Origin of the sequence: Streptomyces sp. HUAS TT11 (genome assembly GCF_051553595.1) — a bacterium.
In the GTDB taxonomy this organism is placed as follows: Bacteria; Actinomycetota; Actinomycetes; order Streptomycetales; family Streptomycetaceae; genus Streptomyces.
The window spans coordinates 5643935-5699079 of record NZ_CP196184.1; the positions used below are offsets into that span (position 1 = coordinate 5643935).

Consider the following 55145-nt stretch of genomic DNA (forward strand, 5'->3'; position numbering starts at 1 on the left):
CGGCTGCTCCCGGCGTATGGAGGCCGACGTCTCGGCTGTCGCCGACCCGGCCACCGGCGTCGCGGTCTACGACACCTACGGCGGCTCCGGCTGGGCGGTCTACGGCGGCACCAGCGCCTCCGCCCCGATCATCGCCGGCGTCTACGCCCTCGCGGGCACTCCGGGCGCCACGGACTACCCGGCGAAGTACCCCTACTCCCACACCGGGAACCTGTACGACGTCACGACCGGCAACAACGGCAGCTGCTCCACGTCGTACTTCTGCACCGCGCGCGCCGGCTACGACGGCCCGACCGGCTGGGGCACCCCCAACGGCACGGCCGCCTTCTCCGCGGACAGCAGCTCCGGCAACACCGTGACCGTCACCAGCCCCGGCAACCAGTCCACCACGACCGGCGGCTCCGTCAGCCTGCAGATCTCGGCCTCCGACAGCGCGGGTGCGGCGCTCACCTACAGCGCGACCGGACTGCCCACCGGACTGTCGATCAACAGCTCGACCGGCCTGATCTCCGGAACCGCGTCCACCGCGGGCACCTACAGCGCGACCGTCACCGCCAAGGACTCCACCGGCGCCTCGGGCTCGGCGTCCTTCAGCTGGACCGTCGGCACCTCCGGCGGCACCTGCTCTTCGGCGCAGCTGCTGGGCAACCCGGGCTTCGAGTCGGGCAGCACCGGCTGGACCGCGACGAGCGGGGTCATCACCAACGACAGCGGTGAGGCGGCGCACGGCGGTTCGTACAAGGCCTGGCTCGACGGCTACGGGTCCTCGCACACCGACACGCTGTCCCAGTCGGTGACGATCCCGTCCGGGTGCAGGGCCACGCTCACCTTCTACCTGCACATCGACACGGCGGAGACCACCACCGGCAGCCAGTACGACAAGCTGACGGTGACCGCCGGTTCGACCACGCTGGCGACGTACTCGAACCTCAACGCCGCCACCGGGTACGCGCAGAAGTCCTTGGACCTGTCCTCCTTCGCGGGGTCCACGGTCACCCTGAAGTTCAGCGGCGCGGAGGACTCCTCGCTGCAGACCAGCTTCGTCGTCGACGACACCGCACTGACGACCGGCTGAGCACCTCCGGGCACCAAGGGCCCCGGCCGTACCTGCGGCCGGGGCCCGCTCGCGGTCGCGGGCGGATCCTGATGAGCTGGAGGAACGTCACACCAGCACGAGGGCAGGACCGAGGACGAGGCAGAGGAAGGCGGCCGCCCCATGCGCCGTACGACGCTCCACCGGACCACCACCGTCACCGCCGTCGCGGCAGCGGCACTACTCGTCGTGGGCTGCGGGGCCGGCAGCGGCGGCTCGTCCGGCAGCGGTGCGACCCCGCCGTCGGCACCGGCCTCACCATCGGCACCGGCAGCACCGTCGGCACCGGTTCCACCATCGGTCCCCGCCGCACCGTCGCTCCCGCCGTCCGTCCCGCCGACCCCCACCGGGACGAGGTGCGCGCCCGAGGTGCAGCTCACCGCGGCCGACACCGGCCGCACCGTGTGCCTGGCGCAGGGCGGGCGGATCCGCATCGCACTGGACGGCTCCAAGGACCGGCCCTGGGCCGTCGTCACCGCCAAGGGCGACGCGCTCCAGGCCACCAACGCCGGCATCGCCGTCCGACCGGGCGACGCCCTCGCCGCGTTCGAGGCGGTCGCGCCCGGAACGGCGCGGCTCGGCTCGAGCCGCCCGCTGTGCGCCCGGCAACCGGGCCGGAACGCGTGCCTGGGCATCGAGCAGTGGACGGTCACGGTGACCGTGACGGCACCGTGAGGACGAGGCCGGGGGAGAGGACGAAGACCGAAGGAAGGACAGGGCCGTGAGGACACGCCATGAGGACGGTCACCCGGCGAGATACCGCACCTGATCCCACAGCACGGGATCCACCACGCCCACCCGGCGCCGGAAGTCCCACAGCGGCACGTCGCGCAGTTCGTCGGTCTCCAGGAAACTGGGCCGGCCGTGGGCGTCGGCGACCGTGCCCGGCGGCAGCGGAATCACGCCCGCCCGCTCGTCGCGGTACCGGCTGGTGATGCTGGCGACCGTCGCACTGTCCCCGCGCACCGTCAGTACCAGGCAGGGCCGGTCCTTGGCACCGATCCGGTCCTCGTACGGAACGCTCGCCCACCAGATCTCGGCGGGCCGCGGATGCAGCCGGGCGCGTCCCGGCGGACGTGCCGCGGCACGGCGGGGGCGTTGCCCGCGCCCCCATCCGTCCACCAGCGTCGCGACCAGCGCGAGCAGCACCACCGCCGCCAGCGCCAGCCACCAGGACGTGTCCATATCGTTGACGGTACCGGCGTACACGCCCCACCGCCCGCCTTCGGCGCACACCAACGCGCCGCCGCACCGCGGGTCGTGCGCCCCGACGCACTCCCCACGCACCCATGGTCCAGCCGAACCGGTGACACCACAGGTGAGTTCGCCCACAACGGCCCCTGGCGGAGGAGCGACCGGCCCTTTTGCGCCTTACGCTCGACGGACCGCACGACCCCCGTCACCGCCCGTTCCTGCCTTGTGCACTTTCTGCCACGCGGAGGTTCCAGCTTTATGAAGCTCACCGTCGTCGGCTGCTCGGGGTCGTTTCCGTCCGCGGACTCGGCCTGCTCGAGCTACCTCGTCGAGGCCGACGGCTTCCGGCTGCTCCTCGACATGGGCAACGGCGCCCTTGGCGAGCTGCAGCGCCACTGCGGTCTCTACGACCTCGACGCGATCTTCCTCAGTCATCTGCACGCCGACCACTGCATCGACATGCTCGGGTACTTCGTCGCGCGCTACTACCGCCACGACGGCGGCCGCGCGGCACCCATCCCGGTCTACGGTCCGGAGGGCACCGAGCAGCGCCTGACCACCGCCTACGCCGACACCCCCTCGGCCTCCTCGATGAGCGAGGTCTTCGACTTCCACACGGTCAAGCCCGGCTCCTTCGAGGTCGGCCCCTTCACCGTCCACACGGAACGCGTGCGCCACCCCGTGGAGGCGTACGGCATCCGCGTCGAGCACGGCGGCAGGTCGCTCACCTACTCCGGCGACACCGGCGTGAGCGAGGCCCTGGACGAACTCGCCCGTGACACGGACCTCTTCCTGTGCGAGGCCGCGTTCACCTACGGCAAGGAGAACATCCCGGACCTGCACCTCAACGGCCGCGAGGCCGGCGAGGCGGCCGCCCGCGCCGGCGCCCGCCGCCTGGTGCTGACCCACATCCCGCCGTGGACCGACCCGCAGGTCAATCTGGCGGACGCCCGGGCCGTCTACTCCGGCCCCGTGGAACTGGCGACGCCCCGGGCGACGTACGAGGTCTAGGACCGGCGTACGCGCAACGCCCCTCACACGCCCGAAGGCCCCGGAACCTGAGAGGTTCCGGGGCCTTCGTGTCGTTCGGAGGAGTCGCTCACGCCTTCGTGAGGTCCTCGACCTCCTCCTCGGGCTCGCGGCCCGGGGTCGGGAGGTTGAACTTGACGATCGCGAAGCGGAAGACGAAGTAGTAGATCGCCGCGAACACCAGGCCGATCGGGATGATCAGCCATGGCTTGGTCGCCAGGTTCCAGTTCAGCAGGTAGTCGATGGCACCCGCGGAGAAGGTGAAGCCCGCGTGGACGCCGAGCGCCCAGGTGACCGCCATGGACAGGGCGGTGAGGACCGCGTGGATCGCGTACAGCACCGGGGCGATGAACATGAACGAGAACTCGATCGGCTCGGTCACACCGGTCACGAAGGAGGTCAGCGCCAGCGAGATCATCATGCCCAGCACGGCCTTGCGGCGCTCGGGGCGGGCGGCGTGCGCGATGGCGAGCGCGGCGGCCGGCAGGCCGAACATCATGATCGGGAAGAAGCCCGACATGAACTGTCCGGCGGTCGGGTCACCGGCGAAGAACCGGTTGAGGTCACCGTGGACGACCTCGCCGGCCGAGTTCTTGAAGTCACCGATCTGGAACCAGGAGACGGTGTTCACGAACTGGTGCATGCCGACCGGGATCAGCGCACGGTTGATCAGACCGAACAGACCCGCGCCCAGCGCGCCGAGACCGGTGATCCACTCACCGAAGTTCGAGATGCCCTCGCCGATCGGCTTCCAGATCAGACCGAAGAAGACACCGGCGACGGTGCCGACGAAGGCCATGATGATCGGGACCAGGCGACGGCCGTTGAAGAAGCCGAGCCAGTCGACCAGCTTGGTCCGGTGGTAGCGCTGCCACAGCACCGCCGACAGCAGACCCATCAGGATGCCGCCGAGAACGCCGGGGTTGTTGTAGGTGGCGGCTATGTCCGCGCCGGCCTGGACCTTGGCCTCGGTGACCGGGAAGGCCTTCAGCACATTGCTGTAGACAAGGAAGCCGACCAGGGCCGCCAGGGCCGTGGAGCCGTCGGACTTCTTGGCGAAGCCGATCGCCACACCGATGCAGAACAGCATCGGCAGGTTGTCGAAGATCGCCCCACCAGCTGTGGCGAACACTGCCGTGACCTTGTCCGGCAGGTTCAGCTTGTCGTGGACGTCCTGCTGGCCGAGTCGCAGGAGAATACCCGCCGCCGGCAGTACGGCGATCGGGAGCTGGAGACTGCGGCCGACCTTCTGCAGGCCCTGGAACAGACCTGATCCCCGCTTCTTTGCGGGGGCCGCCGAGGTTTCGGTGGCGGTGCTCATAGTTCCTCCATGTGCTGGGGGCTGCCGGGGGACGGGAAGGGCTGAACGAGGTGGGCAGCTCCCGCGTGGTCTACACCACTCACTGGTGTAGACCTGTTGTAGCACGGTGAAGGTGGGATAAGGAACCCGTGAATTCTGTAGTCCCGGACATACCGTAAGTAGTGCCGCACTTGCGGCGAATTCCCGGAAACGATAGCTCGATACGGCTATGAGTCAGAGGTCTGGATGGCGTGATAAGTGCCACTTGACCGTGATGTTCGGACAGGGTCGCTCCGTGCCGCACTGCGTTTGGCGCCCTATCCCGGCGTGGTGTAGACCAGTTCGCGGACGGTCGCACTGTCGGGAACGCCTTCCTCGGGTTCGCACGACCAGACCGCTCGCAAAGTTCGTCCACCTATGGGTTACTGCGACAAAGCGGTTCGGATCAGGGAGAAGAGACATGGCCAGCAAGGCTGAGAAGATCGTCGCCGGTCTCGGCGGCATCGACAACATCGACGAGATCGAGGGCTGCATCACCCGGCTGCGCACCGAGGTCCACGACGCCTCTCTCGTCAACGAGGCCGCCCTGAAGGCCGCCGGCGCCCACGGCGTCGTCAAGATGGGCACCGCCATCCAGGTCGTCATCGGCACCGACGCGGACCCGATCGCCGCGGAGATCGAAGACATGATGTGAGCCCACGCGCCCACACCTCAGGGGCCCCTCCCACCGGGAGGGGCCCCTGACGCATGTACGGATAGGCTCGGCCCATGTCTCGAATCGACGGCCGCACGCCCGAACAGCTCCGCCCCATCAGCATCGAGCGCGGCTGGAGCAAGCACGCCGAGGGCTCCGTCCTCGTCTCCTTCGGCGACACCAAAGTCCTCTGCACCGCATCCGTCACCGAAGGCGTCCCGCGCTGGCGCAAGGGCAGCGGCGAGGGCTGGGTCACCGCCGAGTACGCCATGCTGCCCCGCTCCACCAACACCCGCGGCGACCGCGAATCGGTCAAGGGCAGGATCGGCGGCCGAACCCACGAGATCAGCCGCCTCATCGGCCGCTCCCTGCGCGCCGTCGTCGACTACAAGGCGCTCGGCGAGAACACCGTCGTCCTCGACTGCGACGTCCTCCAGGCGGACGGCGGCACCCGCACCGCCGCGATCACCGGCGCCTACGTCGCACTCGCCGACGCCGTGGCCTGGGCACAGCACAAGAAGCTGGTGCGGACCGGCCGGCAACCGCTGACCGGCACGGTCGCGGCCGTCTCCGTCGGCATCGTGAACGGTGTACCGCTCCTGGACCTCTGCTACGAGGAGGACGTCAGGGCCGACACCGACATGAACGTCGTCTGCACCGGCGACGGCCGCTTCGTGGAAGTACAGGGCACGGCGGAGGCAGCACCCTTCGACCGCACGGAACTGAACACCCTGCTCGACCTGGCCCTCTCCGGCTGCGACCGGCTCGCGACCCTGCAACGCGCCGCCCTCGAGGCAACCGAGTAGCGCCGAACGGCGTTTTCAGGGATAGCCGCACCGCTGACACGAACGGCGCCCGGGGCACCCGGCGCGCCCGGACACAGCCCCGTACGACCACCCACGGGTCGGGCGAGCCGGACCGGCCGGCGCGCCCACGGGCAGGTGCCGCACCGCCGACGGGGAGGGAATCCGTTCCATGGCCGCGCGCCACCGCCGCCGCACCACCACCGCCGCGCTCGCAGCCGTCGCCGTGCTCGCCGCCATGGGCGCCGGCGCGGGCTGCGACGCCGTCGACAAGGCGATCGACTGCGTCCAGACCGCCGACGCGATCGCCGACAGCGTCACCGACCTCCAGCAGGCCGTCGAGAACGCGGCGAACGACCCGACGCAGACCGAGGCGTCCCTCGACTCCATCGAGAGGAACCTCGACAAGATCGGGGACACGACGGACGACGTCGATCTCGACAAGGCGGTCGACCACCTGCGCACGTCCGTCACGAACGTCCGCGAAGCCGTCCGGAACGGCGACAAGACCCCCGACGTCGGCCCCGTGACGGACGCGGCCGGAGAACTGACCAAGGTCTGCACGTCCTAGCACGCCGCGACCGGCACCGGGGGCGCGGGCGGAGGACGCCCGCGCCCCGCGGATACTGATGGACATGACCCGCCTGATCCTCGCCACGCGCAACGCCGGAAAGATCACCGAACTCAGGGCGATCCTCGCCGACGCGGGCCTCCCGCACGACCTGGTCGGCGCGGAGGCCTACCCCGACATCCCCGACGTCAAGGAAACAGGCGTCACCTTCGCCGAGAACGCCCTGCTCAAGGCCAACGCCCTGGCCCAGGCGACGGGCCTGCCCGCGGTGGCCGACGACTCGGGCCTCTGCGTGGACGTACTGCACGGCGCCCCCGGCATCTTCTCGGCCCGCTGGGCAGGCCGGCACGGAGACGACAAGGCGAATCTCGACCTGCTCCTTGCCCAGCTTGGCGACATCGACGAGCCCCACCGCGGCGCGCACTTCGCCTGCGCGGCGGCCCTGGCCCTGCCGGACGGGACGCAGCGCGTGGTGGAGGGCCAGCTGAAGGGCGCCCTCCGCCACACCCCGGCGGGCACGAACGGCTTCGGCTACGACCCGATCCTCCAGCCGGAGGGCGAGACGCGGACCTGCGCGGAACTGAGCCCCGAGGAGAAGAACGCGATCAGCCACCGGGGGAAGGCGTTCCGGGCGCTGGTACCGGTGGTGCGGGAGCTGCTCGGCTGACAACGCGGAGGGCCCACCCGTCTTTCGCCCGGGTGGGCCCTCCGCATGCCGGCGTGCGGTCGGTGGGACTCGAACCCACACGGGATTTCTCCCACGGGCACCTAAAACCCGCGCGTATCGCCTCTTTCGCCACGACCGCCCCAAAGCGGACATATATCCCTGCGCCGCTTCGTGCCGTTCAGTGTACGGGGGAGCCGGTACGCACTGCGGGCCGCCTGTCCTTCCGACGGCACCATGTTGCCGTCAGGGCATGGCAGTTCGGGCACAGATACCTCAGGTTCTCGATGCGGTTGTCCAGCCAGTCGCCGTTGATGTGGTCGATCTGGAGGGTGATCACCCGCCCCAGCCACTCGCCGATGTTGCCGCAGGACGCGCACCGATGGGGAATGCCGGACTCCTGCAGTGCCGCGTGCAGCCGGGCCCGGTTGGTCCGCGGGGAACCGGCGGGGAGGACCACGAGCACGCGTCCCGCCGCGGGTTCGCGACGGCTCGAGTGCACCGCCGCCCGGGGCCGCCGCTTGAAGTGGCTTGTGTCAAGGCCGAGCTGTGCCGCCTTGCGCCGCACGCGCCGGTGGTTCGTGTCGGTCACCTCGAGTTCCAGCGCCCGCATCACGGCGGCGTAGCTCGTGGCTTCCGGCACGGCCGCCCGCAGGGCCTGCTCCGGGATCGCCAGGCGGGCGTTGCGGAAGTGGGAGGTGTCCACCCTGCGCTCCCGGAACATCCGGCTCAGTGCGGCGCGTGACCGGTCGTCGTCAGGCACCCCCAGCGCTCTGGCCGCTTGGCGCACACTCGGGGCCGAGGCGGCCGCGATGCGCAGTTCGTCGTCGGTGAACCGCGGAACCGCGTACGGTCGATCGATGCCCGGGAAGTGGCCGATGTCGATGCCGGCTGCCGCGATGCGGCGCCGCAGGTGCGTGAGCGTGCCGGTGGCGGGCGTGGCACCGAGTTTCAGAGCGACTTCGCGCAGCGTCGAGGACGATGCGACCGCTGCGGCGATCGCATCGTCCGGATACCGGAGCCACGGGCTGCGCTGCCGGAAGTGGCCTGTGTCGATCCCGTGCGCGGCGACGCGTTCTTGCAGGACGCGTCGCCGACCGCCGCTGGGCTTGAGCCCGAGGCGGCGCATGAGGCCGTTCCAGGTGTGGGACTCCGCGACCGCGGTCGCCAGCGCGTCCCGGTCGTACATGTCCGCCGTGCTCATGCCCCTCCGATCTCGGCCGCCTGTTCGGCGCCTCGCACGGAGTAACGAATCGCAGGCCGGGCAGTCACGAGGATCCTCGCCCCGCGCAGCGGGGACTCAGTGCCCCGAAGTCGCCTTCAGCCCCACCACCGCGATCAGCAGCAGGGCCACGAAGAAGATGCGCGCGGCGGTCGCGGGCTCGCCGAGGACGGTCATGCCCAGCACCGCCGCGCCGGCCGCGCCGATGCCCACCCAGACGCCGTACGCCGTACCGATGGGGAGGGACTTCGCGGCGTAGGAGAGCAGAAGCATGCTCGCGACGATTCCCGCGCCGGTGGCGAGGCTCGGCCACAGGCGGGTGAAGCCGTCGGTGTACTTCATCCCGACCGACCAGGCGACTTCGAGCAGACCGGCGACGACGAGCAGGACCCAGGCCATGGCGGGCACCTCCGTGAGACGTGAACGGACAGGTGCGTCGTCTTTGCCTGCGGACCTGGCGGTTCCGTCCCGGTACGGCGCGTCTCGTCGGGGTCGTCCAAGGCTAGCAAAGGAACGGCAAAGGGGCCGGTGGCATCCGCCACCGGCCCCTTTGCCGTTCGTTCTACAGGTACAGGCCCGTGGAGTCCTCGGACCCCTCGAAGCGGTCCGCCGCCACGGCGTGCAGATCGCGTTCGCGCATCAGGACGTACGGGGTGCCCCGCACCTCTACCTCGGCACGGTCCTCCGGGTCGTACAGCACCCGGTCGCCCGGTTCCACGGTCCTGACGTTCTGCCCGACCGCGACGACCTCGGCCCAGGCGAGGCGCCGGCCGACGGCCGCGGTCGCGGGGATCAGGATGCCGCCGCCTGACCTGCGCTCGCCCTCGGCGGCGTCCTGCCGCACGAGCACACGGTCGTGCAGCATCCGGATCGGCAACTTGTCGTGGTGGGTCTTCTCGCTCACACCCCGAACCTACCTGCCTTCGATCTCTTCGTCTGCGTCCGGGTCAGCGCTTGCGCCGTCGGGAGCCGACGGTGAGCAGTCCGACGACGCCGACCACGACCAGGGCCACGGGGACGATGCGCTCCAGGCGGGGTGCGCCCTCCTGCGTGACGAACTGCCCCTTGACCTGGCTGACGGTCCGGTTGACGCCGACGTAGGCCCGTCCGAGCGTGTGGTCGATGTTGGAGACGACCTTGGCCTTGGCGTCTCCGACGATCGTCTTGGGGTGCACCCGGACGCCGATCTCGTCGAGCGTCTCGGCGAGGGTTTCGCGGCGGCGTTTGATGTCCGCCTCGATCTGCGCCGGAGTCCTGGTGTCCGGTGTGCTCGACGTGTCCGTCACCGCGCTTCCTCCGTGGTCGTTTGCGACGTGTTCCGCGCAATTCCTGCTTCTGTGGTCGACAGTCTGTCAGCTTCGGGCCCGACGCACTCCCCGGCACCCCTATGGCGGGTGCGGGGGAGATTAGGCTCGTCGGGTAACCCGCCCCTGCCATGTGAGGTACCGATGAGCGAGCGACTCGAACCGGGCGACACCGCCCCCGCCTTCACCCTGCCGGACGCCGACGGCAACGAGGTCTCCCTGGCCGACCGCAAGGGCCGCAAGGTCATCGTGTACTTCTACCCGGCCGCGCTCACTCCGGGCTGCACCAAGCAGGCGTGCGACTTCACCGACAACCTGGAGCTCCTGGCGGGCGCCGGCTACGACGTCATCGGCATCTCGCCCGACAAGCCGGAGAAGCTGGCCAGGTTCCGCGAGCAGGAGTCCCTGAAGGTGACCCTTCTCGCCGACCCGGACAAAGAGGTCCTTCAGGCGTACGGCGCCTTCGGCGAGAAGACGATGTACGGCAAGAAGGTGGTCGGCGTGATCCGCTCGACGGTGGTCGTCGACGAGGAGGGCAAGGTCGAGCGCGCGCTGTACAACGTGCGGGCGACGGGTCACGTGGCGAAGATCATCAAGGATCTGGGGATCTGAGCGCCCCGGGCCCTAGCCTTCCGCTCTGCCCGTCGTTCCGCCGTCTCCCGTAGGCCCGCCGTTCCCGGTGGGCCCCGCGGCGCCGTTCGTGGTTCCTGTGCCGGGCGGACCCCCGGGGCCGGTGCCGCCGCCGTCGCCGGTCGTGCCGCCGTCGTCGGTGGTGCCTCCGTCCCCGGTCGTGCCGCCGTCGTCGGTGGAGCCGCCCGTGTCGGTCGTGTCGCCGGTGCCGGGTGAGCCGGTGGTGTCGGCGCCGCCGGTGGGCGGGAAGCCGCCGTCGGTCTGCCCCTGGTCCTGGCCCGGGTCGGCCCGGTCGCCCGTGGTGTCGCCGTTGTCCGGGCCTTCGGGGTCCCACGGCTGCTGGGCCGTGGGGTCGAGGGACGGGTCGTGGTACCCCTCCGCGCCGGCCTGGAGGCGCAGATCGAAGCTCTTGACCGGCTTGCCCTCGAGCGCCGTCCTCGTGAACTGCGCCCAGATCTCGGCGGGCGCGCCGCCGCCGTTGACGCGGCCGAGGCCCATCGCGCCGTACAGCGGTTCGTGCCTGCCCGTGTCGGGGTCCTGGCCCATCACGGCGACCACCGTGGCCAGGTCGGGGGTGTAGCCGGCGAACCAGGCGGCCTGGTCCTCCTCGGCGGTGCCGGTCTTGCCGGCGGCGGGCCGGCCCGCGCCCTGGGCGGCCGTCGCGGTGCCGCTGTCCACCACGCTCCGCAGCATGGACGTGGTGGTGTCCGCCGCCTCGCGGCTGACCACCTGCTTCATGGCGCGGTGCGGAAGGTCGACGTCCTCCCGGCCGTCCTTGGAGATCTTCTCGACCAGGGTGTACGTGCCGTGCTTGCCGTGGTTGGCGAGTGTCGCGTACGCCTCTGCCATGTCGAGGACGCTCGCGGTGGCCGTGCCGAGCGCGATCGACGGGTACGGGTTCATGTCGGGGGTGTTCGCGGGCAGGCCGAGGTCGATCGCTGTCTGCCTGACCTTGGACGGGCCGACGTCGACGGCCATCTGTGCGTACACGGCGTTGACGGAGTCGTCGGTGGCCGTGCGGACGGTGATCGGGCCGTAGGAGACGTTGTCCTCGTTCTCGGGCGCGTAGGTGCCGCCGCTCCAGCCCTGCACCGGTCGCCGGTCCGTGCCGTCGTAGACGGTGTAGGGGGTGATCGGGACGCCGTTCTGCGTCCGGGCGCCGTTCTGCACGGCCGAGGTGAACACCAGCGGCTTGAACGTCGAGCCGACCTGGTAGTCGCGGCGGGTCGCGTTGTTGACGTACTGCTCGGTGTAGTCGATGCCGCCGTACATCGCGAGGACCTTGCCCGTGGCCGGGTCGATGGCGACGCCGCCGGCCCGCACCGCGCGGTCGATCTTGCGGTTCTTCTTGTCGAGGTTGCTCATGAGCCGGTCGTCGACGGCCTTGACGAAGGCGTCCTGCTTGGACTTCTGCAGGGTGGTGGTGATGCGGTAGCCGCCGCCCGTCAGGGTGTCCTCGTCGATGATCTTGTTGGTGACGAGGTAGTCCTTGATCGCCTGGACCAGGTAGCCGCGCTGGCCGGACATGGCGGTGGCGGTGACCTGCTGCCGGGGTGTCGGGAAGGTCGCCTTGCGCCGCTGCTCCTCGGTCAGCCAGCGCTTCTTGACCATGCCGTCGAGGACGTAGTTCCAGCGGGCCACGGCGGCCGCCTTGTTCTCGGGGTGGGCGGTCACGTCGTACTGGCTCGGCGCGTTCAGCAGGGCCGCGAGGTAGGCGCCCTGGGCGGCGGTGAGGTCCTTGGCGTCCACGCCGTAGTAGGACTGTGCGGCTGCCTGGATGCCGTAGGCGTTGCGGCCGAAGAAGCTGGTGTTGAGGTAGCCCTCGAGGATGTGGTCCTTGCTCTTCTCCCGGTCCAGTTTGATCGAGATGAAGAACTCCTTCACCTTCCGGGTGACGGTCTGCTCCTGGCCCAGGTAGTAGTTCTTCACGTACTGCTGGGTGATCGTCGAGCCGGACTGCTTGCCCTTGCCGGTGGCCGTGTTCCAGGCGGCGCGGATCATCGCCTTGGGGTCGACGGCGGACTCCGAGTAGAAGTCGCGGTCCTCGGCGGCGAGCGCCGCGTGCTGGGCGTCCTTGGAGATCTGGGCGAGCATCACGCTCTCGCGGTTGACCGAGCCGTCGCGGGCCAGCTCGGTGCCGTCCGCGTACAGGTAGACGTTGCTCTGCTTGGTCGCGGCCGCGTTCGCGGGCGGGATCTTGACCAGGTAGTAGCCGAGCGCGAAGAGGCCGACCAGCAGCAGCAGCCCGGTCACGAGGGTGCCGAGCGCCGTGCGCCAGGTCGGGATCAGCCGGCGCCACCCGGTGCGCCGGGGCCTGCCGGGGGCCGGCCCCGGCGGGCCCGACGGCGGTTCTTGGGGCGCGAGGGCATGGCTGCCCTGCTGCGGCTGCGGCTGCGGCTCGTCGCTCATCGTGGTGCCCGGACTCCCGTTTTGCGTCGTACGTTCACGTACGCCCTCGTACGCCATCTGCGTCCCCTGATGAAGACTGTCGCACCTTGCGTTCCGTTCCCGGTACGACGGACGTGTCGTGCCGGGAAAACGTGTGGTACGCCACTTCATCCGCGCGCTAGGCTCCTGCGCTTCCGTCCGGCACGTGTCGAAGGAGGTTCTCCCGTGGGGACAGGGCGGTTGTACGCCGCCGTCGCCGCCAGTGGTTTCCGGCGGTACGCGACCTATCGGACCGCGACCGCGGCCGGGGTGTTCACCAACTCGGTCTTCGGATTGATCCTGGCGTACACCTACCTCGCCGTGTGGAACGAGCGACCCCACCTAGGGGGGTACGACCAGTCGCAGGCTCTTACGTTCGTCTGGGTGAGCCAGGGCCTGCTGATGACGGTGGCCGTGTTCGGCGGTGGTTTCGAGGAAGAGCTGATCGAACGCATCCGTACGGGCGACGTGGCCGTCGATCTGTACCGGCCCGTCGACCTCCAGGGGTGGTGGCTGGCCTCGGATCTGGGGCGGGCGCTGTTCCATCTGCTCGGGCGGGGTGTGGTCCCGCTGGTCTTCGGCGCGCTCGTCTTCCCGCTCGCGCTGCCCGCGAGCCCGCTGACCTGGGCGGCGTTCCTGGTCGCGGTCGGGCTCGGGGTGGTGGTGAGTTTCGCGATCCGGTTCGTCGTGGCGCTGAGCGCGTTCTGGCTGCTGGACGGGGCGGGCGTCGCCCAGCTCGCCGGGCTGACGGCGGTCTTCTGCTCCGGCATGCTGCTGCCGCTGAACGTCTTCCCCGGCACGCTCGGCGAGGTCGTTCGCCTGCTGCCCTGGTCGGCGCTGCTCCAGGCCCCCGTGGATGTGCTGCTCGGCGCGGCGGACCCGCTGCCCACGTACGCCTTCCAGATCGCCTGGGCCGTGGTGCTGCTCGGCGTCGGGCGGCTGGTGCAGTCCGCGGCGACCCGGCGGGTGGTGGTCCAGGGTGGCTGACACGGCTGCCGCCGGGCAGCGGACGTACGGGCGGGTGTACGAGGGTCTGCGGGCCTACGGTCTGATCACCGCCATGTGGATCCGCTCCACCATGGCCTACCGCGCCTCGTTCGTGATGACCACGCTGGGCAGCTTCGCGGCGACCGGGCTCGACTTCGTCGCGATCATGCTGATGTTCTCGCGGATCGACTCGCTCGGCGGTTATGACCTGCCCGAGGTCGCCTTCCTGTACGGCCTGTCCGCCACCGCGTTCGGCTTCGCCGATCTGGTGCTCGGCTCGATGGACCGGCTGGGGCGGCGGGTGCGTGACGGCACGCTGGACACGCTCCTGGTCCGTCCGGCGCCGGTGCTGGCCCAGGTCGCGGCGGACCGCTTCGGGCTGCGCCGCCTCGGCCGGATCGTCCAGGGCGTGCTGGTCCTCGGATACGCGGTGGTCTCCCTGGACCTGACGTGGACACCGTTGAAGGTGCTGATGGTCCTGCTGGCGCTGCTGAGCGGCGCCGCGATCTTCTGTGCCGTGTTCGTGGCGGGCGCGGCCTTCCAGTTCGTCGCACAGGACGCCTCCGAGGTGCAGAACTCCTTCACGTACGGGGGTCAGACGCTGTTGCAGTACCCGCCCACCGTCTTCGCGAAGGAACTGGTGCGCGGGGTGACCTTCCTGCTGCCGCTCGCCTTCGTCAACTGGCTGCCCGCGCTGTATGTGCTGGGGCGGCCGTATCCGCTCGACCTGCCGGCCTGGCTCGCCTTCGCGCCGCCGCTGGTGGCGGCGGCCTGCTGTGCGCTCGCGATGCTGGCCTGGCGCGCGGGACTGCGTTCGTACCGGAGTACGGGGAGCTGAGGAACCCATGGAGGGTGGTTACGTGGACGGTGGTGTGGTGGGCGGTGACGACCCGGACGGCGACTTCATCCGGCTGGAGCGGGTGGAGAAGGTCTTCGAGGTGCGTACGAGGACCGGTTTCCTGCGCCGTGAGCGGCGCCGGGTGCGGGCCGTCGACTCGATCTCCTTCACCGTGGCGCGCGGCGAGATGGTCGGCTACATCGGACCGAACGGTGCCGGGAAGTCCACCACGATCAAGATGCTGACCGGGATCCTGACGCCGAGCGGCGGCACGCTGCGGGTCGCGGGGATCGACCCCTCCCGTGAGCGGACGAGGCTGGCGCAGCGTATCGGGGTGGTGTTCGGGCAGCGCACGACCCTGTGGTGGGATCTGCCGCTGATCGACTCCTACCGGCTGATGCACCGCATGTACCGCATCCCGGACCGGCGTTACCGCGAGAACCTCGACCGTTGTGTGGAACTCCTCGAGCTGGGGAGCCTGTTGGACGTTCCGGTGCGCCAGCTGTCGCTGGGCCAGCGGATGCGCGGCGACATCGTGGCGGCGCTGCTGCACGACCCGGAGGTGTTGTACCTCGACGAGCCGACCATCGGTCTGGACGTCGTCTCCAAGGCCCGGGTCCGTGACTTCCTGCGGGAACTGAACGCCGAGCGCGGCACGACGGTGCTGCTGACCACCCACGATCTTCAGGACATCGAGCAGCTGTGCTCGCGGGTGATGGTCATCGACCAGGGGCGCCTGATGTACGACGGCCCGCTCGCCGGGCTGCACGAGGTGGGCGACAGCGAGCGCACCCTCGTGGTCGACCTGGAGCGGGAGATGCCGCCGATCGAGGCGCCGCCCGCGCGCGTGGTGCGGGTCGAGGGGCCGCGGCAGTGGCTGGCGTTCCCGGCGTCGCAGTCGGCGGCCCCGCTGGTGGCGCGCATCGCGGCGGACTGTCCGCTGGTGGACCTCTCGGTGCGGGAACCGGACATCGAGGCGGTGATCGCCAGGATGCTGCACCGGCTGGAAGGGGCTGCCGATCCCGCGCCGGAACGGGCGGTGTCGTAGCCCGGTGCGCGGCTTCCTCGTAGGCTGACCGTATGACCGACGCTGTGTCTTCCGGTGGGACGTCTCCCGAACCCCACGCCCCGGACCTCCGTGCCTCCGACGCCGACCGCGAACGGGTCGTCGAGGTCCTGCGGGACGCTGTCGCCGAGGGCCGTCTCGACATGGAGGAGTTCGAGGAGCGGCTGGAGGCGACGTACAAGGCGCGGACCTACGGGGAGTTGGCCCCGATCACCCGTGACCTGCCGGCCGCCGGTGTCGTCGCCCCCGCGGTGTCGCTGGTCAAGGAGCCCGTGGAGAGCGGGGGTTGGGCCGAGCGGATCGTGGGCGGTGAGGGGTCGTCGGCGTCGGCCGTCGCCGTCATGTCCGGGTTCCAGCGCAAGGGGCGCTGGACGGTGCCGAAGCGGTTCAACTGCTTCGCCTTCTGGGGCGGTGGTGAGATCGACCTGCGCGAGGCGTACTTCGCGGACCGCGAGGTGGAGATCAACTGCATCGCGGTCATGGGCGGGATGAACGTCATCGTGCCGCCCGGCGTCGAGGTGGTCGTGCGCGGTGTCGGGATCATGGGCGGCTTCGACCAGCGCGAGGAGGGTGTGCCCGGGGATCCGGGTGCGCCGCGCGTGATCGTGACCGGGTTCGCGTTCTGGGGCGGGGTCGGCGTCGAGCGCAAGGTGACGCGGGCCGAGCGGCAGCGGCTGAGGGACGAGCGGCGCCAGGAGAAGCTGGACCGCAAGGCGACGCGCCGGGAGTTGCCGGAGTCCCACCGCGAGGTGCTGGACCAGCATCGCGAGTTGATGCGCGCACTGCGCGACGAGCACCGCGAACGGCACGAGGAGCGCCGCGACCTGCACCGTGAACGGCACGAGGAGCGCCGTGAACTGCAGCGGGAGCGCAGGGACGCCCGGCGGCAGGGGCGTGGGCGGCGGCGCGACGGCGAGTACTGATCCGCCGTACGGACGTCCGCCGCCCGTCCGGTCTCACAGCCGGGCCGGCGCCGCCCCGTTCAGCGAGGCCAGGTCGAAGACCTCCGCCATCCTGCGGAAGCCCTTGTCGCTGGGGTGGAGATGGTCGCCCGAGTCGTAGTCGGGGCGCAGCCGGCGCGGATCGTACGGGTCGCGCAGCGCCCGGTCGAAGTCGACGACGTCGTCGTACACCGTGCCGGAGCGGATCTGCGCGTTGATGTCCTGCCGCAGCTGTTCCCGGTCGGTCCGGTAGTTGCCGTGGCCCTTGAACGGCATCAGGGTCGCGCCGACCGCCTTCAGGCCGTGGGCGTGCGCCTCGCGGACCAGGGTGCGCAGGCCGGCGACGATCCGGTCCGGGTCGGCGCGGCCGGGGTTGCGCGCGATGTCGTTGACGCCGAGGTCGATGACGACGACCTTGACGTTCGCCCGCTCCAGGACGTCGCGTCCGAAGCGGCTGAGGCCGCTGGGGTTGTCGGCGGGCCGGCCGGGGCCGCTCACCAGCACCTGGTTGCCGCTGATGCCCTGGTTGACGACGCTGTAGCGGGGCACGTCCCCGGATCCGGCGGCCTGGCGCAGCCGCCGGCCGAGCACGTCCGGCCAGCGGCGGTCGGCGCCCACGGTGGAGGTGACACCGTCGGTGATCGAGTCGCCGAAGGCGACCACGGTGCCCACCGCCTCGTTGCTGAGCAGGTCGAGCGCGGTCAGATAGCGCCAGTACGGCGTACGCCCGGTGTAGGCGGCTGCGCTCACGTCCTCCGTGCGGTCGCCGTCGGCGACGTAGGAGATCTGCCGGGCGTGCCGATGGAAGGTGACCGGGCCCGACGGGGTGGGCGAGTAGGTGGTCACGAGGACGTCGGAGTCCTGCGGGACGGCGATCCGGACCGCGTCGCTGACCACCTGCCGGCCCGGGGCTATGACGACCGACGGGGCACCGCCGAAGGTGAGGCGGCGCATGGTGTCCGCGGCGGCGGCAGCTTCGTTCGCGCCGGCCGCGACCGCGATCGAGGCGTGCGTGACGGAGAGCGGCTGCCGGCCGTAGAGATTCGACAGTGTGATGCGGGCCCCCGTACCGCCGACGCCGGTGTGCACCACGTTGCGTACGGACCGTCCGGACATGCCGGCCGGCCCGGTTCCGGGCTCGGCCCCGGAGGGCGAGGCCGACCAGGCGCCTACCCAGACGCCTGCCGACGCGGGTGCGGCGGCGCCCCGAGGGTCCGAGCGGCCGACGGCGAGAGCGCCGGGTTTGCTGCCGTCATCGGCCGCGGCGCCGATGTATATGGCCGCCGACACGGTCAGGATGACCGCGCACAGGGCAGCCAGCAGGGCATAACCGTTGAACTTGGTCATGCTGTGCGTGTACTCCTCGGGCGAGGGAGCCCGAGGCTCCGTTGTTGATCGGCCCCATGCTGAATCATGGGGCGGGAGGAGCCGACGGGACCCGAGGTGCTCGCGCCGTGGGGCACGGGCTTTCCGCGCTCACGACCGGGAACCCTGACAGGACCCTGAGAAACCCCCGAGACTTCTCCGTCCGGACAGACGCCGGGAACTCCCGTTCCGTTCCAGGAGTCGGTCAGGAAGGGACAATGTGTAACGGGGGACACGAACGGGTGGAGTGGATGGAACGCACGAAACCGGACGAAGCGGCGGCCGCGGGGCCGTCCGCCCGCTCGTCGACCGTGACGAACCGGGCGATGACGTCCTTCAGCCCCGCCGACGAGGAGAAGCGGCGCGGTGTACGCCGGATGAAGAGCATGGCGACCGGCCTGCTGCTCCTCGTGGCGCTCGTGTACGCCCTCGCCACCTGGGCGCGGGACGCGGGCGCCGGCCCGTGGGCCGGTTACGTGGCCGCGGCCGCCGAGGCGGGCATGGTCGGTGCGCTAGCCGACTGGTTCGCGGTCACCGCGCTCTTCAGGCATCCGCTCGGTCTGCCCATCCCGCACACGGCGATCATCCCGAACAAGAAGGACCAGCTCGGTATCTCCCTGGGCGAGTTCGTCGGTGAGAACTTCCTCTCCGGGGAGGTCGTACGGCAGCGTCTGCACGCCGTCGGAATCGCCGCCCGGCTGGGTAGCTGGCTCGCCGAACCGGAGCATGCGGACCGGGTGACGGCGGAACTGGCGACGGCTCTGCGCGGGGCGCTCACCGTACTGCGCGACTCGGACGTCCAGGCGGTGGTCGGCGAGGCCATAACCCGCCGCGCCGACGCCCAGGAGATCGCGCCGCCGCTCGGCAAGATGCTGGAGAAGGTCGTCGCCGACGGCGGCCACAGACGCGTCGTGGACCTGGTCTGCGTCCGTGCCCACGACTGGCTCGTCCTGCACGACGACCAGGTCATGGCCGCCGTGCAGGGCGGAGCCCCCGGCTGGACCCCGCGCTTCGTGGACAAGAGGGTCGGCGAGCGCGTCTACAAGGAGCTCCTGCGCTTCGTCACCGAGATGCGCGACTCGCCCACGCATCCGGCGCGCGGTGCCCTCGACCGCTTCCTCGCCGACTTCGCCTCCGACCTCCAGTCCGACACCGACACCCGCGCCCGTGTGGAGCGGCTCAAGGGCGAGGTGCTGGGCCGAGGTGAGGTCCAGGACCTCATCGCCTCCGCCTGGACGGCCGTCCGCTCGATGATCGTGTCCGCGGCCGAGGACGAGCGCAGCGAGCTCAGGCTGCGTGTGCGGGGCTCGCTGCTGTCGCTGGGCGCCCGGATGGCCGGCGAGCCGAGGACCCAGTCCAAGGTCGACAAGTGGGTGGAGGGCGCCGCGGTGCACGTGGTGACCACGTACCGCAAGGAGATCACGTCCCTGATCACGGACACGGTCGCCGGCTGGGACGCCGGGCACACCACCCGCAAGATCGAGGCGCACATCGGGCGCGATCTGCAGTTCATCCGGATCAACGGCACGGTGGTGGGTTCGCTGGCCGGACTGCTCATCTACGCCGTGTCGCGGGTGCTCGGAGCGTAGTCGCCGGCCGAGCGGGCACTCGGGTCGGGTGCGGCGCCGGCCGCAGCCGAGGAGGCAGACATGTCCGTCACCGCGCCCCGACCCGGCACGGTCACCAGCGCGATTCCCGCCCGTCTGGATCGTCTGCCCTGGTCACGCTGGCACTGGACGATCGTGATCGGCCTCGGCACCGTGTGGATCCTCGACGGCCTGGAGGTCACGGTCGTCGGCAACATCGCCGGCCGGCTCTCCGAACCCGGCAGCGGCCTGCCGATCAGCTCCGGCCAGGTCACCGGTGTCGCGGCCGCGCTGTATGTGGCGGGCGCCTGCTCCGGTGCCCTCTTCTGGGGCCGCCTCACCGACCGCTACGGCCGCAAGAACCTCTTCATGATCACCCTGGCGGTCTATCTCGCGGCCACGGCCCTGACCGCGGTCTCCTTCTCGACCTGGTGGTTCTTCCTCTTCCGCTTCCTCACCGGCTTCGGCATCGGCGGCGAGTACGCGGCCATCAACTCCGCGATCGACGAGCTGATCCCGGCGTACTACCGCGGACGCGTCGACCTGGTCATCAACGGCAGCTTCTGGCTGGGGGCCGTCGGCGGTTCCCTGTTGTCGGTTCTCGCGCTGAACACCGACATCCTGCCGAAGGACCTGGGCTGGCGGCTGACGTTCGCCCTGGGCGCCGCCCTCGCCCTGGTGATCCTGCTGGTGCGGCGCCATGTCCCGGAGAGTCCGCGCTGGCTGCTGATCCACGGCAGAGAGCAGGAGGCGGAACGGGTGGTGACCTCGATCGAACAAAAGATCGAGGCCGAGAGGGGTGAGCCGCTGCCCCGCGCCAAGGGCGAGATCACCATCCGGCAGCGCGAGAGCGTCGGATTCGGCGAGATCGCGCGCACGGTCTTCAGCGACTACCGCAAGCGTGCCGTGCTCGGCTTCTCCCTCTTCATCGGCCAGGCCTTCCTCTACAACGCGATCACCTTCGGATTCGGGGCGATCATGACCAAGTTCTTCGACGTCCCCACCGGCGACACGGGCTACTACTTCACCGTCATCGCCGTCGGCAACTTCTTCGGCCCGCTGCTGCTGGGCAAGCTCTTCGACACCGTCGGCCGCCGGGTGATGATCTCGTCGACGTATCTGCTCTCGGGTCTGCTCCTGTTCGGCACCGCCTGGCTGTTCGACCGCGGCTCGCTGAGCGCGGGCACACTGACGGCGTGCTGGTGCGCCGTGCTGTTCTTCGCCTCGGCGGGTGCCTCCAGCGCGTACCTGACGGTGTCCGAGATCTTCCCGATGGAGACGCGGGCCATGTCCATCGCCTTCTTCTACGCCCTCGGCACCGCCGCCGGCGGTATCAGCGGCCCGCTCCTGTTCGCCGACCTCACCGACACCGGCCGGGTCGGCGACACGGTCCTCGCCTTCCAGATCGGCGCGTCCCTGATGTGCGCCGCGGGCGTGGTCGCCGCGCTGCTCGCGGTGCGGGCGGAGCGCCGGTCCCTGGAGGACATCGCGAAGCCGCTGACGGCCACCGCCGCGCAGGCGCAGGCGACCCCCTAGGCGCGCGCCCACGCCCTGCGGCGGGAGCCCGTGGCCCGGCGCGATCTGAGTATCCGTACTCTGCCGACGCATCCGCTCCGCGGGAATCCTCGTCCGCATGACCGAGAAGCTGCTCCGCCCCATGCGAACCCGCCCGTGGTACGCGCGCTGGCTGATACGCCTGCTCGGCGCCGCCTTCGCGGCCGGGGCCCATCTGCTGTTCCTGCCCTGGAACCTGCGCAACCGATCCGCGACCCCACGGGCCGCCGGGGAGACGATCCCCGTCACCGGCGCCGGGGCCCTCCTCCTCGCGCTGGCCCTGCTGCTCCTGGCGGCCTACTTCGGGCACTGGGACCGGCTCGGCTGGCCGCTGCTGCTGGTGGCGGTGCCCCCGGCCGCGCTGATGCACGTCTCCTTGCGCGCCCACCCCGGACCGGACGCCTCGTACTGGCCCCTGGACTGGGGGCTGTTCACGCTGCTGATCGCGGCGGGGGTGTTCGTCGCGGCCGGGGTGGCGAGGGCGTTCCGCGGCGAGTGGGCCCGGGAGGACATGTCGCTGACGAACCCGTTGTGAGCCGCATCGGGCGGCGTTCAGCGGGTGGTGCTCCGGGCGGCCTGTTCGATCACATGCGTGACCGTCGCCGGGTGCGAGACGGGGACCGCGTGGGAGGACCTGATCTCGGTGGTGCGCGCGTGGGCGCGGTGGGCCATGAAGCGCTGCTCGTCGGGGGCGATGGCCTTGTCCTGGGTGGTGATCAGGTCCCAGGAGGGGATGGACTTCCAGGCGGCCTCGGTGGGCTTGTCGGTGAAGACCGAAGCGGCGACGGGGCGCTGGGTGGTGGCCATGAGGTCCGTGGTGGAGGGCGGGAGGTCGGCGGCGAAGGCGTCGTGGAACTTGTCGGCCTTGATGTACAGATCGGTGCCGGTGCCGCCGTCGGCGAGGGGGAAGGGGACCTCGTCGAGGACGGTGGGGAGAGTGGCCCCGGGGAACCTCTCGCCCAGCTCCGCAGGGGTCTCGCCCTTGTCCGGGGCGAAGGCGGCGATGTACACGAGCGCCTTGACGTCGGGGTCGCCGGCGGCGGCCTCGCTGATCACCGAGCCGCCGTAGGAGTGGCCGGCGAGGACGACCGGTCCCCGCACGCTCTTGAGGAAGCTGCGGAGGTAGTCGGAGTCGTTCGCCAGCCCGCGGAGCGGGTTGGCCGGCGCCAGGACCCGGTAGCCGTCGTGCCGCAGGCGCTTGATGACGCCGTTCCAGCTGGAGGAGTCGGCGAAGGCGCCGTGCACCAGTACGACGGTGGGCTTGGGCGGCGCCGGGTGGTGCGCGGGCCTGGCGGCTTCGGCCGGTGTCGTGGCCGCGAAGGTGAGCGCGGCCACCGCCGCGGTGGCGGCCAGTGCGGCGGAGCTCTTGCGGGTGGGGCGGAAGAGGGTCTTCGGACGCATGGCGGATCTCCTTGGGGTACGACGCACTTCGCGCCGGTCGGCGGCTCCGGGCCGCTCTGTTCGAGCGACGCCGAGAAACCTAGCGCACGTTTACATTGTGCACAAGATAAAGGTTTGCGAGATACTGGGGTCCTTGAGGGATGTGACAATGCCTTCCGGGCGACCGTCAGGCGGCCAGGAAACCGACGACCGGGGAGAGCCACCGTGAGCCACGACGACACCAGCGCACCCGCAACGGGCCACCGAAGTGGTCCTCCGCTGCCGCTGGAGGACCACTTCTGCTTCACGCTGTACGCGGCGTCCCGTGCCGTGACCGGCGCCTACCGGCCGCTGCTCGACGAGCTGGGGCTGACCTACCCCCAGTACCTGGTCATGGTCGTGCTCTGGCAGCACGGCACGGCACCCGTCAAGGATCTGGTGGCCGCCCTGCAACTCGACTACGGCACCGTGACGCCGCTGATCAAGCGCCTCGAGGCGAACGGCTGGATCAAGCGGCAGCGGCGGGCGGACGACGAGCGGGTGGTGGAGGTGGCCCTGACTGCGGAGGGTGCCGCTCTGAGCCGGAACATCCGCGCCGTCCCCCTCGCGATCGGGGACGCCATGGGTCTGACCCCCGAGGAGTTCAGGACCGCACAGGACCTGCTGCGCCGGCTGACGGCGAACGTCCTGCACCACACGGCCGGTGCCGAGCGGGCCCCGGCGGCCTCCTAGAGAGCCTGCCGCGGCCGAGGGGCCGGAGTCGTACAGGACGACTCCGGCCCCTCGGCCCCGGCCGGTTGCCGCAGGGGTCCCGGGGCGAGGTGGCCCCGCCCCGGGACCCCTGCGAGGTCTGCCGGATCGCTAGGCGCCGGTGGTGGACCCCGGACGCACGATCATCAACACGGTGACGGCGGCCCAGAGGAGATTGAAGATCCCGGTCACCATGGCGAGCCGTACCGTTGCCCGCGCGTCGAGTACCCCCTCCTCCACGCTCCGGAGGACGGCGCCCTGCCGGGGCAGTACCAGGGCGCCGAGCACCACCGCGGCGACCACGGTCAGTGCGATCGACACGATCAGCCATGTGTCACCCAGCACGCCCATGTTCTTGGCGGTGGCGAAGCCGAACACCGGGACCGCGACACCGACGACGGCGTACATCCGGCAGATGCGGTGCAGCAGCGCGAGGTTGAGCCGGCTTTCGCCCGAGTCGGCCTGCACCTTGCGCGCGAGAGGCGGGAACATGCTCGCGGCGACGGTGACGGGGCCCACGGCGACGATCGCGGCGAGGACGTGAACGGCGAGAAGGAACTTGGTCACGGGCCGAGGCTAGGGCGGCAAGATCACGGCCGACAGTGGCGGAATTGCCAGTACCCAACGGATTCTCGCCAACGGGAACCGATAGGCATGATCGCCTCGCCAAGTGCACTGTGACCTGCGGCGACCGGTGACTGACCGGCGAGCGGACGGCCCTGGCGACTTGGCCGGAATCCGGCGTCCCCTTACGCTCTCGCCATGCACACCGTGGCCGTCCTGGCGCTGGACCAGGTGATCCCCTTCGACCTCGCCGCCCCCATCGAGGTCTTCACCCGCACCCGGCTGCCCGACGGGCGGCCCGCCTACCGGGTGCGGATCTGCGCACCGCAGGAGGAGGTGGACGCAGGCGCCTTCCGGATCCGCGCCCCGTACGGGCTCGAAGCGCTGGCGGAGGCGGACACGATCATCCTGCCGGGCACGGCGGACCCGACGCGCCCCCTGCCCGAGGAAGTACGGCAGGCCCTGCTCGCGGCCGCCGCGCACGGCACCCGTATCGCCTCCGTCTGTGCGGGCGCCTTTGTGCTCGCGGCGACCGGCCTGCTGGACGGCCGCCGGGCGACCACGCACTGGGTGGCCGCGCAACTGCTGGCCGAGCGCCATCCCGAGGTGACGGTCGACCCGGACGTGCTGTACGTCGACGAAGGCCAGTTCCTCACCTCGGCGGGCGCCGCAGCCTCCCTCGACCTGTGTCTGCACATGATCCGCAAGGATCACGGCTCGGCCGTCGCGGCCGACGCCGCCCGGCTGTCGGTCATGCCACTCGAACGGGAGGGCGGCCAGGCCCAGTTCATCGTCCACGCCCTGCCGCCGTCCCCCACCGGTGCAACCCTGGAGCCGCTGCTGGGCTGGCTGGAGGAGAACGCGGACCGGGACCTGACCCTCGACGACATCGCGGCCCGTGCGGGCATGAGCTCCCGCACCCTGAACCGCCGGTTCCGCGAACAGACCGGCACGACACCGCTGCAGTGGCTGCACCGGGCGCGGATCCGCAGGGCCCAGTACCTTCTGGAGACGACGGCGCACCCCGTCGAACGCATCGCGACCCAGACCGGGTTCGGCTCCCCGACGGCGTTCCGCGACCGCTTCAAGCGGGTGGTGGGGACGAGCCCCTACGCGTATCGGCGGGCGTTCCAGGGAGTGCGCGGCCCGGATTCCGGGACCCTCGGGGGAGAGGTGGCCTGAACGGCGCCCCCGGGCCGAGGAGATGAACCGACCGGACGCCTCAGCCGCGCCGGTCGGCCACGGCCCACGAGGCGAGAGCGACGGCCCCGGCCACCCCGAACACCGCGGGCCACGCGCCCACCTTCTTGGCCAGCGGATGCGATCCGGCGAAGGCGGCGACATACGCGGCGGTCAGCGCACCGGCCGCCGCCCCGCCCGCCTGCTGCCGCCACCGCTGTGCGGCGGCGGCACCCGCGACGGCGAGCACGGCCCCGCCGAGCTGCCGCTTCCTGCTCCAGCGGGCGACCCCGTACCCGCCGACAAGCCCACCCGCGGCCACCACCGCCGTCGGAACCTTCGCCATCGCTGTCCGCCTCCCGCTGGTACGTCTCCGGGCCGTCGCGGCGGCCGGCCGGCGGCCGTTCCGGCTGCTGACCGAGGCTAACCCCGTGCCGGGCGAGGCCCTGGAGCCGGGGTCGAACCGGCGCGCCGGGCATCGGACCTCGGCGGCCGTACGGCGTCCCCGTGCGGCGGCGTTTTCCGTGCGGCAGCGTCCCCGTGCGGCGGCGTCCCCGTGCGGTACGCGGACAGCCCTGTACCGGCAGCGGGTGGGTCCGGGGCCCGGGCCCGGGCCCGGGGAGTCGGTGAGGCGCTGAGACGCACGTCACACGCACCGGCCTCTTCGCGCTGTCACATCACCACCGGGCCGCTCCGTCAGTGCTGTGCAACCATCGAAACAGCGAGGAGATCACCATGGAAGCGCGGCTGAACTTCTACACCAACCCCGTCGCCGGCAAGTTCCTCCGGTACATCAACTCGGCTGCCAAGGTCATCACCGATTCGACCCTGCCGGCCGCGACGCAGGAGCTGGTGAAGATCCGGGCCAGCCAGATCAACGGCTGCGGGTTCTGCACCGACATGCACACCAAGGACGCCACGGCCGCCGGGGAGACCGCGCAGCGCCTGCACATGGTCGCGGCCTGGCGGGAGGCGAAGGTCTTCACCGAGGCCGAGCGGGCAGCGCTGGAACTGGTCGAACAGGGCACCCGCATCGCGGACGCGGCGGGCGGCGTCCCGGACGAGGCGTGGGCGGACGCGGCGAAGCACTACGACGAGGACCAGCTCGCGGCGCTGGTCTCCCTCATCGCCCTGATCAACGCCTACAACCGCATGAACGTGATCGTCCGTCAGCCGGCGGGGGACTACCAGCCGGGGCAGTTCGCCTGACGGCGCCCCCACCGACGACACGCATCGGGCCCGGAGGCCGGCCGCCACCCTGCGCGGGGGGCTGTCCACCGGGCCTGCGCCTGCGGGCATCGGCCCGGTGCAGTCCCGGTGATCAGCCGGCCGCGATGGCCGAGTACGCCCACACATCCGCCGGGATCTCGTGCTTCAGCCGCCACGTAATGGCCATCGGCTTACTCCCCTTGTGGCCCTCGTACTCAGCGGGTCCCAGCAGCATCCACGGCTGAGCCCCTCCGATGTCGTTCGTCTTGTAGCGGCGTACGAAGAGGAGGACGTGGCTGCCCGCCATGGCATGGCGCTGGTAACGGGTGCCGGTAGGGCTCGTCTCCGACGTCTGGTTCTGCGACTCCCAATGGAAGAGCGTCTCGTTCAGCGCGTAGTCGTGATACCGGGTCTGCGGCGAGAAGTCCCTCTCATCCTTTTCCAGGGTGATGAGCAGTGCATCGGTCGAGACGGACTCGCACCACTTCACACCCTCGCGGAAGTCACCCGGCATGAAGCCACCGATGAAGGACTGGCCAAGCGCGGGGAGGATCTCTTCGCGGCTGTACGAGGCGTGAACGGTCAGGGGTACTCCGTGCGGGCCGCCAATCCCGAGGAGGGGGATCGGGATGTGCTCGGTATGAGCGAGGTTGTACGCCAGTACCTGTCGGAGCTCGCTGCGCACGGCGTGCTGATCGCGGAGTGCGGCAAAACCGGTGTCGTAGTCCGGGAAGCCCTTGCGGGTAACACCACCCAAGGGCCAGAACTGGAAGAAGAGCATGCGGGCGAACGCCCGCTGCTGCTCGTCGAGAGAACTGTAGGGCGGGACGTCATCCTCCAGCATCCGTGTGTACGCGCTCACACGCAGGGGGTCGTCGACGTGGAGGAAGGCCGGAACGCGCTTCAGGAGTGCTGCCTCCCCCTCCGGTGCCTGGCCCTTCAGCAGCCCAGAGCGCCGGAGCAGGCCGGTCCATGAGTTGCCGTTGCCCCGGTAGAGCTCCTTGAGCTCGCGCCCGCTCTCATAGAGGTAGTTACTCAGCTTCGGCTGGGCGTAGTCGGCCACCTCACGGGCCAGCACGGTGATGTTGACGCCGATCTGATCCTTGATGTTGGCGATGATCGCCCGCTTCGCCTTCTCCTCCAGGATGATCTGGCAGCCTGAGGGAAGTTGCGGGAAGTCGCGCTCTACGTGGTCCAGGAGGCGCTTGCGCGTCAGGTTCGTCAGGGCCCGGAACTGGTTCTCGAAGCGGAACTCCTTGCGATGCTGGCCGATGAAGTCCAGCACGGTCAGAACCGCTTTGTTTTCACTGCGGCGCAGGCCCCGGCCGAGTTGCTGAAGGAACACGGTGGCGCTGGAGGTCGGGCGGAGCAGAAGCAGTGTGTCCACGTCGGGGATGTCGAGACCCTCATTGAAGAGGTCGACGGAAAAGATCACCTGGAGTGCCCCCGACGCGAGGTCGGTGAGAGCCTGCTTGCGTTCCACGGGCGGCGTCTCTCCGGAAAGGGCCACTGCGGTGAGGCCGGCTCTCCGGAAGTACTCCGCCATGAAGTGCGCGTGTGCGACGGAGACGCAGAAACCGAGTGCCCGCATGCTCCTGGGATCGGCGACCTTCTCCTCAACAGCCTTCACGACCAGCCGTGCCCGTGCGTCGTTGCCGGTCAGAACAGTGCTCAGGGCGGTGGGATCGTAGGCGCCACGCTTCCACTCAACAGCACTCAGATCGGTGTTGTCACTGATGCCGAAGTAGTGGAAAGGGCTGAGGAGGTCGTTCTCAAGGGCCTCCCATAGCCGCATTTCGGCAGCGATCCGGCCCTCGAAGAACTCGTCGTGGATGTTCTTGCCGTCCATGCGTTCGGGGGTGGCCGTGAGCCCCAGCAGCTCCAGCGGTTCGAAGTGATCGAGGATCCTCCGATACGTCGGTGATGTGCCGTGGTGGAACTCGTCGATCACGATCACGTCGAAATGATCAGACGCGATCTGGTCCAGGGCGCGTGCGTTCAGCGACTGGACGCTGGCGAAAACGTGTGTCCAGCGCTCCGGGATCTCTCCGCTGTGGAGCTCCTCACCGAAGTTCGCGTCGATCAGGACATCCTGATACGTCCGGAGTGACTGCTCGAGGATCTCCTTGCGATGGGCGACGAATAGAAGTCGCAGGTCACGGCCGTGCTTCTTACGCAACTGCTTGTAGTCGAGCGCGGCCATGACGGTCTTGCCGGTGCCGGTCGCCGCGACGAGGAGGTTCCGGTGCCGGTCGTGAACCTCACGCTCGACTTCCAGTCGCTCCAGCATGTCGCGCTGGTGTGGATAGGGCCGTACCTCAAGGCCAGACAGTGTGATGCCGCGGTTCGATGCAGTCTTGGACGAGGTGCCCGCCGCAATGGCCAGTGCTTCCTGGAGTCGGTCTCCGTCATTCGCCGGGTCGTACGTTTCGAAGGACGCGTCACTCCAGTACGCCTCGAAGGTGGCATCGAACTTGCGCAGAACGTCGGGCGTGGCGATGGACGACAGCCGGACGTTCCACTCCAGGCCGTCCAGCAACGCGGCTTTGGAGAGGTTGGAGCTGCCGACATACGCCGTGTCGTAACCGCTGTTGCGACGGAAGAGCCAGGCCTTCGCGTGCAGCCGTGTCGACCGGGTCTCGTAGTTCACCTTCACCTGGGCGTTGAACTCCCGGACCAGCCTGTCCAGCGCGCGCCGCTCGGTTGCCCCGATGTACGTGGTCGTGATGACGCGTATGGGTACGCCGCGCTCGTGGGCTGCCCTGAGGGACTGCTCTATGATCCGCAGCCCGTGCCACTTCACGAATGCGCAGAGCAGGTCGATTCGGTCGGCGGTAGCCAACTCGGCGCGCAACTCGAATCCGAGGCTGGGATCGTCCGGGGAGTTGGTCAGCAGGGCGGTATCGGAGAGGGGCGTGGCCGGGCGGACAGCGAAGACTCCTGGAGCCTCTTGCTTGGTCAGAGCCAGGAGTTGACGGGGGCCGGTGGCCACCAGATCCACCCACTCCTGTGCCCCATGAAGGGTGCTGATGGAGTCCAGGATGTGATTGGCGGCGTGCACCCGCTCCTCCGGTGGCAGCCCTTCCAGCACGCGCCGAACCGCCCCGGCCACGTGGCGGGCCAGGACATGGGGTACCGATTCGGGGCCGACGGCGTCGCTCAACGGGTGCCAGCCGAGGCCGGCAAGTTCCCTCAGCCTCTGCTCGAATCGCAGCGTGATGAGTTCCTCGTACACACCCGCGAGGGGCTGGGACAGGACCTCGTGCTCGGACACGCTGGCTCCCTTGCTGCGACGGCGGTGCTCATGTGTAACAGAGAGCACTGACACTGCCACCTGGCCGTGCCGCCGAGGCTCAAAGGCCGAGGGTTACGACGAGTTGGGGGAAACGGGCCGTCGGCCCCAGCCCAGTGGCTGCCGTCGGGCTGGGGCTCACCACATGATGCGGCAGGTCATCCCACCCCGTGGCAGTCCTCATAAACCCGCCCCGACACACACCAGCACCCCGTCCCCCGCTCCGGCGGCCAGGCGACCGCTCGGCCGCGGGCCGCCAGTGTCGTCGCGTACTGGGGCAGCAGCGTGATCTCCGCAGGGGACGCGCTCTCCGACGCCGCGAACGCCTCGTACGACGGCACCGTGCCCGTCACGATGCCCAGGTTCGGCGTGCCGGAGGCGGCCAGTTCCCGCAGTGATTCCTCTATCGTCGCCAGGTGCTCCTCGCGGGAGGGATACTCGGTGGCCAGCGTGGGGTACGCCGAGACCAGCTCCAGCAGTTCGGTCTCCGGCCAGTGCAGGATCGCCACCGGGAACGGGCGGGAGAGCGCCTCCCGGTACGCGCCGAGTTCCGCCCGCAGGCGGCTGATCTCCGCCTGGAGCTCCGCGGGGTTGTCCGAGCCGAGGGACCAGATCCGCTTGGGGTCGTGGAGTTCGTCCAGGGAGACCGGCAAGGAGTGGAGGGTGTCCGCCAGTCCGTCCCACTCGTCGTGCGCCGCGCCCAGCATGCGGCGGACCCGGTGGCGGCCGTAGAGAAGCGGGTGCGTGGCGTGCGGGGGTTCCGCGTGATCGGCGAGCAGCAGCGTCAGCCCTTGGGTGAACGTCGCCTCGGCCGCCTCCAGCTCGTCGTGCGACTCCAGGGACTCCGCGATGATCAGCCAGGGCGCCGGATGCCCGGGGGAGGCCGCGCGGAGTCCGTCGATGATCGCCCGTGCCTCCGCCTCGTGGTCGTACTCCCACAGGTTCGACGCTTTCAGGGCCCGTACGAGGTGGGGGTTCTCGAGCGGCTCGGAGGACGAGAGCAGCCGGTCGTACAGCGTGGTCGCCCCGGGGCGGTCTCCGGCCAGTTCCAGATGGGCCGCGGCCTGCAGCAGCAGGTGTTCCGCGTCCTCGGGATACAGTCCGGCAGCCCGCTCCAGGCGTGCTGCTTCGGCGTTGTGGTCGACGTTCTCGGCAGGCGTGTCGGGGCGCATGGGGGACACCGTACTGCCGCCGACCGGGAAAGGAGAGAGATTCCCAGGCCAGGGGCGGCGGAGAGGGCGACCCCCGACTGCTCGCCCGAGCTCAAGGGCGTCGCCTGAGGCCGATGCCCGGGCCGGGGTGGTGGTCCGCCCGCCCGTGACCGTCGGCCGGTTCAGGGGCGGGGCGGTACGGGCCCCGGGTCGTCCGGGGCCCATACCCGCCGGCACGCGACGGCGCTGTGGTGGAGTGCGCCGACCTCTGCACGCTCATGGCTACTTGGAGCCCCAGCCCTTATCGTCCGGCGCCATGCGCATCCCCGTCGTCCACCACGCCGCACGGCGGCGCCGCGCCGTGCGCCGCCGCGTCGCCCGGACCGGTGGCGAACTGCTGGTCACCGTCGGCGTCGTGCTCATGCTGCTCGTCGTGCACCAACTGTGGTGGACCAACCGGGAGGCGCGGCAGGGTGCCGAGCGCAAGGTGCAGGCCCTGGAGCGGGAGTGGGGCGGACCAGGCGGCCCGAGCGGCTCCCCGGCCATCGGCTCCGGGGGGACGTCCGATTCCGAGAGCGGGACGACCGGGACCTCGCCGCGACGGCGGCGGGCGGTCGCCGCTCGTCCTGTGCGATCCCAGGCCTATGCCGTCCTCGCCGTACCCCGGCTGTCCCTGCGCGCCCCCGTCGCCGAAGGCATCAGCAGGACCGGAGTGCTCAACAAGGGGTACGTCGGCCACTACCCGGGCACCGCCCAGCCCGGGCAGGCGGGGAACTTCGCGGTCGCCGGGCACCGCAACACCCACGGAGAGCCCTTCCGGCACCTCGACCGTCTGCGGCCCGGGGACTCGGTCGTCGTGGAGACGAGGTCGACGACGTACACGTACGTCGTCGACCAGGTGCTGTCCCGGACCTCCGCGGCGGACGGAGGCGTCCTCGCGCCGGTGCCGCGCAGCCGCGTCAGTCCCTCCCACGGGTACGACCGGCGCGGGTACTACCTCACCCTGACGACCTGCACCCCGGAGTTCACCTCCCGGTACCGGCTGGTGGTGTGGGGCGTGCTCGCCTCCGCACGCCCCCGTTGACCGCTACGCGCGCTCGCGCAGCACCAGCACACCCAGTGCGCCCACCACGGCCAGACCCGCCGAGACGACCGCGGCGACGTTCGCGCCGTGGGCCGGGGAGCCGCCGCCCGAGGTCACCAGGGCGATGGTGAGGGCAACGCCCGCGCAGGAGCCGATGTAGCGGAACGTCTGCTGGGCGCCCGAGCCCATCGCCGCCCGTTCGGCGGGGACCGACTGCACGGCTACCAGCGGGAGTGCGGCGTTGAGCAGCCCGCTGCCCACGCCGCCGATCACCAGACCCGGGAGCACGCGGGTCCAGGAACCCGAGCCGACCGCTCCGAGCATGGTCAGGACGGCCGCGGCGTGCAGCGCGAAGCCGAGGGCCAGTTGGTGGCGCGACGAGATCCGGCCGGCCAGGCGCTTGGCCTGGAGTGCGACCGCGAAGGACAGTCCGGACCAGAGCAGGAACAGCCACGCCGTGTCGAGCGGGGAGAGGCCGAGCGTCCGCTGGAGCAGGGTGGGCAGGAAGGTGAACAGGCCGAGCACCGCGAGGCCCGTGAACAGACCGCCCACCGCGGAGCCCAGGAAGGGCGGGCGCCGGAGCAGGGAGAGATCGATCATCGGGGTGCGGTTGCGGTGCTCCACCAGGGCGAAGGCCGCCATCAGGACCACGGCCGCCGCGAACAGCAGCGCCACCGGGGTGCGCAGCCAGCCGTCGCGGCCCAGCGTCAGCGCCGCGACCAGGGCGACCAGGGCGAGGCTGAAGACCAGGGCGCCCACCAGGTCGGGGCGGCCGCCGCGCGGGGCGCGGGACTCCGTGAGCGCGCGTGCGGACAGGGCCGCCACGACGAGCGTCACGGCACCGAGGACCAGGTAGGTCGTCCGCCAGCTGGGCAGCGCCCCGGCGACCAGCGGGCCGACCGCGATACCGCCGCTGACGAAGGCACCCCACACACCGGTCGCGTGCAGCCGCCCCTTCGGGGTCGGGAAGGCCTGCACCAGCAGGCCGAGGCTGCTGGCGAGGATCGCCGCGCTCGCCGCACCCTGGGCGATGCGGGCCAGCGTGAAGAGCAGGGTGGACGTCGTGAAGCCGCCGAGCAGGGTGGTGATGCCGAGGGCGATCGTGCCCGCCACGAAGATCCGGCGGCGGCCGTAGTCGTCGGCGAGGCTGCCGGCCACCAGGAGCAGGGCGGCCAGGCCCAGGGGGGTGCCGTTGAGCAGCCAGGCCTGCGCGGAGACCCCGGTGTGCAGATCGGCGGCGATGCCGGGGAGCGAGACCGCCGGCGCGGTGTACGTCATCAGCGCCACCGCGGTGGCCGCGCTGGTCAGGGCGAGGGTGGGGGTCGCCCGGGGAGTCTCGGGGGCCGTGCCGGTGGCGGCGGCGGTCCGTGCGGTGCGTTCCAGCTGTGGCATGGCCTGCCCTTTCCGGGGCTGGTCGGTTCAGGGTTCGACCGACAGGTGTTCAACGGTGTGAGGTTGGACAGTCAGGTTCGTTCACTGAACCTTGCTGGCATGACCGTAGCAGGCGCAGGTTCGTTCATTGAACCAAGTTTCGGAAAAGTCGATTCGGTCAATGAACCAACTGGTCGGGATCTGGCTACAGTGGGACGCATGGCTCTTGGCAAGGACTACGCGACGCAGGAGTGCTCCATCGCCCGTGCGCTGGAGGTCGTCGGCGAGCGATGGACGCTGCTCGTCGTGCGGGACGCGTTCTACGGCGTGCGCCGCTACAACGACTTCCTCGTCCACCTCGGCATTCCGCGTGCCGTGCTGGCCGCCCGCCTCCAGACCCTCACCACCGAGGGGATCCTGGACAAGCACCGCTACCAGGAGTCACCGCCGCGGGACGAGTACGTCCTGACCGCGCGCGGCCTCGCCCTGTGGCCCACCCTGCGGGCGCTCGGCCTGTGGGGCCGCGACTTCCTGGACAAGCCGGGCCTGCGCATCTTCCGGCACGCCGTCTGCGGTACCGAGGAGGAGCTGGGGCCGTACGGCGAATGCCCGGCCTGTGGAACCGTCGTACCGGTCTCGGACGTCGAACTGATGCCGGGACCCGGGCTGGACCGGGACCCGGCCGATCCGGTCAGCCGTGCGCTGCTGAAGCCGAAGAGGCTGCTGCAGCCGCTGGAGACCGAGCCTGTATGACCGAGCCTGTCCAACGGGCACCAGCCGTCGGGACGGCGCGAGCGGTAGGGGAGGGAGAGCGGTCCATGGTCCGGATGTCGGTGAATCCGCGCCCCGCCGTCGTGCTGCTGATCCTGCTCCTGCAGGTCGCCCTCCTCGACACCGGCAGTCTGTCCGCCGCCGTCGCCTTCGCCGCGACCGCCGCGGCCGGTGCCGCTCTCGCCGTCTGCGCGCTGATCGCCGCCCGCAGCGCCCCCGCCGTGCCGCCGACCCGGGTGCGCACGGCCATCCGCGACCGCGAGCACCGTACGGCGTTCCTGCCGCAGCGGGACCCGGACGCCCGGGGCCGTACGCGACCGCGGGCGCCGGGCCGTGCCCTTCCGGCGACCGCCGCGTAGGGCACCACACTCGTCCGTTCCGTACGTCCCCTGTGTGTGACCCCGCGCGGGTCGTCATGCCGACACCTCTTCACACCGGCACGACGAGACCCCCGGAGGGCTCATCCATGTCCACGTTCATGTCCGTGTTCGCCGATCTGGTCGACCGGCTGGCCGTCCTTCTCCAGCCGCTCTTCCACGCCTCCTCGGCGGCCGCGGCGATCGTCCTGTTCACCGCGCTGGTACGACTCCTAGTCCACCCTCTGTCCCGGGCCGCCGCGCGCGGACAGCAGGCACGTGCCAGGCTCCAGCCGAAGATCGCCGAGCTGCGCGCGAAGCACGCCCGCAGCCCCGAGAAGTTCCAGCGGGCCGTGGTCGACCTGCACGCGCGGGAGAACGTCTCCCCGCTGTCCGGTCTGCTGCCCGGCCTGCTCCAGATCCCCGCCTTCTTCCTGCTCTACCACCTGTTCTCGAACACGACGATCGGCGGCGGCAGCAACGACCTGCTCGCCCACAGGCTCTTCGCCGCGCCGCTCGGCGGCCGGTGGGCCGACGCGCTCGGCCACGGCGGCCCCCTCGGTCCGGCCGGGCTCGTCTACCTCGCCCTGTTCGTGCTCGTCGTGGCCGTCGCAGCCCACAACTACCGGCGGACGAAGCGGATGACGGCCGCGATCCCGGTTCCGGCCGGCGATGCCGGGCAGGTTCCCGGACTCGGGGCGGTGACCCGGGTCGCGCCGTTCCTGTCCTTCTTCACTCTCGTCACCGTGGCGGTGGTGCCGCTGGCCGCCGCGCTCTACGTGGTGACGAGCACGACATGGAGTGCGGTCGAGCGGACGCTGCTGTACCGCTGACCGCGTGGCGATGCGGTCCAGTCCGTGAACCGGGTATTGCGGACTGGACGTCGACCTTGGAGGATCGACCAGTCCTCCGATGGCTGGGCCGGCCGCACTCGGCTGTATCCATCGGCCGGGATGCCGCGATCGAGGGAGATTGTGATCATGAAGCTGCTGCGAGTCGGTACGGCGGGGGCCGAGCGCCCCGCGGTGCTCGACGCCGAGGGGACGCTGCGGGACCTGTCCGGTCTCGTCCCGGACATCGACGGACCTCTGCTCGCCGACGACGCGGCGCTCGGCCGGATCCGCGCCGCCGCCGCGTCGGGCGAGCTGCCGGAGCTGGACCCGGACGGGCTGCGCATCGGACCGCCGCTCGCCCGTATCGGCAAGATCGTCTGTATCGGGCTCAACTACCACGACCACGCCCGCGAGACCGGCGCGCAGCCGCCCGCCGAGCCGGTCATCTTCTTCAAGGCCTCGGACACGGTGGTCGGGCCGCATGACACCGTGCTCGTGCCGCGCGGTTCCACCAAGACCGACTGGGAGGTCGAGCTGGCGGTCGTCATCGGTCGTACCGCCCGCTACCTGGAGTCGGAGGAGGAGGCGCTCGCGCATGTCGCCGGGTACGCGGTGGCGCACGACGTCTCCGAGCGCGAGTTCCAGATCGAGCGCGGCGGGACGTGGGACAAGGGGAAGAACTGCGAGACGTTCAACCCGCTCGGACCGTGGCTGGTGACCGCCGACGAGGTGCCCGACCCGCAGGGCCTGTCGCTGAAGCTCTGGGTCAACGGCGACCTGAAGCAGGACGGGACGACGGCCGAGCAGATCTTCCCGGTCGCCGAAGTCGTGCGGTACGTCAGCCGGTTCATGACCCTGTACCCGGGCGACGTCATCAACACCGGTACGCCGGCGGGCGTCGCGCTCGGGCAGCCGGACCCCAAGCCCTATCTGCGCGCCGGGGACGTGGTCGAGCTGGAGATCGAGGGGCTCGGCAGGCAGCGTCAGGAGCTGAAGGACGCGTAGCGACCGCGCCGGGGAACCGCGCGGGTGCGGCAGGCCGGGACCGATGCGGCCGCTCGCGCGGTTCCCCACGCTCCTAACGGAGCCCGGTGAACTTCTCCAGTGCCTCCACCACCAGGGCGTGGTCCTCCACCTGAGGCAGACCCGAGACCACCACGGTCCCGATCACTCCGGCGCCCTCGACCGCGATCGGGAACGCGCCGCCGTGCGCCGCGTACGTGTCGGCGTCCAGACGTGAGGACTCCTCGAACGTCGTGCCCTTCGCCCGGAAGCGGGAGCCGACCAGCAGGGAGGAGCAGCCGTAGCGCTCGACGACGCGGCGCTTGCGGTCGATCCAGGCGTCGTTGTCGGGCGTCGAGCCCGGCAGTGCCGCATGGAAGAGCTGCTGGCCGCCGCGACGGATGTCGATCGCGACCGGTGCCTTGCGGGCCCGTGCCAGCTCCACCAGCAGGGTGCCGAGGACCCAGGCGTCGTCGTGGGTGAAGCGGGCGAGCGTCAGGCGCCGCTCCTGGGCCTCGAGTTCCGCGATCTCCGGTGCCGTGCTCACAGCGTCACCACCACACCGTCGCGGGCCGAACGCCGGGCCGCCTCCAGGACGTCGAGGGCCGCGGCCGCCTCGTGCGCGGTGACCGGGCCCGGGCCGCCCTCACACAGGGCCTTCGCGATCGCCGCGTAGTACGCGGGGTAGTCGCCGGGGAGGGTCGGCACGGGGTCGCCGCCGCCGGTGAGCGGGGACTCGCCGGCACCGATGCGGCCCCACAGCGGCTCGGGCTCCCGGCCCCAGCCGGGTCCGGGGCGCAGGCCCTCGCGCAGCGCCGCCTCCTGCGGGTCGAGTCCGTACTTGACGTATCCGGCGCTTGAGCCGAGCACCCGGAAGCGCGGGCCGAGCTGGGCCGTCGTGGCGGAGACGTACAGATGGGAGCGGACGCCGCCGGTGTGCGTGATCGCGATGAACGTGTCGTCGTCGGTCTCCGCGCCGGGACGGCGGACGTCCGACTCGGCGTACACGGAGGCGGCCGGGCCGAAGAGGACCAGAGCCTGGTCGACGACATGGCTGCCCAGGTCGTAGAGCAGACCTCCGACCTCTGTCGGGTCGCCGGACTCACGCCAACCGCCCTTGAGCTGGGGGCGCCAGCGTTCGAAGCGGGACTCGAAGCGCCAGACGTCGCCGAGCTCGCCCTCCGCCAGCAGCTTGCGGAGTGTCAGGAAGTCGTTGTCCCAACGCCGGTTCTGGAAGACGGAGAGCAGCAGGCCGCGCGCCTCGGCCAGCCCGGCCAGCTCGCGCGCGTCGGCCGCCGTGCCCGCGATCGGCTTGTCGACCACGACCGGCAGACCGGCCTCCAGGGCGGCCGTGGCGATCGGGACGTGCGTCTTGTTCGGGGAGGCGACGACGATCAGGTCCAGCTCGTCCGCCCGGGGCCACAGCTCGTCCGCGGTGGCGGCGGTGCGCACGTCGGGGAACTCCGTACGGGCCTGCTTCTGCCGCTCGGGGTTCGAGGTGACGACCGTGTCGAGGACAAGGCCCTCGGTCGCGGAGATCAGCGGGGCGTGGAAGACGGAGCCAGCGAGGCCGTAGCCGACCAGGCCCACGCGGAGAGGGGTGTCAGTACCAGGGACTGTGCCAGTCATGCCCCCTACTTTCGCAACGCTGTTGCCAAAGTGCAAGCGCGGGGGAGAATGGGCGGGTGAACAGGACGTATGAGGGAGGCGGAGCAGGCAGGCGCGGGGTCGGGACGGCCGCGGCCGGCGGAGCCAACCTGCCGGCGCTGCGCAGCCACAACACGGCCCTCGTGCTGGATCTGCTGCGTACGGCCGGGGAACCGGGGATCAGCCGTCTTGAGCTGGCGGAACGCACTGGGCTCACCCCGCAGGCCGTCAGCAAGATCACGGCCCGGCTGCGCGCGGACGGCCTCGTGACGGAGGCGGGCCGTCGCGCCTCCACCGGCGGCAAGCCGCGCACGGTGCTGCGGCTGGTGCCCGGCGCCGGGCATGCCGTGGGGCTGCATCTGGACCGGGACGAACTGCGCGCCGTGCTGTGCGATCTCACCGGCGCGGTGGTCGGCGCGCGGCGGGCTCCGCTGGACCTCGGCGCCGGCGCCCGGGCCGTGGTGGAGGGGGCCGCCCAGGAGGTGGAGGCCCTGCTGTCCGAGGGTGTGGCGGAGCGGTCCGGCCCGGTACCGGCCGGGACGCCGGAGGACGTCGCGGCCGCGCGGCCCACCGTGCCCGTCCTCGGCGTCGGTGTCGCACTTCCCGGTCCGCTCGACCATGCCCGCGGCGTGCTGCACCGGGTCACCGGATTCCCCGAGTGGGACGGGTTCCCGCTGCGCGACGCACTCGCGCGGCGGCTCGGGGTGCCCGTGGTCGTCGACAAGGACACGAACGCCGCCGCGCTCGGGCTGGCCCTGGGCGGGGCGGCCGGCGGCGCCGACGCGTCGTTCGCCTATCTGCATCTCGGGACCGGGCTCGGCGCCGGACTCGTCGTCGGCGGGGCCGTGCACCGGGGCGCCCGGACCGGAGCCGGGGAGTTCGGTCACCAGGTGGTCCAGCTCGACGGGCCGCCGTGCGGATGCGGCGACCGCGGGTGCATCGAGGCGCTGTGCCTCGCCGCCGTCGCACGGGGAGACATGGCCGAGGCGGCCCGTGTGCTCGGCACGGGTGCGGCGAACCTCGCCGGACTGCTCGACATCGACCTCGTTCTGCTCGGTGGCCGCACGGTCGCCGAGCACCCCGACGCCTTCGAGCGGGGAGTGGGCGCCGTCCTCGGCGCCCGGGCCCGGCGCGAGGGGTCGGCCACGGCCGTCCCGGTGCGGATCGCCCCCGGCGAGGCGCGCGGCGTCGCGGAGGGCGCGGCGCAGCTGCTGCTCGCGCCGCTGTTCGGGCGGGCGGAGGGGTGACTCCCCGCCCCGCGCCGTCCGGCCGGGCGGTCGAGACGGGCGCGGCGGTGCGGCGGCTGCGCTGATCGAGGGGACTTGGGCGGCGGACCCCGGCCGGCAGGGCGTGGCGTGCTCCGGCAGCCGTCGTCCATGGCGGGTTCATGGGTGTCATGCGATTGTCTCGACGACCCCGGCTGGCCCCGGCGGTGCCGTGCGCCCTCGCCGCCACCGTCCTCCTCCCGCAGGCCTCGGCCATCACTCTGACGGCGGATCAGCAGCCCGGCTGCGTCGCCCCCGTCGGTACCTCCTTCCCGCTCACCACCCGTATCCACGGCGGCCCCGGCGTGTACGAGTCCGGTGGCGCCGCCCACACCTGGTTCATCGACCTGAAGAACACGACCGCGCACCGCTGCGGCAGCATCCACCCGGTGCTCGTCCTGGTCGACGCCGCACGGACGATGACGGCCGCTCAGCCGCGGCTGGAGTTCTTCGACGGCGACCGCCCGCACCCGGTCGCCTTCACCCGCACCGACCGGGCCGAGCTGGTCGGCGTCTTCGACGGGGGCCTTCCGGGCTTCACGGTCGACCCGGGACGGACCCTCAGCGTGAAGGTGCGGCTCGCGCTGGCCCCCGGCGCCCGGCCGGACGACGTCGTGGCGAACGCAGCGATCGTGCAGCGGCACGGGAACGACGGGGACTGGGTCGGGGAGTCGAACGACTACCGGTTCCGGATCGAGGCGGCGGGCGGCCCGACCGGGGCGCGCACGGAGGCCGAGCAGAGGACGCGGCCTCCCGCCCGGCGCAGCCCGGCCGGGGACACGCTGGCCGACGCCGGGCCCCAGCAGACGCACGGACTGGGCGGGGTGTCCACCGGGCTGCTGGTCATGGCGGGTGCGGTCCTCGTGGCGGGGCTGCCCGTGCTGCTGTACCGCAGGCGCCGCTGAGCCGGCCGAACGCGGCGCCCCCTCCCGGCGGAGCCGGGTCCGTCTGCGACGATCAACCGGTGGACTACCCGAACGACCAGGACCCAGGTGCCCCCATCCGCTCCGGCATCCCCGAGCACGGCCGCATCCCGAAGTACTACGCGGTCAAGGCGCGGATCGCCGCGCTCGTCGCGGAGTTGGGCGAGGGCGGGCTGCTGCCCACCGAACGCGATCTGTCCGAGCGGTACGACGTCGCGCGCGAGACCGTACGGCAGGCGCTGCGCGATCTGCTCCTCGAGGGGAAGCTGCGGCGGCAGGGGCGGGGAACGGTGGTCGCGGGACCCAAGCTGGAGCAGCCGCTGTCCCTGGCCAGCTACACCGAGGGCGTCCGCCGGCAGGGGCGCACCCCGGGCCGTGGCCTCATCACCCTCGACCGCTTCCCCTGCAACGACACCCTCGCCGCCGACGTCGGCCTCACCCGCGGCGAACCGGTCTGGCACATGGAGCGCGTGCTGCTCGCCGACGACGAGCGCGTCGGTCTGGAGAGCACCTATGTGGCGGTGGCGCGGGTGCCGAGGCTGGACACCGACTTCGACCCCGACTCCTCCTTCTACAGCTACCTCCACGATCAGGGCATCGTCTTCGGCGACGCCGACGAACGCATCGAGACGGTGCTGGCCGCGCCGCGCGAGGCCCTGCTGATCGGGACTCCGCCGGCCCTGCCGATGCTGCTGATCCACCGCGTGTCCCGCGACACGCTGGGGCGGCCGCTGGAGCGGGTCAGGACGCTGTACCGGGGGGACCGGTTCTCCTTCACGGCGCATCTGGGCGGCTGACGGACGCACCGGGCGGGTCCTGGGGACCCGCCACTTTTTATAACGTGACGGTAACGGGTCTAGCCCAAACTTGAAGGGCGGTTCACCCTTCGGATGCCGAACGGATCCTTCCGATTTCCCGAACCCGAGGAGCGTGGCCGTCGTGAGAGTGACAGTCGTCGGAGCCGGCGTGGTGGGTACCCTGCACGCCTGGCAAGCAGTGGAACGCGGCCACGAGGTCGTACAGATCGAGCGGGAGACCGAGGCCCGGGGTGCCTCGCTGCGCAACTTCGGGCAGATCTGGGTGAGTGGCCGCGCCGCCGGCGAGGAGCTGGAAACGGCCCTTCGCGCCCGGGAGCTGTGGGAGGGACTCGGCGCCCGGGTGCCCGCGCTGGGCTTCCGCCCCAACGGCTCGCTGACACTGGTGCGCACCGACCACGAACGTGCCGTCGCCGAGTCCGCGCTGTCCCTTCCGGACGCGGCCGTGCGCGGTTACAAGCTGCTCACCCCGGCCGAGGCGCGCACGCTGAACCCCGCCCTGCGCGGAACGTACGAGGCCGCGCTGTACTGCGAGCGGGACGCGGCGGTCGAACCGCGCACCGCCCAGCTCGCGCTGCGCGCCGAGTTGCTGCGCCACCCGAACTACACCTTCCTGCCGGGCCGCGAGGTCCGCGAGGTCACCGGCCCCGGCACGGTCCGTGACGACCACGGCGAGGTGCACCGGGCGGACGCCGTCGTGCTGTGCACGGGCGCCTGGCTCGGCGGACTGGTGAAGGAGCTGGCGCCCGACCTGCCGGTGCGCCGCGTACGGCTGCAGATGATGCAGACCGACCCCCTCGGTGAACCGCTGCCCACCTCGGTGGCCGACGCCGACAGCTTCCGCTACTACCCCGCCTACCGCGGCGAGGCCCTCGACCACCTCGAGGCCGCGCAGCCCCAGTCCCCGACCGCCGCCGCCCACCGCATGCAGCTGCTGATGGTGCAGCGCGCGGACGGCGGCCTGACGATCGGCGACACCCACGAATACGAGCACCCGTTCGCCTTCGACACGCTCGAAGACCCCTACGAGCATCTGACCGGGGTCGTCGAGGGTTTCCTCGGCCGGCCACTGCCGAGGATCCGCCACCGCTGGGCGGGGGTGTACGCGCAGTGCACCGACCCAGGCCGGGTCGTGCACCGTCAGCAGGTGCGCGAGGGGGTGTGGCTGGTCACCGGGCCCGGCGGGCGCGGCATGACCTGCGCACCCGCGATCGCCGAGACCACCGCGAACGAATTGGGTTGGTGAACCACCTCATGACCGACATACGTCTTGTCGTCCTGGACATGGCCGGCACCACCGTCGCCGACGGCGGACTCGTCGAACAGGCCTTCGCCGCTGCCGCCGCCGAGCTGGGCGTGCAGCCCGGCTCCGCCGACCACGCGGAGAAGGTGGCCTACGTACGGGCCACCATGGGCGAGTCCAAGATCTCCGTCTTCCGCCACCTGTTCGGCGAGGAAGCGCTCGCCCGCCGGGCCAACTCGGCCTTCGAGAAGGCCTACGGCGAACTGGTCGACGGCGGCCACGTCCACGAGATCCCGGGCGCCCGCGCCGCCGTCGAGGAACTGGTGGCCGACGGGCGGGCCGTCGTGCTCACCACCGGATTCGCCCGCGTCACCCAGGACGCGATCCTCGACGCCCTCGGGTGGCGGGGGCTGGTCCCGCTCACCCTGTGCCCGGCCGACGCGGGAGGCCGCGGGCGGCCGTATCCCGACATGGTGCTCGAGGCCTTCCTGCGCACCGGGGCGGCCGAGGACGTGCGGCAGATCGCGGTGGCCGGTGACACCTCGTACGACATGCTCAGCGGTGTCCGGGCCGGGGCGGGCCTGGCGGCCGGGGTACTCACCGGTGCCCACCACCGCGATGCGCTGCGCGCCGCCGGGGCCACCCATGTGCTCGCCTCCGTGACCGGGCTCCCCTCCCTGCTGAGGGGGGACGAGGAGGAATGACCGGCATTCGCTTCGACCGGGTGTCGGTCGCGTACGACGGGACCACCGTGCTCGACGGGCTCGACCTCACCGTCGAACCGGGCGAGGTGATGGCACTGCTCGGCCCGTCCGGATCCGGGAAGACGACCGCGCTGCGGGCCGTCGCCGGGTTCGTGCGCCCGGCTTCGGGGCGGGTGTTCCTCGGCGGCCGGGACGTCACCGGCCTGCCGCCCCACCGGCGCGGCATCGGGATGGTCGTCCAGCAGTACGCGCTCTTTCCGCACATGCGGGTGGCGGACAACGTCGCGTTCGGCCTCAGGGCGCAGAAGGTGCCCCGGAAGGAGATCCCCGCACGGGTCGCCGAGGCGCTGGAGATGACCGGGATGGGGGAGTACGGGCGCCGCTATCCGCGCGAGCTGTCCGGCGGCCAGCAGCAGCGGGTCGCCATCGCCCGGGCGCTCGCCGTACGCCCCGGCGTGCTCCTCCTCGACGAGCCGCTGTCCGCCCTGGACGCCCGGCTGCGCTCCGGCATGCTGGCCGAACTGGCGTGCCTGCACCGGGAGTTGCCGGGCGTGACGATCCTGTACGTCACGCACGACCAGGTCGAGGCGCTGACGCTGGCCGACCGCATCGCGGTGATGGACCGGGCCCGGTTGCAGGACGTCGGCACGCCCCGCGAGCTGTACCGGGCGCCGCGCACCGAGTTCACGGCGTCCTTCGTGGGCAACGCGAACCTGCTGCCGGTGACCGTCGGGTCGACGGGCGTCGCCTTCGACGGGGTCGAGTTGCAGGTGGACACGCAGGGGGCGGCGAAGGGTGCCACGGCGACCCTGTGCGTCAGGCCGCACCTCGTCGGGCTCGGACCCGGCCCCAACCGGCTGGCCGGAGTCGTGGGCGAGATCCAGTGGCGCGGCGCCACCCACCGTCTGTACGTGGACGTGGGCGGTCACCGGGTCATGGCCGACGTGCGCGAACTGAAGCGCCCGCCGGCGCCCGGCGAGGCGGTGGAGATGCACTTCGCCCCCGAGGACGCGGTGCTGCTGGCCGCGGAGGTCAGCCGTGACTAGGCGCCTGACCTGGGCGCTGCCTCCCGCGGTCCTGCTCGCCGCCGCGTTCCTCTATCCGCTGGTCCTCGTCGTCCGCCAGTCCTTCCAGCCCGACACCGGCGGCACCTCCCTCGAGCCCTACGCCGACGTCCTCGGCTCCGTCGCGTTCCGCGAGGCCCTGTGGACCACGGTCTGGCTGGCGCTCGCCGCCACCGCCTGCTGCCTGGTCCTCGGGTTCTTCCTGGCGCTGGTCATCGCCTTCGTCCCGTTCCCCGGCGCGAAGGCCGTCGCACGGTTCGTCGACGTGTTCCTGTCCTTCCCCTCCTTCCTCATCACGCTCGCCCTCCTCTTCCTGTACGGCACCGTGGGCATGGCCAACGGACTGTGGACCGAGGTGACCGGTGCGGCGTCCGGACCCTTCCGGTTCCTCACCACTCCCTGGGGCGTCCTCCTCGCGGAGGTCACCTACTTCACGCCCTTCGTGATGCGCCCCCTGCTGGCCGCCTTCTCGCAGCTCGACACCGCGCAGGTGGAGGTCGCCGCGTCGCTCGGCGCGCGGCCCGGGCGGATCGTGGGGCGGGTGATCCTGCCGGAGGCGCTGCCCGCGCTCGCCGCCGGCGGGGGCCTCGTCCTGGTGCTGTGCCTGAACGAGTTCGGCATCGTGCTGTTCACCGGCGCCAAGGGCGTCACCACCCTGCCGATGCTCGTCTACAGCAAGGCGATCCTGGAGTCCGACTACCCGGGCGCCTGTGTGGTCGCCGTCGTCAACGTCCTCGTCTCCGTGGGCCTGTACTGCCTCTACCGGGTGGTGAGCCGCCGTGCTGGTGCATAGCCGCGCCGGGAAGTGGACCCTGTGGGTTCTCTTCCTTCTCCTCTTCCTTCCCCTGTTCGCCCTGCCCCTGCTCGTCATCCTCGCGGCCTCGTTCGCCGGGCACTGGTCGGGCGTGCTGCCCTCCGGTCTCACCACCGGCCACTACACCGCAGCCACCCGTGGCGAGTCGCTCCAGGCGCTGATCACCAGCCTGGTCACCGCGGTGACCGCGAGTCTGCTCGCGCTCGCCGTGGGCACCTGGGGCGCGCTCGGCGCGCACGCGCTGCCCCGGCCCCTGCGCCGGGTGCTGGACACCCTGTTCGTGCTGCCCGTCGCCGTGCCCTCGGTCGTGGTCGGGCTCGCTGTCCTCGTCGCCTTCTCACAGCCGCCCGTGCTGCTCAACGGCACCCGGTGGATCGTGATCCTCGCCCACACCGTGCTCGTCACGGCCTTCGCCCACCAGTCCGTCTCCGCGGCCGTACTCCGCCTCGACCCCGCCTACGAGCAGGCCGCGGCCTCGCTCGGCGCCCGGCCCGCATACGTGCTGTGGCGGGTGCGGCTGCCACTGCTGCTGCCGTCCCTCACAGCTGCCGCGGGCCTCTGCTTCGCCCTGTCCATGGGCGAGTTGAGCGCCACGATGATGCTCTACCCGCCCGACTGGGTGCCGTTGCCGGTACAGATCTACGCCGCCACCGACCGGGGCTCGCTGTTCACCGGATCGGCCCTCGCGGTCGTCCTCATGGCGGCCACCCTGCTCGTCCTGTTCGCCGTGGCCCGTATCCGCACCCGGGCCTCCTACCGCTGACCGACCCGATCATCCGAATCACCCTGTCCCGCAAGGAGTTCATCTCGCCATGCCCACGAACATCGCCAAGCCGATCGCCGCCGTCCTCGGCAGCCTGGTCCTCGCCGGATCCCTGACCGCCTGCGGAGGCGACTCCTCCGCCGCCGACGCCAAGACCGTCACCGTCTACAGCGCGGACGGCCTCAAGGGCGAGAACGGCGACGGCTGGTACGACCGCGTCTTCAAGGACTTCGAGAAGCAGACCGGAATCAAGGTCGAGTACGTCGAGGGCGGCTCGGGCGAGGTGGTCCAGCGCGCCCTGCGCGAGCGGAGCAACCCCCAGGCCGACGTGATCGTCACGCTGCCCCCCTTCATCCAGCAGGCCGACGGCAAGGGACTCCTGGCGAAGTACGCGCCCCAGGGCTCCGACCAGGTCTCCGGCGCCGACAAGGCGCAGGACGGCACCTGGACCTCCGTCGTCAACAACTACTTCGGGTTCGTCTACAACAAGAAGGAGCTGAAGCAGGCCCCCACCACCTGGGAGGAACTGCTCGACACCCGGTACAGGGAGAAGCTCCAGTACTCCACCCCGGGTGTCGCAGGCGACGGAACCGCCGTGCTGGTCAAGGCGATGCACGACTTCGGCGGCAAGCAGGCGGCGCTCGACTACCTGAAGAAGCTCCAGGCCAACAACGTCGGCCCGTCGGCCTCCACGGGCAAGCTCGCGCCCAAGGTCGACAAGGGCGAACTCCTCGTCGCCAACGGTGACGTCCAGATGAACTTCGCCCAGTCCAAGTCCATGCCGAACCTCGGCATCTGGTTCCCGGCCGCTCAGGGCGGCAAGGCGACCACCTTCGCCCTGCCGTACGCGGCCGGCCTCATCGGCAAGGCCCCGCACAGCGAGAACGGCAAGAAGCTCCTCGACTACATGCTCGGCCGGACGGCGCAGCAGCAGGTCAGCGAGATCGGCGGCGGCTTCAGCGCCCGCACGGACGTCAAGGCCACCGACGCCAACGCCGTCGCCCTCACCAAGCTGATGGACGGCGTCGAGGTCTTCGAGCCGGACTGGTCCGACATCGACAAGAACCTTCAGTCCTACGTCGACGACTGGAAATCCGCTACGAACAGCTGATCGCTAGGCTGGGACTCACGCAGCGAGACGTACGGCAGGAGATCGCAGATGGCAGAGCGCAAGCCCATCGAGTCGTGGCTCACCGACATGGACGGTGTGCTCATCCACGAGGGTGTTCCGATCCCCGGTGCCGACGCGTTCCTCAAAAAGCTGCGTGAGTCCGGCAAGCCCTTCCTGGTCCTGACCAACAACTCGATCTACACCCCGCGCGATCTGCACGCCCGGCTCACCCGAATGGGTCTCGAGGTACCGGTGGCGAACATCTGGACCTCGGCGCTGGCCACCGCCCAGTTCCTGGACGACCAGCGCCCCGGCGGCTCGGCCTACGTGATCGGGGAGGCCGGGCTGACCACGGCGCTGCACGACATCGGCTACGTCCTGACCGACCAGGATCCGGACTACGTCGTGCTCGGCGAGACCCGCACCTACTCCTTCGAGGCCATGACCACGGCGGTCCGGCTGATCAAGAACGGGGCGCGGTTCATCGGCACCAACCCCGACGAGACCGGCCCCTCGCCCGCGGGCCCGCTGCCCGCCACCGGCGCGGTCGCCGCGCTGATCACCAAGGCGAGCGGCAAGAAGCCGTACTTCGCGGGCAAGCCGAACCCGCTCATGATGCGGACCGGGCTGAACACACTCGGGGCGCACTCCGAGACCAGCGCGATGATCGGCGACCGCATGGACACCGACGTGCTGGCCGGTATGGAGGCCGGGATGCAGACCTTCCTGGTGCTCACCGGACTGACCACGCGGGACCAGATCGACAGGTTCCCCTTCCGCCCCTCCCACGTCGTGGACTCCATCGCGGACCTGGTCGACATCGTCTGACCGGCACCGGGGCCGACCCTCCAACGGAGTAGTGGCGGCCCCCGTCCGGATGCGCCCGAGTGCCCGACGAGAGAACCTCCTGGTATCGGGAGGTTCACGATGGGCTCACTACGGCTCACTCTCTGTGCGGTGGCCGCCGTCGCAGCCGTCCTCGCGCCCACGGCGTACGCGGCGGACGAGCAGGGTGTCTCGCTGACCCCTGCGGCCCCCACGCCCGGCACCGACGTCCGGCTGTCCGTGCGGGGCTGTCCCGGTACGTCGGGCACCGCGGTGTCCGACGCCTTCGTCGCGGACACGCGGCTCGTCGGTGAGGACGGCACGCTGACCGGCGACACCCGCATCCGCTCCTCGTCGACCGCGGGCAGTCACGCCGTCACCGTCGACTGCGACGGCCAGGAGATCAAGGGTGTGATCACCGTGGCCGGGCCGTCGGCGTCCCCGCCGCCGGCCGCCTCGGCCTCCCCGAGCGTGAGCGCCCAGGCGCTCCCCACCACCACGGCCACCCCGTCAGCGCCCTCCTCGCCCACCGCGCCGGTCCAGGCGGGCGGCGGTGGCACCTCGAACGCCTCCCCCTCGGACGCCCGGGTCGCGGCACCCGGCACCTGGCATGCGGTCTTCGGCCTCCTTCTTGCGGGCGTCGCATTCGCCGCGGTCGTCGCCCGGGGTGTCCGCCGCAGTCGCGACACGGAGTGAAGCATGTCCAGACACGAACGATCCTGCGGCACCGGACGACTGCTGATGGGTCTCGCCTGGGTGGTCCTGCTGCTCGGGCTGTGGCAGTGGGGGAGTGAGATCACCGGCGTACGTCAGGGGAGCTCCGCGCCCATGACCGGCGACATGGCCGCCGTCGGACGTCCCCCGCAGCCCGAACTGCCGTCCGCCGTCACACCGTTGAGTCAGGCGGTACCACTGCGCGTCGACATCCCCGCTCTGGGGGTGCAGGCGCCGGTCGTGCCGCGTGGCCTGGACGGGCAGGGAGCGGTGGATCCGCCGCCCTACGACCAGCCGGGCGTGGTCGGCTGGTACCGGGCGGGAGTGGCACCGGGGGCCGCCGGGACCGCGTTGTTCGTCGGGCATGTGGACACCGAGAGCAAACCGGCGGTGTTCTACCGGCTGAGCGGTCTGCGGCCGGGCGCGGTGGTGCGCGTGGCCCGTGACGACGGCCGGGTCGCCCGGTTCACCGTGGAGGACGTCAAGGTCCTTGCCCGCGAGGCCTTCGACGCCCGGCAGGCATACGGCCCGAGGGAGCCGGGACGGGCCGAGCTCCGGCTGATCACCTGTGGTGGGAGCTACGACCGGGCGAGCCACACCTACTCGGCGAACGTGGTGGTGTCGGCGTATCTGACGGGCGTGGGCCGGTGACGCGGTCACAGCCCGCCGACAACAGCCGCCCGATCTCGTGGGCGGGACGCGAGGGGTATGTCAGGATTGGGGGGTAAGGCGGAACGCCCAAAGTGGTACACCCAAGGGGGAGTTGGATGTACGGGACGAGGGGTGGGGGGCCGCGGGCCGCCGCGGCGGCGGTGGGGGCCGCGCTGCTGCTGGCCGGGTGTTCCTCCGCCGGGGACGGGGAGGACCGCACAGAGCGTCCGAGCGGGACCGCCACCCAGCAGCCGAAGGCTTCGGACCCGTTCTGGGTCAACCCGGAAGGGAACGCGGCCCGTCAGGTCAGCGCGTACGAGAAGGCGGGCAGGGCGGCCGAGGCGGACCGGATCAGAAGGATCGCCGAGCAGCCGACGGGGGAGTGGATCGGTCCGGAGAACCCGGCGCAGGAGGCGCGGGGGTTCACCGAGGCCGCGGCGAGGGCGGACCGGACGGCACTCCTGGTCCTCTACAACATCCCACACCGCGACTGCGGCCAGTTCTCGCAGGGAGGCGCGGCCGACGGCGACGCGTACCGGGCGTGGATCGACGGCGTGGCCCGCGGGATCGGGGACCGGCGGGCGATGGTGGTCCTGGAGCCGGACGCCGTGCTGCACATGGTGGACGGCTGCACCCCGGCCGAGTTCCACGAGGAGCGGTACGACCTGCTCAAGGGGGCGATCGCCACACTCAAGGCGCTGAAGAACGCCAAGGTGTACCTGGACGCGGGCAACGCGGGCTGGCAGCACGCCGACCAGATCTTCGAGCCCCTGCAGCAGGCGGGTGTCGAGCAGGCGGACGGCTTTGCGGTGAACGTCTCCAACTTCTACTCGACGCAGGACTCGACCGGGTACGGCAAGCAGCTGTCGGCGAAGCTCGGCGGCAAGCGGTTCGTGATCGACACCAGCCGCAACGGCAACGGTCCCTACACGGGCGGGGATCCGCAGGAGCGGTGGTGCAATCCGCCGGGCCGCGCCCTGGGCGAGGCCCCGACGACCGACACGGCGGACCCGCTGGTGGACGCGTACCTGTGGGTGAAGCGTCCGGGCGAGTCGGACGGCACGTGCAAGGGCGGCCCGAAGGCCGGGCAGTGGTGGCCGTCCTACGCGCTCGACCTCACCGACGGCGGCACGTAGCCGCCCCGGCAGGACCGGGGGCGCCCTCCGCCGGACGCAGGGCGCCCCCGAGCACGGGCGGCTACGGCACCTTGACCCACTGCGCGGTCGACGGCGTCCCCTGGTCGTCGTCGGCGAACAGCATGTACCAGCCCGACTGGACGAGGTTGCGGTTCTTCGGGACCGTGACCGTGATCCTGTCCCCGGACGTCGTGAAGTCCAGCGCGATCGAGCGCTGGTCCACGTCCGTGACATGTGTGGACGCGCTGGGCCTGATCAGCCGGACCTTCCTGATCGTCGGGGCGTGCTGCGAGGTGAAGGTCCCCGACGCCCCGCGTGCGATGGTCTGCGGTCCGCCCGACAGGGAGGGCCGGGCGTCGCGGTACAGATACGGCGGCGTGTAGATCTCGATGCGCTGTTCGAAGACGCCGGGCTTGGTGTCGGCCTTGTCGCCGTAGAGCGAGTCCGAGCCGAAGAACATCACGCGGCCGTCGGGCAGCAGGATCGAGCCCGAGTGGTAGTTGCGGCCCACCAGCGGATCGGCCACCCGCTGGAACGTGTTGCCGTCCGGGTGGTAGATCCGCGCCTGGAGGATGTTCGACTCGCCGCGGCCCCGGTAGTCCTGCGAGCCGCCCGACACCAGCACGGTGTCGTCGGGCAGGACCGAGGACTGCGGATAGCGGGTGCCCTTCTCCAGAGCCGGTCCGTCGACGAAGCGGGGGGCGGCCGACTTGAGGTCGATCAGCCGTGTCCTGTTGGTGGACAGCTCGGACTCGCCCACCCCGCCGCCGCCGATGACCATGTACTTCTCGTCCTGGGCCGGCGGCAGCAGTACGGTGCCGGACGTCTCCATCATCCCGGGGTCGCTCAGCCCGGGCAGTTCGGTGAAGCGGTTGGTGTCCACATCCCAGACGCCGGGGTCACGGCCCACGTCGTCCGGGCCGTAGCCCGCGTTCGAACCCGAGTAGAAGAGCTTGCCGTTCTCCATGAGGAAGAGTGCGGGGTAGGTCGGGAACTGGCGGATCCTCGAGGTGTACGTCCACTTGCCGGTCTTCGGGTCGAAGACCTCGTTCTTGCCGGGGACGAGCTGTCCGATGTCGTCGAGCCCGGAGACGCTGAGGACCCTGCCGTCGCTCAGGGTGGTCAGCGTGGGGTACCAGCGGGCCTCCTTCATCGGGTCGACCTTGATGTACTTCTCGGCGACCGGATCGAACTCGTAGGCGTCCCTGATGCCCTGGAAGTCCTTCTTGTCGAGGCCGAGCTTCTGCGCGATGCCGTAGGTGTTGCGCGCGTCGGAGCCGGTCAGGCCCTGGACGCGGTAGTTGTCCTGGGTGCCGGTCTCGTACCGGGAGCCGCTCTTCCGCGCCTCGACGTAGATACGGCCGAGCCCCGGGTCGTTGCGCAGGAAGCGGCCGGTCTTCTTGTCGAAGACCTTCTTCGCCCGCGGCACCAGGACGGGGTCCTTGGAGAGGAAGGTCCTGCCGTTCGCCTTGCCGGTGAACGTGGTGCCCGCGGGCAGCGTGATCGGCTTGTCCGGATTCTCGTTGTGCACGATCATCAGGCCGCCGGCCTTGGTGACGTCCCCCTTCAGCTTCTCGTAGCGCTTGGTGCCGCCCGCGATCAGGATCCTGCCGTCCGCCAGCTGCGTGTGACCGGTGCAGAACAGGTCGTTCGGCGTCGGCACCTTCTTGATCGTGCCCTTCACGGGGTCCCAGAGACGGCTGTCGAACTGCTTCTTGTCGAAGTTGTCCTGGTTGTTGCCCGAGCCGGCGATCAGCAGCACCTTTCCCGTGTGCAGCAGCACGGCGTGGATGGTGTCCTGCCGGTACTCCTCGGGGAACTCGACGATCTGCCAGTGGCCGTTGCGGGCTTTGTACTCGGGCTTGTTGATCGTGTAGTCGTGGTACCGCTCCGACCCGAAGCGGTACAGCCACGGTCCGTTCATTCCGCCCAGTGCGATGACCACCGCCGTGCCGATCGCGAGACGACGGACACGACGGTGACCGGCCGGGTCATTCATTTCTTGTGTCCCCCGAGAGCGATCTGCATGGTCTGGTCAGGGCCCGAGTGGCCGCTCCACGAGGCGCGCGGCGCCGGCGCACGGTCCCCGGCGGGCTGCCCGGGAGTCACCGGGGTGTCCTGCGGCTCCTCGGCGGTCATCCGCTTCCGCTGCTCCTGACGCAGGGTCCAGCGCCACACGAAGACCGGGGACGCCGTGATCAGCAGGGCGATCGAGGCCCAGACGAGCATCGCGGGGTGGGAGTGGCCGAGGGCGAAGCCGGCGGCGATCGAGCCGCCGAAGACCAGGATGAAGAACAGATGGATCCGGAAGGTCCCGAAAAGCGTGTCGGGACTCGTCGAATCGCCCTTGGGGGTCACCACGAACCGGCTCTTGCGGCGCAGCACCGCGTCCAGCAGCGAGCGGGCGTAGACCGGTGCGGACAGCGCGGACATCACCATGCCGGCCACGCCTCCTGAGCCTTCCGGTTCGTGCGGCGAGACGTTGTGCCGGCGGTTCCAGACGTACAGGCCGATCTGCAGCGCCGACGCATTGCCGTACAGCATCAGCCACACGGTCGGGTCGATGTTCACACCGGAGGCGCCCAGGCCCATGAACAGCGCGCAACTCAGCGCCGCGAGGATCCAGTTGAGGGCCGACATCGGATAGAAGACGATCATCATCGTGTAGTTGAAGAGCTTGCCGGGCGGCAGTGAGAAGAAGCCCTTCCAGTACTGCTTGAGGATCGTCTCGTACGTGCCCCGGGACCAGCGCAGCTGCTGGGTGAAGAAGTCCGTCCAGGCGCCGGGGCCCTCACCGATGGCGAGCACGTCGGGGGTGTAGACCGACCTCCACTTCCGCCCGGTGGCCGGGTTCCGGTGGCGGTGGATCTCGAAGCCGGTCGCCATGTCCTCGGTGATCGAGTCGTACAGGCCGCCGATCTGCTTGAGCGCCGAGATCCGTACGGCGTTGGACGTGCCGACGAACATCGGGGAGCCGTAGCGGTTGCCGGCCCGCTGGATCAGGGCGTGGAAGAGGAACTGCTGCGACTCGGCGGCCTTGGTGACGAAGGTGTCGTAGTTGCCGTACACCTGCGGGCCGATGACGAAGCCCACGTCCGGGTCGCGGAAGAAGCCCAGCATCCGCTCCAGGTAGTTGGGCAGCGGAACGTGGTCGGTGTCGACGGAGGCGAAGAAGTCGTAGGCGTCGCCGTGCGCCTGGAGCCAGGCGTTGTAGTTGCCGTGCTTGGTCCGGGCGCGGTGCGGGCCCTTGGGCCGGTTCCACTCGGGGACGCCCTTGCGGGTGAAGTGGTGCACGCCCAGACGCTCACAGACCGCCTTCACCTCGGGATCGTCGCCCTCGTCGAGGAGCCATATGTGCACAAGCCCCCGGTGGCGCAGTCGTACCGCCGCCTCCAGGGTCCTCGTCACCATCGACAGGGGTTCCTTGCCGGGGACGTACGTGGTGAGGAAGGCGACTCTCGTACCGGTCTCCGGCACCACCGGGATCGGGTCGCGGGCGACCAGCGTGGCGTGCGCGTTCGACAGCACGGTCATGCAGCGGAAGAACTCGATCAGGCCGATCGAGACGAGCATCACCACGTCGAGGGCGGGCAGGAAGTCGTAGGCCGGGTACTGGCGCTCGGTCCAGTGCTTGGGCTGGAGCAGCCAGGCCAGCAGGAGCAGTGACAGCAAGGGCGCCGCGCCCAGCATCAGGGCGGCACGGAGACGGTGCGGCTCCTGGGAGAGCAGTGAGCGGTAGCGGACCTTGTACGGCTTGGACGGGTCCGGGTGGGTCAGTGGTCCCGCGAGCCGGCTGTAGTGTTCGTAGTCGTATCTCGGCAGTGTCCTCCGGCCCCGATGGTCGGTGCCGGTGTGCCCCGTCCGGTGTGACGGCAGCCTCGACCGGGTCGTTTCTGACGGGCCGAAGTTCTGCCGGGCGCCCGTCGGCGTCGACGTCATGAGTCATCCCCCCGCACGCACGGCTGCGTGGCTGTGTGGTTGTTTCGCCCGCGTCCGGTCCCCCTCGACCATGACGGGCGTCAGTGACTGGTCGCCGCCACCGCGTCACCTGCACGCTGCGGACACGGGAACGCGACCTCCCGCCTGTGTGAACGCCCCCCTCGGCATCCCCTGGGCCGGGCCACCCTCCCCGAGCGGCACAACCGGCCAATTACCCCCAACTGCCGTACATCGGCAGTCCCTTGGAGCCCAGGGTTCTATGGCTTCCGGCATGATCGCAAGAGCGAAACGCGGTGTTTACCGCTCATACCGACTCAATGGGGCGCTTGTTGGAATCCAGTGGGGCAGTTGAGGTCACCCGTGTACGGATGTTGAGGAAGTGGTGCCTTATGGCCGCCTCCGCTCGCACGGCATCACCGGACCGCACGGCGTCGACGATCTCCCGGTGCTGCCGGCGGGTGACCTTCGGGTCCTGGGGCGCCTCGGCCAGGTCGGTGCGGACGCGGTGGAACGCGTCCCAGAACGCTTCCAGTGCTTCGCTCAGGAGTACGTTTCCCAGCCCTCGGTAGAGCGTGGCGTGAAAGGCGCGGTCGGTCTCCGCGAGGCCGGCTCCCCGTGCGGCCTCCTCCTTCATGCGGTCGACGAGCCCGTCCGGTTCGGCGAGGTCCCGCTCCGGCAGTCGGCCCGCCAGGCGGGAGACCGGCCCCGTCTCCACCGCCTCGCGCAGTTCGAGAAGCTCCGGCAGGCTGTCCTCGCCGCGGTGGTGCCCGGCGACCGTACGGAAGGCGAGGCCCTCGGCCATGGGGGCCAGGGGCATCGGGCCGACATGGGTTCCGAAGCCGTGCCGGATCTCGACGATGCCCATCGCCTGGAGTGCCTTGAGGGCCTCGCGCACGGAGTTCCGGCCGGCGCCGAGCAGTGCCATCGGTTCGGGCTCGGTCGGCAGCACGGCGCCCGGGGGCAGCCGACGCTCGATGATGAGCTTCTTGATCCGCTCCTGCAGGTCGCGCGCCATGGCCAGAGGGTGTCCGGCCGGTCGGCGCGGACCCCCGGGTGCGCGCGGACACAGAAAGGCCCCCCGCTCGCGCGAGAGGCATTCCCGGTCGTGCGCCGCCAGGGACTCGAACCCCGGACCCGCTGATTAAGAGTCAGCTGCTCTAACCAACTGAGCTAGCGGCGCCTGTCGACCGGGAGAACTTTACCCGACACCTGAGGGCGCTCCCGGCCGCGGAGGCCGCATGGCCGCGCCCGTCCGGCGGCGCCTCGTACCCCCGGAGGAACGGCACACGTACATCATTCGGGCCGTCACCACGCGATTCCG

At 70.9% G+C, this 55145-nt stretch carries 55 protein-coding genes and 2 tRNA genes (1 of these 57 cut by a window edge); 36 read left to right on the forward strand and 21 right to left on the reverse strand.

The window, feature by feature from the left end:
• A protein-coding gene (locus tag ACSHXN_RS25215; protein WP_438303741.1) for a putative Ig domain-containing protein crosses the window boundary here: on the forward strand, positions 1–1075 show its 3' portion. Its footprint begins 995 nt before the window's first position; 1075 of the gene's 2070 nt are visible here — the last part of the coding sequence; its start codon lies off the left edge, out of view; it ends in the stop codon at positions 1073–1075.
• A 141-nt stretch (positions 1076–1216) separates the two neighbouring features.
• Positions 1217–1768 (forward strand): hypothetical protein, encoded by a 552-nt coding sequence (locus ACSHXN_RS25220; protein ID WP_438303742.1) that lies wholly within the window; start codon positions 1217–1219, stop codon positions 1766–1768.
• Between the two features lie 69 nt (positions 1769–1837).
• Here ACSHXN_RS25220 and ACSHXN_RS25225 read toward each other — a convergent pair whose 3' ends face one another.
• Positions 1838–2278: a type II toxin-antitoxin system PemK/MazF family toxin gene (locus ACSHXN_RS25225; RefSeq protein ID WP_355797838.1), complete on the reverse strand. Its 441-nt coding sequence runs from the start codon at positions 2276–2278 to the stop codon at positions 1838–1840.
• Between the two features lie 267 nt (positions 2279–2545).
• Here ACSHXN_RS25225 and ACSHXN_RS25230 point away from each other — a divergent pair, with 267 nt between their 5' ends.
• Positions 2546–3298: an MBL fold metallo-hydrolase gene (locus ACSHXN_RS25230; protein ID WP_355797840.1), complete on the forward strand. Its 753-nt coding sequence runs from the start codon at positions 2546–2548 to the stop codon at positions 3296–3298.
• A gap of 88 nt (positions 3299–3386) precedes the next feature.
• On the opposite strand, the gene ACSHXN_RS25235 is transcribed toward ACSHXN_RS25230, so the two are convergent.
• A complete protein-coding gene (locus ACSHXN_RS25235) occupies positions 3387–4637 on the reverse strand; it encodes a PTS transporter subunit EIIC (RefSeq protein WP_355129123.1) in 1251 nt (416 codons plus the stop codon).
• A 439-nt stretch (positions 4638–5076) separates the two neighbouring features.
• Between ACSHXN_RS25235 and ACSHXN_RS25240 the strand changes: the two genes are divergently transcribed.
• From ACSHXN_RS25240 to rdgB, 4 genes are all read left to right on the forward strand, one after another.
• Positions 5077–5310 (forward strand): glucose PTS transporter subunit EIIB, encoded by a 234-nt coding sequence (locus ACSHXN_RS25240; RefSeq protein ID WP_071368336.1) that lies wholly within the window; start codon positions 5077–5079, stop codon positions 5308–5310.
• Between the two features lie 74 nt (positions 5311–5384).
• A complete protein-coding gene (gene rph, locus ACSHXN_RS25245) occupies positions 5385–6116 on the forward strand; it encodes a ribonuclease PH (RefSeq protein WP_355129126.1) in 732 nt (243 codons plus the stop codon).
• Positions 6117–6285: 169 nt separating this feature from the next.
• Positions 6286–6684, forward strand: coding sequence for a hypothetical protein (locus tag ACSHXN_RS25250; RefSeq protein WP_355129128.1), 399 nt, complete (start codon positions 6286–6288; stop codon positions 6682–6684).
• A 64-nt stretch (positions 6685–6748) separates the two neighbouring features.
• Positions 6749–7351, forward strand: coding sequence for an RdgB/HAM1 family non-canonical purine NTP pyrophosphatase (gene rdgB, locus ACSHXN_RS25255; RefSeq protein ID WP_438303744.1), 603 nt, complete (start codon positions 6749–6751; stop codon positions 7349–7351).
• Between the two features lie 54 nt (positions 7352–7405).
• Here the strand turns inward: rdgB and ACSHXN_RS25260 are convergent.
• The 5 genes from ACSHXN_RS25260 to ACSHXN_RS25280 form a co-directional block, all read right to left on the reverse strand.
• A tRNA-Leu gene (locus ACSHXN_RS25260) sits at positions 7406–7490 on the reverse strand.
• 39 nt (positions 7491–7529) lie between these two features.
• Positions 7530–8552, reverse strand: a complete 1023-nt coding sequence (locus ACSHXN_RS25265; protein WP_356109620.1) for an HNH endonuclease signature motif containing protein — start codon at positions 8550–8552, stop codon at positions 7530–7532.
• Between the two features lie 96 nt (positions 8553–8648).
• On the reverse strand, positions 8649–8969 hold the full coding sequence (gene sugE, locus ACSHXN_RS25270) for a quaternary ammonium compound efflux SMR transporter SugE (protein WP_355797849.1): 321 nt from the start codon (positions 8967–8969) through the stop codon (positions 8649–8651).
• 163 nt (positions 8970–9132) lie between these two features.
• Positions 9133–9474, reverse strand: coding sequence for a GroES family chaperonin (locus tag ACSHXN_RS25275; protein ID WP_079050309.1), 342 nt, complete (start codon positions 9472–9474; stop codon positions 9133–9135).
• A 43-nt stretch (positions 9475–9517) separates the two neighbouring features.
• Entirely contained in the window at positions 9518–9856 is a 339-nt protein-coding gene (locus ACSHXN_RS25280) for a DUF3618 domain-containing protein (protein ID WP_355129136.1), read from the reverse strand.
• Positions 9857–10018: 162 nt separating this feature from the next.
• Here ACSHXN_RS25280 and bcp point away from each other — a divergent pair, with 162 nt between their 5' ends.
• Positions 10019–10486, forward strand: a complete 468-nt coding sequence (gene bcp / locus ACSHXN_RS25285) for a thioredoxin-dependent thiol peroxidase (RefSeq protein WP_355129138.1) — start codon at positions 10019–10021, stop codon at positions 10484–10486.
• Between the two features lie 12 nt (positions 10487–10498).
• On the opposite strand, the gene ACSHXN_RS25290 is transcribed toward bcp, so the two are convergent.
• The gene (locus tag ACSHXN_RS25290; protein ID WP_356109625.1) at positions 10499–12913 is read right to left on the reverse strand and encodes a transglycosylase domain-containing protein; all 2415 of its coding nucleotides are present in this window, start codon (positions 12911–12913) and stop codon (positions 10499–10501) included.
• Between the two features lie 204 nt (positions 12914–13117).
• Between ACSHXN_RS25290 and ACSHXN_RS25295 the strand changes: the two genes are divergently transcribed.
• From ACSHXN_RS25295 to ACSHXN_RS25310, 4 genes are read left to right on the forward strand one after another with little or no spacing between them, the layout of a single operon-like run.
• Positions 13118–13918: an ABC transporter permease gene (locus ACSHXN_RS25295; RefSeq protein WP_355129142.1), complete on the forward strand. Its 801-nt coding sequence runs from the start codon at positions 13118–13120 to the stop codon at positions 13916–13918.
• Entirely contained in the window at positions 13911–14756 is an 846-nt protein-coding gene (locus ACSHXN_RS25300; protein WP_356291727.1) for an ABC transporter permease, read from the forward strand. The genes ACSHXN_RS25295 and ACSHXN_RS25300 overlap by 8 nt, the downstream gene beginning before the upstream one ends.
• A 7-nt stretch (positions 14757–14763) precedes the next feature.
• Positions 14764–15804, forward strand: coding sequence for an ABC transporter ATP-binding protein (locus ACSHXN_RS25305; protein WP_355129146.1), 1041 nt, complete (start codon positions 14764–14766; stop codon positions 15802–15804).
• A gap of 32 nt (positions 15805–15836) precedes the next feature.
• The gene (locus ACSHXN_RS25310) at positions 15837–16745 is read left to right on the forward strand and encodes a DUF1707 SHOCT-like domain-containing protein (protein WP_356109634.1); all 909 of its coding nucleotides are present in this window, start codon (positions 15837–15839) and stop codon (positions 16743–16745) included.
• A gap of 33 nt (positions 16746–16778) precedes the next feature.
• Here ACSHXN_RS25310 and ACSHXN_RS25315 read toward each other — a convergent pair whose 3' ends face one another.
• Positions 16779–18110, reverse strand: a complete 1332-nt coding sequence (locus ACSHXN_RS25315; RefSeq protein ID WP_356109636.1) for an SGNH/GDSL hydrolase family protein — start codon at positions 18108–18110, stop codon at positions 16779–16781.
• Positions 18111–18379: 269 nt separating this feature from the next.
• Here ACSHXN_RS25315 and ACSHXN_RS25320 point away from each other — a divergent pair, with 269 nt between their 5' ends.
• From ACSHXN_RS25320 to ACSHXN_RS25330, 3 genes are all read left to right on the forward strand, one after another.
• Positions 18380–19717 (forward strand): DUF445 domain-containing protein, encoded by a 1338-nt coding sequence (locus ACSHXN_RS25320; protein WP_383353960.1) that lies wholly within the window; start codon positions 18380–18382, stop codon positions 19715–19717.
• Between the two features lie 60 nt (positions 19718–19777).
• Positions 19778–21250, forward strand: a complete 1473-nt coding sequence (locus ACSHXN_RS25325) for an MFS transporter (RefSeq protein WP_438303750.1) — start codon at positions 19778–19780, stop codon at positions 21248–21250.
• A 97-nt stretch (positions 21251–21347) separates the two neighbouring features.
• On the forward strand, positions 21348–21803 hold the full coding sequence (locus tag ACSHXN_RS25330; RefSeq protein ID WP_356109640.1) for a hypothetical protein: 456 nt from the start codon (positions 21348–21350) through the stop codon (positions 21801–21803).
• Positions 21804–21820: 17 nt separating this feature from the next.
• Here ACSHXN_RS25330 and ACSHXN_RS25335 read toward each other — a convergent pair whose 3' ends face one another.
• A complete protein-coding gene (locus ACSHXN_RS25335) occupies positions 21821–22669 on the reverse strand; it encodes an alpha/beta fold hydrolase (protein ID WP_356109643.1) in 849 nt (282 codons plus the stop codon).
• A gap of 204 nt (positions 22670–22873) precedes the next feature.
• Here ACSHXN_RS25335 and ACSHXN_RS25340 point away from each other — a divergent pair, with 204 nt between their 5' ends.
• Positions 22874–23380 (forward strand): MarR family winged helix-turn-helix transcriptional regulator, encoded by a 507-nt coding sequence (locus ACSHXN_RS25340; RefSeq protein ID WP_355129160.1) that lies wholly within the window; start codon positions 22874–22876, stop codon positions 23378–23380.
• A gap of 129 nt (positions 23381–23509) precedes the next feature.
• Here ACSHXN_RS25340 and ACSHXN_RS25345 read toward each other — a convergent pair whose 3' ends face one another.
• Positions 23510–23965: a hypothetical protein gene (locus tag ACSHXN_RS25345; protein WP_355129162.1), complete on the reverse strand. Its 456-nt coding sequence runs from the start codon at positions 23963–23965 to the stop codon at positions 23510–23512.
• A gap of 195 nt (positions 23966–24160) precedes the next feature.
• Here ACSHXN_RS25345 and ACSHXN_RS25350 point away from each other — a divergent pair, with 195 nt between their 5' ends.
• Entirely contained in the window at positions 24161–25144 is a 984-nt protein-coding gene (locus ACSHXN_RS25350) for a GlxA family transcriptional regulator (RefSeq protein ID WP_438303753.1), read from the forward strand.
• 40 nt (positions 25145–25184) lie between these two features.
• Here the strand turns inward: ACSHXN_RS25350 and ACSHXN_RS25355 are convergent, their stop codons facing one another.
• A complete protein-coding gene (locus ACSHXN_RS25355; RefSeq protein WP_355129166.1) occupies positions 25185–25487 on the reverse strand; it encodes a hypothetical protein in 303 nt (100 codons plus the stop codon).
• 389 nt (positions 25488–25876) lie between these two features.
• Here ACSHXN_RS25355 and ACSHXN_RS25360 point away from each other — a divergent pair, with 389 nt between their 5' ends.
• On the forward strand, positions 25877–26350 hold the full coding sequence (locus ACSHXN_RS25360; protein ID WP_059127719.1) for a carboxymuconolactone decarboxylase family protein: 474 nt from the start codon (positions 25877–25879) through the stop codon (positions 26348–26350).
• 112 nt (positions 26351–26462) lie between these two features.
• Here the strand turns inward: ACSHXN_RS25360 and ACSHXN_RS25365 are convergent, their stop codons facing one another.
• Together ACSHXN_RS25365 and ACSHXN_RS25370 are read right to left on the reverse strand one after the other, a co-directional pair.
• On the reverse strand, positions 26463–29624 hold the full coding sequence (locus ACSHXN_RS25365) for a DUF3427 domain-containing protein (RefSeq protein ID WP_438303756.1): 3162 nt from the start codon (positions 29622–29624) through the stop codon (positions 26463–26465).
• A gap of 176 nt (positions 29625–29800) precedes the next feature.
• Positions 29801–30814, reverse strand: a complete 1014-nt coding sequence (locus tag ACSHXN_RS25370; protein WP_355129170.1) for a hypothetical protein — start codon at positions 30812–30814, stop codon at positions 29801–29803.
• Positions 30815–31109: 295 nt separating this feature from the next.
• On the opposite strand from ACSHXN_RS25370, the gene ACSHXN_RS25375 reads away from it, so the two are divergent.
• A complete protein-coding gene (locus tag ACSHXN_RS25375) occupies positions 31110–31877 on the forward strand; it encodes a class E sortase (protein ID WP_383353991.1) in 768 nt (255 codons plus the stop codon).
• A 3-nt stretch (positions 31878–31880) separates the two neighbouring features.
• On the opposite strand, the gene ACSHXN_RS25380 is transcribed toward ACSHXN_RS25375, so the two are convergent.
• Entirely contained in the window at positions 31881–33269 is a 1389-nt protein-coding gene (locus ACSHXN_RS25380; protein WP_355129174.1) for an MFS transporter, read from the reverse strand.
• 189 nt (positions 33270–33458) lie between these two features.
• On the opposite strand from ACSHXN_RS25380, the gene ACSHXN_RS25385 reads away from it, so the two are divergent.
• The 4 genes from ACSHXN_RS25385 (at position 33459) to ACSHXN_RS25400 (ending at position 36213) form a co-directional block, all read left to right on the forward strand.
• The gene (locus ACSHXN_RS25385) at positions 33459–34001 is read left to right on the forward strand and encodes a winged helix-turn-helix transcriptional regulator (RefSeq protein ID WP_355129176.1); all 543 of its coding nucleotides are present in this window, start codon (positions 33459–33461) and stop codon (positions 33999–34001) included.
• A 65-nt stretch (positions 34002–34066) separates the two neighbouring features.
• Positions 34067–34378 (forward strand): DUF6412 domain-containing protein, encoded by a 312-nt coding sequence (locus tag ACSHXN_RS25390; protein WP_438303759.1) that lies wholly within the window; start codon positions 34067–34069, stop codon positions 34376–34378.
• A gap of 119 nt (positions 34379–34497) precedes the next feature.
• Positions 34498–35208 (forward strand): membrane protein insertase YidC, encoded by a 711-nt coding sequence (gene yidC / locus ACSHXN_RS25395; RefSeq protein ID WP_355798017.1) that lies wholly within the window; start codon positions 34498–34500, stop codon positions 35206–35208.
• 147 nt (positions 35209–35355) lie between these two features.
• A complete protein-coding gene (locus ACSHXN_RS25400) occupies positions 35356–36213 on the forward strand; it encodes a fumarylacetoacetate hydrolase family protein (protein ID WP_355129179.1) in 858 nt (285 codons plus the stop codon).
• Between the two features lie 73 nt (positions 36214–36286).
• On the opposite strand, the gene ACSHXN_RS25405 is transcribed toward ACSHXN_RS25400, so the two are convergent.
• Both ACSHXN_RS25405 and ACSHXN_RS25410 read right to left on the reverse strand, forming a co-directional pair.
• Complete coding sequence (locus ACSHXN_RS25405) at positions 36287–36757, reverse strand: heme-degrading domain-containing protein (RefSeq protein WP_355129181.1); 471 nt, start codon at positions 36755–36757, stop codon at positions 36287–36289.
• Positions 36754–37839 carry a Gfo/Idh/MocA family protein gene (locus tag ACSHXN_RS25410; protein WP_438303760.1) on the reverse strand — a complete coding sequence of 362 codons (1086 nt, stop codon included), beginning with the start codon at positions 37837–37839 and terminating at the stop codon, positions 36754–36756. The genes ACSHXN_RS25405 and ACSHXN_RS25410 overlap by 4 nt, the downstream gene beginning before the upstream one ends.
• A gap of 56 nt (positions 37840–37895) precedes the next feature.
• On the opposite strand from ACSHXN_RS25410, the gene ACSHXN_RS25415 reads away from it, so the two are divergent.
• The 13 genes from ACSHXN_RS25415 (at position 37896) to ACSHXN_RS25475 (ending at position 49885) form a co-directional block, all read left to right on the forward strand.
• Positions 37896–39104: an ROK family transcriptional regulator gene (locus tag ACSHXN_RS25415; protein ID WP_438303761.1), complete on the forward strand. Its 1209-nt coding sequence runs from the start codon at positions 37896–37898 to the stop codon at positions 39102–39104.
• A gap of 149 nt (positions 39105–39253) precedes the next feature.
• A complete protein-coding gene (locus ACSHXN_RS25420) occupies positions 39254–40027 on the forward strand; it encodes a hypothetical protein (protein WP_355129185.1) in 774 nt (257 codons plus the stop codon).
• Positions 40028–40086: 59 nt separating this feature from the next.
• Positions 40087–40842, forward strand: coding sequence for a GntR family transcriptional regulator (locus ACSHXN_RS25425; RefSeq protein WP_356109658.1), 756 nt, complete (start codon positions 40087–40089; stop codon positions 40840–40842).
• Between the two features lie 142 nt (positions 40843–40984).
• Positions 40985–42106: a TIGR03364 family FAD-dependent oxidoreductase gene (locus ACSHXN_RS25430; RefSeq protein WP_355129189.1), complete on the forward strand. Its 1122-nt coding sequence runs from the start codon at positions 40985–40987 to the stop codon at positions 42104–42106.
• Between the two features lie 8 nt (positions 42107–42114).
• Positions 42115–42807: an HAD family hydrolase gene (locus ACSHXN_RS25435; RefSeq protein WP_355129191.1), complete on the forward strand. Its 693-nt coding sequence runs from the start codon at positions 42115–42117 to the stop codon at positions 42805–42807.
• Positions 42804–43853 (forward strand): ABC transporter ATP-binding protein, encoded by a 1050-nt coding sequence (locus ACSHXN_RS25440; protein WP_355129193.1) that lies wholly within the window; start codon positions 42804–42806, stop codon positions 43851–43853. Before ACSHXN_RS25435 ends, ACSHXN_RS25440 begins: the two co-directional genes overlap by 4 nt.
• On the forward strand, positions 43846–44664 hold the full coding sequence (locus ACSHXN_RS25445) for a 2-aminoethylphosphonate ABC transporter permease subunit (protein WP_356291701.1): 819 nt from the start codon (positions 43846–43848) through the stop codon (positions 44662–44664). Before ACSHXN_RS25440 ends, ACSHXN_RS25445 begins: the two co-directional genes overlap by 8 nt.
• The gene (locus ACSHXN_RS25450) at positions 44651–45448 is read left to right on the forward strand and encodes an ABC transporter permease (protein ID WP_438303762.1); all 798 of its coding nucleotides are present in this window, start codon (positions 44651–44653) and stop codon (positions 45446–45448) included. The genes ACSHXN_RS25445 and ACSHXN_RS25450 overlap by 14 nt, the downstream gene beginning before the upstream one ends.
• A gap of 49 nt (positions 45449–45497) precedes the next feature.
• Entirely contained in the window at positions 45498–46559 is a 1062-nt protein-coding gene (locus tag ACSHXN_RS25455; RefSeq protein ID WP_438303763.1) for a 2-aminoethylphosphonate ABC transporter substrate-binding protein, read from the forward strand.
• A gap of 48 nt (positions 46560–46607) precedes the next feature.
• Entirely contained in the window at positions 46608–47387 is a 780-nt protein-coding gene (locus ACSHXN_RS25460) for an HAD-IIA family hydrolase (protein ID WP_355129200.1), read from the forward strand.
• A 129-nt stretch (positions 47388–47516) separates the two neighbouring features.
• Positions 47517–48080: a hypothetical protein gene (locus ACSHXN_RS25465; protein ID WP_355129202.1), complete on the forward strand. Its 564-nt coding sequence runs from the start codon at positions 47517–47519 to the stop codon at positions 48078–48080.
• Between the two features lie 3 nt (positions 48081–48083).
• Positions 48084–48749, forward strand: a complete 666-nt coding sequence (locus tag ACSHXN_RS25470; RefSeq protein ID WP_438303764.1) for a class F sortase — start codon at positions 48084–48086, stop codon at positions 48747–48749.
• A 116-nt stretch (positions 48750–48865) separates the two neighbouring features.
• Complete coding sequence (locus ACSHXN_RS25475) at positions 48866–49885, forward strand: glycoside hydrolase family 6 protein (RefSeq protein WP_355129206.1); 1020 nt, start codon at positions 48866–48868, stop codon at positions 49883–49885.
• Positions 49886–49946: 61 nt separating this feature from the next.
• Here ACSHXN_RS25475 and ACSHXN_RS25480 read toward each other — a convergent pair whose 3' ends face one another.
• The 4 genes from ACSHXN_RS25480 to ACSHXN_RS25495 all read right to left on the reverse strand — a co-directional run bounded on the left by ACSHXN_RS25480 (position 49947) and on the right by ACSHXN_RS25495 (position 55004).
• On the reverse strand, positions 49947–51884 hold the full coding sequence (locus tag ACSHXN_RS25480) for a kelch motif-containing protein (RefSeq protein ID WP_355129208.1): 1938 nt from the start codon (positions 51882–51884) through the stop codon (positions 49947–49949).
• Positions 51881–53824, reverse strand: coding sequence for a glycosyltransferase family 2 protein (locus tag ACSHXN_RS25485; RefSeq protein WP_438303766.1), 1944 nt, complete (start codon positions 53822–53824; stop codon positions 51881–51883). The genes ACSHXN_RS25480 and ACSHXN_RS25485 overlap by 4 nt, the downstream gene beginning before the upstream one ends.
• 304 nt (positions 53825–54128) lie before the next feature.
• Complete coding sequence (locus tag ACSHXN_RS25490; protein ID WP_355129212.1) at positions 54129–54839, reverse strand: FadR/GntR family transcriptional regulator; 711 nt, start codon at positions 54837–54839, stop codon at positions 54129–54131.
• Between the two features lie 91 nt (positions 54840–54930).
• Positions 54931–55004, reverse strand: a tRNA-Lys gene (locus ACSHXN_RS25495).
• Positions 55005–55145: the final 141 nt, after the last annotated feature.

Coding starts and splice junctions, on each gene's coding strand:
- ACSHXN_RS25220 (WP_438303742.1), top strand. CDS start 1,217: ATGCGCCGTACGACGCTCCACCGGACCACCACCGTCACCGCCGTCGCG.
- ACSHXN_RS25225 (WP_355797838.1), bottom strand. CDS start 2,278: ATGGACACGTCCTGGTGGCTGGCGCTGGCGGCGGTGGTGCTGCTCGCG.
- ACSHXN_RS25230 (WP_355797840.1), top strand. CDS start 2,546: ATGAAGCTCACCGTCGTCGGCTGCTCGGGGTCGTTTCCGTCCGCGGAC.
- ACSHXN_RS25235 (WP_355129123.1), bottom strand. CDS start 4,637: ATGAGCACCGCCACCGAAACCTCGGCGGCCCCCGCAAAGAAGCGGGGA.
- ACSHXN_RS25240 (WP_071368336.1), top strand. CDS start 5,077: ATGGCCAGCAAGGCTGAGAAGATCGTCGCCGGTCTCGGCGGCATCGAC.
- rph (WP_355129126.1), top strand. CDS start 5,385: ATGTCTCGAATCGACGGCCGCACGCCCGAACAGCTCCGCCCCATCAGC.
- ACSHXN_RS25250 (WP_355129128.1), top strand. CDS start 6,286: ATGGCCGCGCGCCACCGCCGCCGCACCACCACCGCCGCGCTCGCAGCC.
- rdgB (WP_438303744.1), top strand. CDS start 6,749: ATGACCCGCCTGATCCTCGCCACGCGCAACGCCGGAAAGATCACCGAA.
- ACSHXN_RS25265 (WP_356109620.1), bottom strand. CDS start 8,552: ATGAGCACGGCGGACATGTACGACCGGGACGCGCTGGCGACCGCGGTC.
- sugE (WP_355797849.1), bottom strand. CDS start 8,969: ATGGCCTGGGTCCTGCTCGTCGTCGCCGGTCTGCTCGAAGTCGCCTGG.
- bcp (WP_355129138.1), top strand. CDS start 10,019: ATGAGCGAGCGACTCGAACCGGGCGACACCGCCCCCGCCTTCACCCTG.
- ACSHXN_RS25290 (WP_356109625.1), bottom strand. CDS start 12,913: ATGAGCGACGAGCCGCAGCCGCAGCCGCAGCAGGGCAGCCATGCCCTC.
- ACSHXN_RS25305 (WP_355129146.1), top strand. CDS start 14,764: ATGGAGGGTGGTTACGTGGACGGTGGTGTGGTGGGCGGTGACGACCCG.
- ACSHXN_RS25310 (WP_356109634.1), top strand. CDS start 15,837: ATGACCGACGCTGTGTCTTCCGGTGGGACGTCTCCCGAACCCCACGCC.
- ACSHXN_RS25315 (WP_356109636.1), bottom strand. CDS start 18,110: ATGACCAAGTTCAACGGTTATGCCCTGCTGGCTGCCCTGTGCGCGGTC.
- ACSHXN_RS25320 (WP_383353960.1), top strand. CDS start 18,380: ATGGAACGCACGAAACCGGACGAAGCGGCGGCCGCGGGGCCGTCCGCC.
- ACSHXN_RS25325 (WP_438303750.1), top strand. CDS start 19,778: ATGTCCGTCACCGCGCCCCGACCCGGCACGGTCACCAGCGCGATTCCC.
- ACSHXN_RS25330 (WP_356109640.1), top strand. CDS start 21,348: ATGACCGAGAAGCTGCTCCGCCCCATGCGAACCCGCCCGTGGTACGCG.
- ACSHXN_RS25335 (WP_356109643.1), bottom strand. CDS start 22,669: ATGCGTCCGAAGACCCTCTTCCGCCCCACCCGCAAGAGCTCCGCCGCA.
- ACSHXN_RS25350 (WP_438303753.1), top strand. CDS start 24,161: ATGCACACCGTGGCCGTCCTGGCGCTGGACCAGGTGATCCCCTTCGAC.
- ACSHXN_RS25355 (WP_355129166.1), bottom strand. CDS start 25,487: ATGGCGAAGGTTCCGACGGCGGTGGTGGCCGCGGGTGGGCTTGTCGGC.
- ACSHXN_RS25360 (WP_059127719.1), top strand. CDS start 25,877: ATGGAAGCGCGGCTGAACTTCTACACCAACCCCGTCGCCGGCAAGTTC.
- ACSHXN_RS25370 (WP_355129170.1), bottom strand. CDS start 30,814: ATGCGCCCCGACACGCCTGCCGAGAACGTCGACCACAACGCCGAAGCA.
- ACSHXN_RS25375 (WP_383353991.1), top strand. CDS start 31,110: ATGCGCATCCCCGTCGTCCACCACGCCGCACGGCGGCGCCGCGCCGTG.
- ACSHXN_RS25380 (WP_355129174.1), bottom strand. CDS start 33,269: ATGCCACAGCTGGAACGCACCGCACGGACCGCCGCCGCCACCGGCACG.
- ACSHXN_RS25390 (WP_438303759.1), top strand. CDS start 34,067: ATGGTCCGGATGTCGGTGAATCCGCGCCCCGCCGTCGTGCTGCTGATC.
- yidC (WP_355798017.1), top strand. CDS start 34,498: ATGTCCGTGTTCGCCGATCTGGTCGACCGGCTGGCCGTCCTTCTCCAG.
- ACSHXN_RS25400 (WP_355129179.1), top strand. CDS start 35,356: ATGAAGCTGCTGCGAGTCGGTACGGCGGGGGCCGAGCGCCCCGCGGTG.
- ACSHXN_RS25410 (WP_438303760.1), bottom strand. CDS start 37,839: ATGACTGGCACAGTCCCTGGTACTGACACCCCTCTCCGCGTGGGCCTG.
- ACSHXN_RS25420 (WP_355129185.1), top strand. CDS start 39,254: ATGCGATTGTCTCGACGACCCCGGCTGGCCCCGGCGGTGCCGTGCGCC.
- ACSHXN_RS25435 (WP_355129191.1), top strand. CDS start 42,115: ATGACCGACATACGTCTTGTCGTCCTGGACATGGCCGGCACCACCGTC.
- ACSHXN_RS25440 (WP_355129193.1), top strand. CDS start 42,804: ATGACCGGCATTCGCTTCGACCGGGTGTCGGTCGCGTACGACGGGACC.
- ACSHXN_RS25455 (WP_438303763.1), top strand. CDS start 45,498: ATGCCCACGAACATCGCCAAGCCGATCGCCGCCGTCCTCGGCAGCCTG.
- ACSHXN_RS25460 (WP_355129200.1), top strand. CDS start 46,608: ATGGCAGAGCGCAAGCCCATCGAGTCGTGGCTCACCGACATGGACGGT.
- ACSHXN_RS25470 (WP_438303764.1), top strand. CDS start 48,084: ATGTCCAGACACGAACGATCCTGCGGCACCGGACGACTGCTGATGGGT.
- ACSHXN_RS25475 (WP_355129206.1), top strand. CDS start 48,866: ATGTACGGGACGAGGGGTGGGGGGCCGCGGGCCGCCGCGGCGGCGGTG.
- ACSHXN_RS25480 (WP_355129208.1), bottom strand. CDS start 51,884: ATGAATGACCCGGCCGGTCACCGTCGTGTCCGTCGTCTCGCGATCGGC.
- ACSHXN_RS25485 (WP_438303766.1), bottom strand. CDS start 53,824: ATGACGTCGACGCCGACGGGCGCCCGGCAGAACTTCGGCCCGTCAGAA.
- ACSHXN_RS25490 (WP_355129212.1), bottom strand. CDS start 54,839: ATGGCGCGCGACCTGCAGGAGCGGATCAAGAAGCTCATCATCGAGCGT.